The organism is Helicobacter sp. 'house sparrow 1' (assembly GCF_900199585.1).
GTDB lineage: Bacteria > Campylobacterota > Campylobacteria > Campylobacterales > Helicobacteraceae > Helicobacter_H.
Map to the genome: position 1 here is coordinate 57,672 of NZ_FZQY01000001.1, position 42,398 is coordinate 100,069.

The 42,398-nt window shown below is 31.6% G+C and carries 35 protein-coding genes and 1 CRISPR repeat array (1 of these 36 only partly in view); of the genes, 25 read left to right on the top strand and 10 right to left on the bottom strand.

What is annotated here, in order from left to right; genetic code table 11:
* Positions 1 to 702: a CRISPR direct-repeat array (repeat unit 36 nt; unit sequence ATTTTACCATAGAAAGATTTATGAAGTGGCTAAAAT) (it extends 653 nt beyond the left edge of the window).
* A 22-nt stretch (positions 703 to 724) separates the two neighbouring features.
* Positions 725 to 1,591, bottom strand: coding sequence for a hypothetical protein (locus C6H31_RS07025; protein WP_199768139.1), 867 nt, complete (start codon positions 1,589 to 1,591; stop codon positions 725 to 727).
* Between the two features lie 287 nt (positions 1,592 to 1,878).
* Between C6H31_RS07025 and C6H31_RS00250 the strand changes: the two genes are divergently transcribed.
* The 3 genes from C6H31_RS00250 to C6H31_RS00260 are packed head-to-tail and all read left to right on the top strand — an operon-like array spanning position 1,879 to position 4,588.
* Entirely contained in the window at positions 1,879 to 2,367 is a 489-nt protein-coding gene (locus C6H31_RS00250; protein ID WP_104696808.1) for a DUF2147 domain-containing protein, read from the top strand.
* A 17-nt stretch (positions 2,368 to 2,384) separates the two neighbouring features.
* Positions 2,385 to 3,986, top strand: a complete 1,602-nt coding sequence (locus tag C6H31_RS00255; protein ID WP_104696809.1) for a phytoene desaturase family protein — start codon at positions 2,385 to 2,387, stop codon at positions 3,984 to 3,986.
* 41 nt (positions 3,987 to 4,027) lie between these two features.
* A complete protein-coding gene (locus tag C6H31_RS00260) occupies positions 4,028 to 4,588 on the top strand; it encodes a hypothetical protein (protein ID WP_104696810.1) in 561 nt (186 codons plus the stop codon).
* Here the strand turns inward: C6H31_RS00260 and C6H31_RS00265 are convergent.
* On the bottom strand, positions 4,585 to 5,430 hold the full coding sequence (locus tag C6H31_RS00265; protein WP_104696811.1) for a DMT family transporter: 846 nt from the start codon (positions 5,428 to 5,430) through the stop codon (positions 4,585 to 4,587). The genes C6H31_RS00260 and C6H31_RS00265 overlap by 4 nt on opposite strands.
* Positions 5,431 to 5,582: 152 nt before the next feature.
* Here C6H31_RS00265 and dba point away from each other — a divergent pair, with 152 nt between their 5' ends.
* The 5 genes from dba (at position 5,583) to C6H31_RS00285 (ending at position 11,092) form a co-directional block, all read left to right on the top strand.
* The gene (dba, locus tag C6H31_RS00270; protein ID WP_104696812.1) at positions 5,583 to 5,750 is read left to right on the top strand and encodes a disulfide bond formation protein Dba; all 168 of its coding nucleotides are present in this window, start codon (positions 5,583 to 5,585) and stop codon (positions 5,748 to 5,750) included.
* Positions 5,751 to 5,846: 96 nt separating this feature from the next.
* Positions 5,847 to 7,301, top strand: coding sequence for a disulfide bond formation protein B (locus C6H31_RS00275; RefSeq protein ID WP_104696841.1), 1,455 nt, complete (start codon positions 5,847 to 5,849; stop codon positions 7,299 to 7,301).
* A gap of 259 nt (positions 7,302 to 7,560) precedes the next feature.
* Positions 7,561 to 7,719, top strand: coding sequence for a hypothetical protein (locus C6H31_RS06985; protein WP_158654758.1), 159 nt, complete (start codon positions 7,561 to 7,563; stop codon positions 7,717 to 7,719).
* Between the two features lie 143 nt (positions 7,720 to 7,862).
* Entirely contained in the window at positions 7,863 to 9,713 is a 1,851-nt protein-coding gene (locus tag C6H31_RS07040) for an McrB family protein (protein ID WP_233709986.1), read from the top strand.
* Complete coding sequence (locus C6H31_RS00285; RefSeq protein ID WP_104696813.1) at positions 9,710 to 11,092, top strand: McrC family protein; 1,383 nt, start codon at positions 9,710 to 9,712, stop codon at positions 11,090 to 11,092. The genes C6H31_RS07040 and C6H31_RS00285 overlap by 4 nt, the downstream gene beginning before the upstream one ends.
* 8 nt (positions 11,093 to 11,100) lie before the next feature.
* Here C6H31_RS00285 and C6H31_RS00290 read toward each other — a convergent pair whose 3' ends face one another.
* The 5 genes from C6H31_RS00290 to exbB all read right to left on the bottom strand — a co-directional run bounded on the left by C6H31_RS00290 (position 11,101) and on the right by exbB (position 15,845).
* Positions 11,101 to 11,859, bottom strand: coding sequence for a HugZ family heme oxygenase (locus C6H31_RS00290; protein ID WP_104696814.1), 759 nt, complete (start codon positions 11,857 to 11,859; stop codon positions 11,101 to 11,103).
* Positions 11,860 to 11,925: 66 nt separating this feature from the next.
* Complete coding sequence (locus tag C6H31_RS00295; RefSeq protein WP_104696815.1) at positions 11,926 to 14,079, bottom strand: TonB-dependent receptor; 2,154 nt, start codon at positions 14,077 to 14,079, stop codon at positions 11,926 to 11,928.
* A 308-nt stretch (positions 14,080 to 14,387) separates the two neighbouring features.
* A complete protein-coding gene (locus C6H31_RS00300) occupies positions 14,388 to 15,080 on the bottom strand; it encodes an energy transducer TonB (RefSeq protein WP_104696816.1) in 693 nt (230 codons plus the stop codon).
* A complete protein-coding gene (exbD, locus tag C6H31_RS00305; RefSeq protein ID WP_104696817.1) occupies positions 15,046 to 15,426 on the bottom strand; it encodes a TonB system transport protein ExbD in 381 nt (126 codons plus the stop codon). Before exbD ends, C6H31_RS00300 begins: the two co-directional genes overlap by 35 nt.
* Positions 15,423 to 15,845, bottom strand: coding sequence for a TonB-system energizer ExbB (gene exbB / locus C6H31_RS00310; protein ID WP_104696818.1), 423 nt, complete (start codon positions 15,843 to 15,845; stop codon positions 15,423 to 15,425). Before exbB ends, exbD begins: the two co-directional genes overlap by 4 nt.
* Positions 15,846 to 16,066: 221 nt before the next feature.
* On the opposite strand from exbB, the gene nikR reads away from it, so the two are divergent.
* The 6 genes from nikR to dxs all read left to right on the top strand — a co-directional run bounded on the left by nikR (position 16,067) and on the right by dxs (position 23,403).
* The gene (nikR, locus tag C6H31_RS00315; RefSeq protein ID WP_104696819.1) at positions 16,067 to 16,498 is read left to right on the top strand and encodes a nickel-responsive transcriptional regulator NikR; all 432 of its coding nucleotides are present in this window, start codon (positions 16,067 to 16,069) and stop codon (positions 16,496 to 16,498) included.
* Positions 16,499 to 17,392: a nicotinate (nicotinamide) nucleotide adenylyltransferase gene (gene nadD, locus C6H31_RS00320; RefSeq protein ID WP_104696820.1), complete on the top strand. Its 894-nt coding sequence runs from the start codon at positions 16,499 to 16,501 to the stop codon at positions 17,390 to 17,392.
* A 637-nt stretch (positions 17,393 to 18,029) separates the two neighbouring features.
* Positions 18,030 to 19,730: a flagellar basal-body MS-ring/collar protein FliF gene (gene fliF / locus C6H31_RS00325; protein WP_104696821.1), complete on the top strand. Its 1,701-nt coding sequence runs from the start codon at positions 18,030 to 18,032 to the stop codon at positions 19,728 to 19,730.
* Between the two features lie 11 nt (positions 19,731 to 19,741).
* Positions 19,742 to 20,773 (top strand): flagellar motor switch protein FliG, encoded by a 1,032-nt coding sequence (fliG, locus tag C6H31_RS00330; protein ID WP_104696822.1) that lies wholly within the window; start codon positions 19,742 to 19,744, stop codon positions 20,771 to 20,773.
* Complete coding sequence (gene fliH, locus C6H31_RS00335; RefSeq protein WP_104696823.1) at positions 20,757 to 21,560, top strand: flagellar assembly protein FliH; 804 nt, start codon at positions 20,757 to 20,759, stop codon at positions 21,558 to 21,560. The genes fliG and fliH overlap by 17 nt, the downstream gene beginning before the upstream one ends.
* A 4-nt stretch (positions 21,561 to 21,564) precedes the next feature.
* Entirely contained in the window at positions 21,565 to 23,403 is a 1,839-nt protein-coding gene (dxs, locus tag C6H31_RS00340; RefSeq protein ID WP_104696824.1) for a 1-deoxy-D-xylulose-5-phosphate synthase, read from the top strand.
* Here dxs and C6H31_RS00345 read toward each other — a convergent pair.
* Together C6H31_RS00345 and topA are read right to left on the bottom strand one after the other, a co-directional pair.
* On the bottom strand, positions 23,393 to 24,328 hold the full coding sequence (locus C6H31_RS00345; RefSeq protein ID WP_104696825.1) for a radical SAM protein: 936 nt from the start codon (positions 24,326 to 24,328) through the stop codon (positions 23,393 to 23,395). The two genes, dxs and C6H31_RS00345, sit on opposite strands and share 11 nt — an antisense overlap.
* Positions 24,322 to 26,511 (bottom strand): type I DNA topoisomerase, encoded by a 2,190-nt coding sequence (topA, locus tag C6H31_RS00350; protein WP_104696826.1) that lies wholly within the window; start codon positions 26,509 to 26,511, stop codon positions 24,322 to 24,324. Before topA ends, C6H31_RS00345 begins: the two co-directional genes overlap by 7 nt.
* 139 nt (positions 26,512 to 26,650) lie before the next feature.
* Between topA and C6H31_RS00355 the strand changes: the two genes are divergently transcribed.
* The 10 genes from C6H31_RS00355 to C6H31_RS00395 are packed head-to-tail and all read left to right on the top strand — an operon-like array spanning position 26,651 to position 36,563.
* Positions 26,651 to 28,195, top strand: coding sequence for a flagellin B (locus tag C6H31_RS00355; RefSeq protein WP_104696827.1), 1,545 nt, complete (start codon positions 26,651 to 26,653; stop codon positions 28,193 to 28,195).
* Positions 28,196 to 28,237: 42 nt separating this feature from the next.
* The gene (locus C6H31_RS00360; protein WP_104696828.1) at positions 28,238 to 30,130 is read left to right on the top strand and encodes a motility associated factor glycosyltransferase family protein; all 1,893 of its coding nucleotides are present in this window, start codon (positions 28,238 to 28,240) and stop codon (positions 30,128 to 30,130) included.
* A 15-nt stretch (positions 30,131 to 30,145) separates the two neighbouring features.
* Positions 30,146 to 30,484 carry an arsenate reductase family protein gene (locus C6H31_RS00365; protein ID WP_233709987.1) on the top strand — a complete coding sequence of 113 codons (339 nt, stop codon included), beginning with the start codon at positions 30,146 to 30,148 and terminating at the stop codon, positions 30,482 to 30,484.
* A complete protein-coding gene (locus C6H31_RS00370) occupies positions 30,485 to 31,801 on the top strand; it encodes an SH3 domain-containing C40 family peptidase (protein ID WP_104696830.1) in 1,317 nt (438 codons plus the stop codon).
* 16 nt (positions 31,802 to 31,817) lie between these two features.
* Positions 31,818 to 32,633 carry a metal ABC transporter solute-binding protein, Zn/Mn family gene (locus tag C6H31_RS00375; RefSeq protein ID WP_104696831.1) on the top strand — a complete coding sequence of 272 codons (816 nt, stop codon included), beginning with the start codon at positions 31,818 to 31,820 and terminating at the stop codon, positions 32,631 to 32,633.
* Positions 32,623 to 33,366, top strand: a complete 744-nt coding sequence (locus C6H31_RS00380; RefSeq protein ID WP_104696832.1) for a metal ABC transporter ATP-binding protein — start codon at positions 32,623 to 32,625, stop codon at positions 33,364 to 33,366. Before C6H31_RS00375 ends, C6H31_RS00380 begins: the two co-directional genes overlap by 11 nt.
* Positions 33,350 to 34,699 carry an FAD-dependent oxidoreductase gene (locus C6H31_RS00385; protein WP_104696833.1) on the top strand — a complete coding sequence of 450 codons (1,350 nt, stop codon included), beginning with the start codon at positions 33,350 to 33,352 and terminating at the stop codon, positions 34,697 to 34,699. The genes C6H31_RS00380 and C6H31_RS00385 overlap by 17 nt, the downstream gene beginning before the upstream one ends.
* Positions 34,696 to 35,511 carry a metal ABC transporter permease gene (locus C6H31_RS00390; protein ID WP_104696834.1) on the top strand — a complete coding sequence of 272 codons (816 nt, stop codon included), beginning with the start codon at positions 34,696 to 34,698 and terminating at the stop codon, positions 35,509 to 35,511. Before C6H31_RS00385 ends, C6H31_RS00390 begins: the two co-directional genes overlap by 4 nt.
* A 1-nt stretch (position 35,512) precedes the next feature.
* Positions 35,513 to 35,680 carry a hypothetical protein gene (locus tag C6H31_RS06990; protein ID WP_158654759.1) on the top strand — a complete coding sequence of 56 codons (168 nt, stop codon included), beginning with the start codon at positions 35,513 to 35,515 and terminating at the stop codon, positions 35,678 to 35,680.
* The gene (locus tag C6H31_RS00395; protein ID WP_104696835.1) at positions 35,664 to 36,563 is read left to right on the top strand and encodes a hypothetical protein; all 900 of its coding nucleotides are present in this window, start codon (positions 35,664 to 35,666) and stop codon (positions 36,561 to 36,563) included. Before C6H31_RS06990 ends, C6H31_RS00395 begins: the two co-directional genes overlap by 17 nt.
* A gap of 1 nt (position 36,564) precedes the next feature.
* On the opposite strand, the gene gpmI is transcribed toward C6H31_RS00395, so the two are convergent.
* Positions 36,565 to 38,037, bottom strand: coding sequence for a 2,3-bisphosphoglycerate-independent phosphoglycerate mutase (gpmI, locus tag C6H31_RS00400; protein ID WP_104696836.1), 1,473 nt, complete (start codon positions 38,035 to 38,037; stop codon positions 36,565 to 36,567).
* A 621-nt stretch (positions 38,038 to 38,658) separates the two neighbouring features.
* Here gpmI and C6H31_RS00405 point away from each other — a divergent pair.
* A partial coding sequence (locus C6H31_RS00405; protein ID WP_233712803.1) for an autotransporter outer membrane beta-barrel domain-containing protein occupies positions 38,659 to 42,398 on the top strand: 3,740 nt, incomplete at its 3' end.

Genomic DNA, 42,398 nt, shown 5'->3' on the forward strand with positions numbered 1-42,398 from the left:
TCTCTTATTTTACCATAGAAAGATTTATGAAGTGGCTAAAATTAGGGCATTCTTTATTGTTTGAAGTTCTTTATTTTACCATAGAAAGATTTATGAAGTGGCTAAAATCTAATTCTTCAACATCAAATAAGTGCCAGTATTTTACCATAGAAAGATTTATGAAGTGGCTAAAATTCATTGTTCCTCCTTGTATTATAAGCCTAAATTTTACCATAGAAAGATTTATGAAGTGGCTAAAATAAAAAAGTGATGAACCGAAACCCATACGGGATTTTACCATAGAAAGATTTATGAAGTGGCTAAAATTTTTGGTGTAGTTGCTTCTATTATGTATGAATTTTACCATAGAAAGATTTATGAAGTGGCTAAAATAAGTCTAGTAGATACACTCTTAAAGAATTAATTTTACCATAGAAAGATTTATGAAGTGGCTAAAATATTTCCTCTTGGCTTGGAGTATTAGATTTTATTTTACCATAGAAAGATTTATGAAGTGGCTAAAATTTGATGAAGTTAGATTTGTTAGAAGCCCTGATTTTACCATAGAAAGATTTATGAAGTGGCTAAAATTTGCAATGTTATTAAACACAGATTCTATTGATTTTACCATAGAAAGATTTATGAAGTGGCTAAAACATACTCTCCACAACCATAGTATCGTATAATATTTTACCATAGAAAGATTTATGAAGTGGCTAAAACAAGCTGATGCTATCTGATGTCTTTATGTTCTATTATGAAAAGGCTTCTGAAGCCATCGTAAGTAATGGTATAAAAAGTTGGGTAATTTATCTTTAAAAGTAAAATTGAAATTTATTTGATGAGCTAATTTTTTAATCTCGTGTTTTTCTAAAAGTTCTCCATAGATATTGTTTTTATAAAAATAGTTTCTATTCATCATATAGGTATTCCACATTTCAGAATAGAGATGTAAAAAAGGTTGGGATCTATCAAACTTATGAGTTTTTATAAAATCTTTTGCCCTTCCCCAAGAGATTTGGCAAGTTTTTCTATAATCCCAATTGTATCTTTCTAAGTTTGATTGTTTGACTTGTTTGGCTAAAAAAGAAGGACCAATAATAGCCCAGGGAACCCGCTTTCTATGATTGATGATATTTTCAGCTTCTAAAATAAGCTGTTTTCCAAAGCTAGAATTTTTGGGAAATTTTACTAAAGAGTTTGTAACTCTTGGCATGGTCTGATCAAGATCTATTTCTTGAGAAAAAATATATTCTTCTTGACTAAAATCATAAAAATTTAGACAAACCATATCAAGATCCACCCATACACTTTTTCCCAATTCAGAATCTAGCATCCTGTATCGGAAATAATCACTAAAAGTGGCGATACCAGCTCCTCTGTCATCTAGAAAAAAGTTTTCAAAAGGAACTAGCTTATTTCCATCTTCTATGGAAAAATTATCAAATAAATTACAAAGATCAATTAAAATTTTGTCTTTAAGATTGTATGTATAAAGAGTGAATTTATAGCCATGATCTAAAAAGGATTTAATAGATAAAAGCTCCATTAAACCAATACCACGATATCCTTCTCTTGTATGCCAAAAACTTCCGATTTCTTGTCTTTTCATTCATTCTCTAAATTACAGAACAGCCAAATAAGCTTGTAACAAATACTTGTAAAACTTAATAATGTATGTCCCTCTTTGGTTCTTATTATATTGAAAAAGATTTGAAATAGCAAGAATAAAAAGAATTAGTAAGACTTACTTAAAGCAATGGAAATAGTGTTAATTATTTAAGTAAATCCCACCCTTAGTTTTATATATTATATTTTGATAATATACGGCAAAATAAAGGGAGTTTGCTATATTTGATTTTTTAATATAGTTTAGATTCTTGAGAGAAGAGGTAAAAATTGAGAGTATTTATTATTGTTTTTGTATTTGCATTGCATAGTTTATTGGGTGATATTGCGGGCTATTATTTGCTACCAAAAAATGAAGATGGTGTTGAAAGTGTTGTAAGAATCTTTAAGGAGAAGAATAAATATTATGCCTATGGTTTTGCTTCTAAAAATAATGTTGATTTGGGACTTGATACAAAAAATCCAAATGAAGAAAAAAGAAAACAGGAAATTAGAGGCAGTATATTTTTATGGGATCTGATAGAAAAATCAGATGAAAAGTATGGAGATGGCAGAATTTACAACTATGTTAATGGTAAAACTTATTATGTAAAAGCCGAAGTTAAGGGCGAAATGTTGATTGTTAAAGCTTCTGTAGATAAAAAGGGATTGTTTGGAAAGACATTTAATTGGAAGAAACTAACTCCACAAGAAATAGAGCCATTTTTACAAAAAGATATAGATTTAGAAATTGTTAAGCAGAAATTGCCTCAAGAATAATAAGGAGTTATTGATAAATGCAGAAGTTTGATGTTGTAGTTATAGGGTCGGGATTAGGAGGGTTGAGTTGTGGTGCAACCCTAAGCAAAAGTGGAAAAAAAATTTTAGTTTTAGAGCAACATAGTTTAATTGGTGGATGTGCTACTTGCTTTCCTAGAAAAGGTATGATGGTAGATGCCGGATTACATGAGCTTGATTTTGGCACAAGAGATAGGGATATGAAGCATCATATCTTTGATGTACTTGGACTTTGGGATAAAATTAAGTTGGTGCCATTGCCAACAGCTTGGACAATACAATCACAGAGTGAAAAATTTATCATTCCTCATGGGAATACGCAAGAAGTTTTGAAGAAGATGTTTCCTTATGAAGCAGAGGGGATTGATAAGTATTTTAAAAAAATAGATTTCCAAGCCAAGATTGCCAAAAAATTCCCCTTTGATATGAAATTTTTAGAGTTTTTTATTGCTCCAATTACAACTGTAATATTCTTGACATACAATGTTATTAGGAATAAGACAGCTGGAGAGGTTTTAGATGAGTGTATCAGAGATTCAAAACTTAAAAGAATTTTAAATATTAATCTTGTTTATTATCACTATGATCCCTATAAGTTTATTTGGAGCTATCACGCAATTCCTCAAAAGGGTTATTATACACAAGGAATGTATGTAAAGGGTGGGTCACAAGCATTGTCTAATGGTTTTGCTAGTATCATCACTGAAAATGGTGGAGAAGTTAGAGCAAAGGCAGATGTAACTAAGATACTTTTAGATGGTAATAAGGCAGTTGGTGTAAGATACTTTGATAAGAACACTAAAGAAGAAGTAGAGGTTTATGCTGATAAGATTGTTGCAAATTGTGATCCTATGATTGTATATAGTGAGCTTTTGCCTCAAGATAGGAGTTATGAAAAAGATCTTAGACTTACTAGAGATTTTGAGACAGAAACTTCACTTTTATCCATTTATATGATCTTTGAAAAAAATTTAAGTGAGATTTATCCTGATATGGATTACAGCACTTTTATTCTAGATGACAAGGAATTAAATAAAGATTTCAAAGATTCTAGTTATGCAAAATTAGATTACAAGGATATGGGTTTTGTTTTTGTAAATTATTCTAAAATCGATAGTGGTTTGAGTGATAGAGATGATAGATTTTTAGGTGTAATTACAACATTTGCAAGATATGATGATTGGAATCTAGAAAAAGAAGAATATAAGGCAAAAAAAGAGGAATTAAAGGCTTTTTTTGAAAAAAGATTAGAAGAGACTTTTCCTGGGATAATGCAATATTGCATTCATTCAGAGTTGGCTACACCAAAGACTATCCAAAGATATATTAGAACCAGAAAGGGAACCCCTTATGGATATGATCAAAACAAAGAGGGCTTTATGGGTAGAGAAAGATATGATTCAAAAAGTGTAAAAAATCTCTATTTTGCCTCTGCATTTGGTTTTCCAGGTGGAGGTTTTACTGGGGCTATTTTATCTGGCTATCGCACGGCAAAGAAGATTTTAAATCCTTGGGGACTCACAAAGAAGATAGCTTTATGCGTATTTTTTGGCTTTGCTGTAGTTGAGATTATTAAGTTTATTGCTGGGTTGTTTTTTTAATTTTTATAAGAGATTTATTTTTATTTGAAGGTTTGAGATATATGAAAATTACACGCTTGTTATGTATATTTTCTTTTTTTTGTTTCATTTGGGCAGAAACAGAAACAAAATCAGAAACAAAATCAGAAACAGAGGTAAAAACAAAGCATACCTTTTCTGATCTCTGGGGAAGAAAATACTATGCTGGGATTGGATATAAGTATTTGGCTTTTGGTGAGATGGGTGGCTTGCAGAATCTACAGGTTACTTATGGAGTTTGGGACAAGAATAAAATGGGTATTTATGCTGAGGTATTGTTTCCTTTTACACAGGTAGATTCTCCTGAAAAAGGCTCAAGAATTACTGCAGTTAATTTATTCTGGCTCTATAATATTTCTGTTACCAACATCTTTTCTATTTCACCAAAAATTGGCTATGGATTATCTGTAGTTAATTATGGATCTAAAAATCATATTGCTTGGAAGCCGAGTTTTGGCGTAGATCTTTCAATTTTTGTCATTGATAACTTGGCACTTTATCTAGATTATGATTATAGTTTCTATCATCTTAGTAACTTCTCACACTTACACTATTTTGGTGCAGGATTGCGTTATGTGTATTAGCGTTTTGCAATAAATGCACCAAAAATTATTAATAATATACCAATCATTTCATAGACATTGATTGTTTCTTTTAAAAATAGATAGCCAAGGATTGTTGCAATAATAGGTGATAGGAGTAGCGTTAGTGAGGAGGTTTGTGTGTCAAGCTTCCCCATAATGTAGCCAAAAAAACCTTGTCCAAGAATTTGTCCAAACATTACCACCAATAGCACCAATAACCAATCTTTTAAATGCATAGGAGCTTGAAAACCTTCTAGAATAGTTCCTGTGCCTAGGAGTAAAATACTAGATCCAACACAGGAAAAAACCATCAGTAGCATCGCTCCATATGTTTTTCTCATTTTATAGACAAGAGCTAAAAATATGCTATAGCAACACATACTAATAAATGCTAAAAAATCTCCAAATAGAGATGAAACACTATTAGAATCCTTTCCTCCAAGAAGCAAAAAAATACCAATAAGGGTGATTCCTGCACCTAAAACAAAGCTTATTTGTATTTCCTCTTTGAAAAATATAATTCCAATGGGTACAAGGATAAAACATACAAGAGAGCTAATAAGATTGACATGAGCTACGCTTGTGTGATGTAAAGCTGTATTGAAAAATACTAAATCTAAACCAAAAAATATTCCTGCTAATATCATCAATAAACAATCTTTAAGAGATACTTTAAGCAAGCTTTTGCGTGCAAAGAAAAGGAAAACAGGGATGGCAAGTGCAACACGATAAAAACCAAGCATAATAGGCTTGATGTCAATAATTTTTACTAATACACTTGCATAAATGATGAAACTTTCAGCAAGAATTGCAAAGAAGAAAAATTTTAGTTGATTTTGCATTAAAATCCTAACACCAGAAATAAGTTGCTAATTATAGAACATTTAATTTATTTTTTAATAAAATTACTTTTCAGATTTTTTTGAGAATCATTTTTTGATTTAAGTTATATAATCCCAATAGTCTTAAGACTAAATCAAAAAAAGGATGTTGTATGGAATTTCTGGAAATGCTATTGATTTTGATAGCTATGATTTTGATGATTAGGAAGCCCCAAAAAGAAAATTTAGCCTTTGGTATTTTGATGTTTTCTTGGGCATTGATGATTTTTATGTATGTGGGACACAAGTCCTTGGGTATTCTTACCACAATGAATCTTTAGGGGGTTAAAATGCAAGAACAAAAACAAGAACAAAAACAAGAACAAAAACAAGAACAAAAACAAGAACAAAAAGCTGTAGACTTGTTTTATAACCTAATGTGCTTGGCTGGTTTTCTGATTATCCTTTTTCCTGTAGGAATTGCAAATTTTATTCTTGGGTATGTGATGGGAGATAGTCCTTGTGCATTATGCTGGGGTCAGAGAGAGGCAATGATTTTTATTGGAGTGATTGCACTTTTTATTGTTAGGTTTGGAATCAAGCCAAAGTATATTGCAGCTTTATTAATTGTAACTGCCTTTGGTCTTTATCAATCATTTGCACATTTTGGGAATCACGCAGGTAGGGATTTAGATCAAGGTTTTAGTATTATGATATTTGGGTTGCATACTTATTTTTGGGCAGAGGTTGTGTTTTGGGCAGTTATCTTGCTTTTAGGCGTGATGCTTATTTTTGCTCCAAGCTTTAAGGCCTTAGAAACTGCAAAACTAACATTTGGAAAATATAAACAAACTGCTTTTATTGTTTGTGCTTTTGTGGTTGCTTCTAATATTCTCCAAGCTTTTGTTAGCACAGGTATTCCTCCTTATTTAGGGCAAGGAGATCCAGTTCGTTTCTCTTTTAATCCCAAAAATGTTGTTTGGTCAACAGAGGGATGGAATGAAACTTGGAGTGGAATTTCTTTTTTAGGAAAGCGTGATGTAAAAGATCCTGATTATGCTTTTGCACCTACTAAAGTTATAAGCTTTAACCATAATGCCAATCAATCTCCATTTGAGAAAATTGACAGAAGTCTTAAGATTGTAGATACACAAGTTTTGCCATTTAATCAACCCTTAAATACTTTAAATAGCATTGATAATACTTTGATTGCAAGTTCAAAATTTGATGTGTATTTTTTAGATAAAGATTTTAAAGTTGAAGATAGCTTTGAGCTTGATCCTAATTTTTCAGCTACAATCAACCCTATTGTGGGAATTGTTCCATTTATGCAAGATAAATATTTATTGATGGGTTCTAATAAAACTTTATTGAGGTTTGCAAGAAATCCTAATGCAGATGCTCAATTGCAGTATGCAGATTTTATTAAAGGGGCGGATAGATTTGAAGGAAGAGGTGAAAATTTAGGCAGGAATAGATTAGATACAGTAAGATCTAAATTCCATCACACTCTTTCAGTGGCTACAGATGGAAAGTATTTCTATTTAGCTACGGTTCCAAATAATAAAGATAAAAATACTTTTGTAATCAGTCAGTTTTTGGAAAAAGATCAGGTTTTATCGGCTGAATTTACTCCTAAAGCAGATCTTAAGCCCTCAAGAAGTTTAGGAGATCTTTATATTACTTCAATGGTATCGCGTCATAACAAGCTTTATGCATTAAGTAAGCAATACAATGTGATTATTATTATTGATCCATTAGAGCAAAAAGTGGAAAAAGTAATCTCTTATCCCGAAAATATTACAAATGCAAGGGCTTTGTTGATTGAGGGAGATAAAATCAAGATTCTTAGCTATGAGGATAAAAAAAATCTACTTTATACCCTTGATTGATTCTTTTTAAAGGTACATTGACAATAAGTCAATGTACCAACTTCACCCCATTAGAAATATTTTATTAATTGTTAAAATTAGCCTTGATTTTAAAATATTGAGTAAAAAGCAAGTAGAAGTTATAATTGTTTTTTTTAAAGAATATTTAGAGAGTTATTTATTATCAAAATACATCAAAAACAGGGGAGAGAAATGGATAAAAATTTAGTAAGGATAAAGAGCTTTTGAAAGTTTTCAAGTAAGATGGTTTTTAGATGTTGTGAAGAAAATGACATCAGAGGAATATACAGGTATTAGTTCAGAGGGGGAAAGAGATGACTTTACTTATTGGTTAGAGAATAGGCTTGAAAATATGGGAAGTATTTGGGGAGGAGCTAGTTTTAAATTTGGTATCTATAGACGCAATGATAGTAGATGATATGAGGATAATGAGTGTTTTTAAGAAGATGTGCTTAGAGAGATTGCAAAAAAGAGCTTAATCTTGATAGGAAAAGATTAGATATCTCCGAAGTTTATAGAGAGATTTTAAAGGATAAAATTTATAGCTTTGAGGAAGTTTGGATGAAAGAAAGAGAGTTATGGGGCAAATATGTAGAAAGAAATTTTTGGCTTTATAGGGCTAGAGATGATGAAGAAAGGTGGAAAAATATTTACAATAATGGGTTGATAGGTATTCCTTGGAGGGAACTAGGAGATTTAAAACAATATTCAAGTAAAGAAGAAATAGAAAAAGTTTTAAATGAAAAATATCCCTCAAAAAGTAAAAATAGACAAAATGATCGGTTAGCAAATTGGCAATTTTGTAATGATATAAAAATAGGGGATGTTGTTATTGCAACGGAGGATAACAATGAAATAGTTTGTTATGGAAAGGTAATTAAGGAATACTTCTATGATGATACAATCGATGATGAGTTTGCATCATTTATCAAGATAGAATGGATAAAAAGAGGAAAATGGAAGCTGGAGGGTTGGACACCAAAAACTTTAACTAGAATGAATGACTATCAGCCTTATTTAGATAATATCTTAAGGAAAATTGGCTTTTATGATAATAAAGTAGAGTTAAAAACAGATTTTGCCTATAGGGATTGTATCCCGCATAATCAGATTCTTTATGGACCTCCTGGGACAGGGAAGACTTTTTCTGTAGCTGATAAAGCAATTGAAATCTTAGATCCTAGTAAGCTAGGAGATTCTAGAGAGATGATTAAAAAGATTTTTGATACTTATAAAAATCAGGGTCAAATTGAATTTATTACTTTTCATCAAAGCTATAGCTATGAGGATTTTATCGAGGGGATAAGACCAAAAATAAGTGATCGTGGTGAAGTGAGCTATGAAATCAAAGATGGAATCTTTAAAAAAATTTGCAAGAAAGCTTTAGAAAATTACAATAATTCTCTAAAAAATCTAGAAGAACTTCAGGAAGAAGAGGAAATAACAAAAAAGGTTGAAGATTTTTTAGATCACTTGATTGAAAATGAGATAAAAATACAAAAAACTAAAAAAGGAGAATTTTTTGTCAGTGATTATGACAAACATAGAATCTATATCTCCACAAAAGATACAAAGATAGATATAGCACCCTCTATGGATGAGTTTATCAGGATCATAAAGTCTAAAAAAGATTTTGCTAGTTCAAAGGAAATGGCAAAAGAAGTTTTTGGAGAAGATAATCAGCAACAAAAGAGAACTTATTTATTTCATTTATTTAAGCTGTTTAAAAATTTTAAGGATGAGAAAAAATATGAGATAAAAAATATTGAAAACCACCTAAAACCTTATGTCCTTATCATCGATGAAATCAATCGTGGAAATGTGAGTAAAATTTTTGGAGAGTTGATTACATTGATTGAAGAAGATAAAAGAATAGGTAATGATGAAGAATTAAGGGTAACCCTGCCTTATAGTCAAGAAGAATTTGGCATTCCTAAAAATCTTTATATTATCGGGACAATGAATACAGCAGATAGGAGTATTACAAGTTTAGACATTGCTTTAAGAAGAAGATTTGATTTTATAGAAGTAATGCCAGATAGCTCAAAACTAGAGAAGGAAGTAGTAGATGGTATTAATCTAAAAGATTTGCTTGATAGTATGAATGAGAGAATTAGATATCTCTATGATAGGGAAAAAATGATAGGTCATGCATTCTTTTTAAAAGTAGAGAATAAAGAAGATCTTAAGAGAATCTTCCAAAAAAAGATTGTTCCACTTTTACAAGAGTATTTTTATAATGACTATGAGAGAATAGATGTAATTTTAAATCATAATGGAATGATTATTGAAAAGAAGATTGGAATATCTTCTAAAATAGAGCTTGATTTACCACAAAAAGCTTATTGTGTTACTATGGATGATAAAGTTTGGGATGATGAAGAAACCTACAAAAAAATTTACCAAGAATGAGAAGCTTTACAATCATAGAGTGGGGGAGTTTTAGTAAGAAAACTCTAGAAGATAGTATCAGAGAAAACAAAGACCAAACCACAAGCCAATCTATAGATAAAATTGCAGAGCAGTGGTTTGATGAATTGATGAGGTTTGCTGAAAATAAAAACAACACTTCTTTTTTAACCTTTTGTAAAAGAGATGAGCTAAAGGTTAAAAACTATGTGGGTATTATCCAAACAAAAAGTGGAGTTTTGGAAATACTACCAAAGTGTTTTGATTTATCAGATGGGATAGAAATATTAGAAGATAAAGAAATGTCTTTAGAGGAGTCTTATCAAATTAAAAATTTTTGTGAGCAACAAAGTATAGATTCTAAGAAAAAGAAAAGAGTGATTGCAAAAGATGAGGCTATAAAATACACTAGAAAATTTTTAATTCATTGTTTAGGGACATTATTAGGTATTCCTTTAAGGAATTCTGACCTTGCTTCATTGGATATTGCAAAGGTTTCTTTACTTGAGATATTTATTCAAATGTTTATCCAAGAGTTTGAAAAAATCTATCAAAAGGGTATTTTGCATCAATATGTAGAGGTTGAAGAAAATAGAAAAGTGCTTAAAGGTAAGTTTTTATTAAATCAGCAATTACGCCTTAATCTAATCCACAAAGAGCGTTTTTATACTTTGAGTGATGAGTATATTGCTGATAATTTATTAAATGCAATCATTAAAACAACTTTAATTTTTTTAAAAAGCAAAACCTCTAATCATACTACATTTGCAAGAATCAATCAGGCGATAGAAATTCTTAGGGAGGTGTCAGTATTACAAAGCTATGAGATTGATTTTAGAAGGTGTGGCTACTCAAGGCATTATCATTATTATAAAAATATTTTGACTTGGTGTGAGATATTTTTAAAACAAAATAGCTTTATATCTCATAAGGGAAATAATGAAGTCTATACACTGCTTTTTCCAATGGAAAAACTTTTTGAATCTTTTATTGCTTCAATGCTAAAAAAACAAAATAAGGATTATCAAATAAAAGCGCAGAAAAAGGATAAGCGTCTTCTAATTAATTTTAATGGTGAAGAAAGGTTTCAATTATGCCCTGATCTTTATATGAAAAAAGAGGATAAGGTCATCATAGCAGATACAAAGTGGAAGATTTTAGATTCTAATAATAATCATTTTGGAGTTTCTCAAAATGATCTCTATCAGCTTTTTGCTTATGCAAAATATTATGATGCCAAAGAAGTATGGATCATCTATCCAAGGACTTATAAAAAAGAACAAGAAGAGTTAGAAGAAAATATTTTTAAGAGATATAAGGGAGCAAAATATAAAGATCAAAATATTGATCTAAGGATATTATTTGCTCCACTTATTTTTTAAAAGTAAAACTATTGATGTGGCCTTGTGTGTGGATTATTACTAATACCTATGTGTTCTACTTCTCCAGAACTAGAAATAAGATAGGCTTGGCCAAATCCCTTAACAAATCTTCCATCCTTAAAGATTAGTTCAATGAGACTAAAATCTGAAAAACCACGAATTGTTTTAATTCCTCCAGATCCACCCATACAAGATTCTAGACTATCAAGTGCCTTGTTAAATTCTTCGCTATCTCTTTGGATAAACCTTGCTTCTGCTCTATAGCGCAATCTTTTTCTTAAAATAATTGACTTTGCTTTGCATTCATCTTCTAAAAACATTACCTCAATTTTTTGCGGATTGTTTTTTATGTTATCAAAATGCTCTGCTACAGCACTGATGTAAATATAATACTTTCCATCAATTTGAATCAGAGGTGCATAAGAACTTAGAGGAAAATTATCTTGAGTAATGGTAGCTAAGATACAAGAGTTAAATTCTTTTTTAAAGTTCTCTATCTCCTCTTTAACCTTGTCAAACTCTAGTGTTTTAGGAACACTCTGACATAAATCAATGATTGCCTGTTTGATACTTGTGTGATCAGCTCTTTGAGCAAACTCAACTCTTAATTTTTGAGTTTTATTATAAACGAGGTCTAGACCATCAAAATCTACACCCTCTAAGATTACTTCATTGATTTCTGTGGCATTTCCAAACTTCTTGCAAAGACCTGCCATATCACTTTGATGATGTTCATTCATATGTTTTATAATGCTTGAAAAATCCATTTTTTCTCCTTAAATTTTCCCACCATCCTCCCATAAGAATCTGCCTACCACCCACCCTAAAGATGATTAAAACTGATAGCGTCCTTCAATAAAGTAGCTTCTTCCTTGACCTATGGTAAAGGCATAACCTGTAACCTCATCACTTTGATCTCTGTTATAGAAAGTATAGTAAAAAGTATCAAAAAGATTGCGAATACCAACAGTAACAGAGAAGAATTTATTTTTAAATCTTAATCCAATATCTGTAAGACTATAGGGCTTGATTTTATTTTGTGCTGTATCTCTTTGAGCACCTATAAAGGAGTTTTGGATCCATAAAGTATAGTTTTTAATAAATTCATAGTTTGCTCCAATAGTAGCCTTATAATTACTTACATATGGAACTAGTCTATCTCTAAAATGTTTCCCTTTATCTCTTAGGATTCTTGCATCAATATAACTAAAACTCTCATTAAGGCTCAAAATTCCATCAAAAAAGAATTGCTCACTTGCCAACTCAACCCCAGCTCTTTGTGTTAAATCATAATTTCCCACAGAAAAGCCATTCCCAGTATGGGCACTTCCTACACTATAGATCTCATCTTGTGTGAGTGTATAAAAGAATGTAAGTAAAAACATTGTATTGGTTGTAAAAAGCTTGGTACCTATTTCAAAAGTATCATAGTTTTCAGACTTTACATTTGTATTTATGTAATTGCTCCTTGAATTACTTCCATTCCTACTTGTAAGATTATCTGGATTTGGCGAGCGAAAACCATGCTCATATTTAAAATATAAATCTCCTATATTAAAGCTATATTTTGGTATTAACTCAAAAGCAAAATTATGTGAGGTATCAGAGATTTTTTTATAGAGTGAGTAGGGGCTAATTGGCAAAACAGCAGGACCCATACCAATTGCCATTTTATTATTTAGTGTTCTATATCCATCATACCAAGCAAATTCATATCTTCCACCCGTAGTAAGGGAGAAGTTTTTAGTAAAGTCATATTTCTCTATAGCATAGATAGCATTGCTAAGTTTGATAGCATTAACATAGGTTAAAATAGAGTGATCATAGCCAGTAATAGCACTTGGGGATGGAGATGGAGATGGGGATGGAATAGTTATATTTCCAGTCCAATCAATATTTAAATTAAGATTTCTAATCCCTTGATTATAAATACTATCAAACCCCAAAATAAAAAGACCATTTTTATGTTTAAAATCATATTTTGCTTGAATACCAGCTTTTGAATCTACAAAATAACTTCCTTTTTGATTTACCCGTGTATTTTCTAGGTGAAAATTTCCATAATTGTAATTTAAAACTTGCAAATTCTTATCATAGAAAAATTTATAATAGTGATAAAAAGTTTTTAAGTTAAGGGATTGGTTTTCAGTAATTTTATAATCATAATTAAGCGAAAGAGAGATTCTATCTTGCAAGGTGGTAATATCCCCATTTCCAGCTTTTGTTCTATCTGATTTACTAGGATTGCTAATATCACTAAATCTTAAAACAGGAGTGCTAAAATCTACTCCCTTAAAATAGTTAAAATCAAAGGAAATACTGTGGTTTGAGTTGATATCCCAAGTAAAATTTCCCCCGATATTTCCTAAATGTTTAATATCTTTATTCCTATAGCCCTCTTGAAATAGATATCTTGCAGATAGGGTGTAAAAAAGATTGTCTTTGATTTTATCTCCTAGTTTTATATCAAATTGAGGTCTTGAGCCATTGGAGTAGTTATAAGAGATGCCAGTACTTAGATTAAATTGATCGTATCGTTTTTTAGTAATAATATTAACAACACCTCCTCTTGTCCCATTGCCATACATTACAGCACCTCCACCTGGTAAAATTTCAATACTTTCCACATCATTAATGCTAATGCTATCAAGAGGTGTTACTCCATGTGATGAATCTAGCATATTAAGTCCAATTCCATTAAGAAGAACTTTGGTGCTTACATTGGCACTATTTCCCTGTCCCCTCAAATCAATATTGGTTCCCATACCAGTGTTGCTAAAACCAACGAATGGGGCATATGAAAATACCTGATTTAGAGAGGTATATCCTTTGTTTTCAATCATATCTTTATCAATGATATAGACATTACGATTGATTTCATCAAGCTTTGTTTTAAAATCGGTAGTGACAATTTGTTCAAGCTTTTTTGTTTCTTCTTGTGCAAATACAGCAAGAGTAGTTAAAAATGGTATCAGAATTTTTTTCATTATTTTGCTCCAAAATAAAATATTTATAATAATCATTATTATTTTATAGATATGGATTATAAAACATCGAAGCTTAAAAGAAAATTTTACTTTTCTTAAAAAAAGTTTCTTGTAATTTCTTAGAGGAATAAAATAAAAAGTATGAGAATCATAGATTTAAATTTCACTTTCAAAATCTAAATAGCTATTCTTTAACCTTGTATCCAGAGCATTCTAGTCAAAAAGCTAGGACAAGAAATCATAGCAATCTTTAGATTTTGTCAAGCAATCACATCACCAAAAAATACTAAAAGTGTGATATTTTATTCTTAACTTTTACTTAGGCTATATACGATAGGGACTTTAATTCTTACTTTTTGTTTAGGTGTAGGAAAATATTTTGATGCATCTCCTACAGCTCGGAGTGCGCTTTTATTTAAAATATCTCCAGCAGTACTTTTTAGGATTTTTAATCCTTCTAAACTTCCATCAATATTTAAAATAAATTCTATTGTAACTTCACCCTCTAATCCTCTAACCCTAGCTATTCTTGGATAGGGATTACTGTTTGAAATAGCAAGTCTAATCTTAGATAAAAACTCATCATTAACCCCTTGATTGTAAGCAAGAGCTTCATTATTGCTTCCTTCCTGATCTATATTAGAGCTTTTTTGTTTTTCATCAACAATTTCTTGTTTTTGAACAATAGGCTCTTCTTTTAAAATCTCTTTTGGCTGTTCCATTGGGGTTTTGTGATGCTTCTTCTTTGGCTTTGGTTTCTTTGGCTTTGGCTTTTTGGGAGGCTTTGGAGGTGCCTTAGAAAAATGTGTCTCATTACCCCCGCTATTAACACTAGCAAGCTTCATTGTAACGGTTTGATTACCATTTTCTTGTACGGTAATACTCTTGCTAAAGTTGGCAAAAAGAAATGTTAAAACTGACAAATAAATTACTGAAGCAACGATAAAACCTATTGTAGAAGGTCTTTTAATTTTTTCTCGTAGAGATTGCAAAATTTTCATGATTTTTGTCTTTTAATATATCTAGGATTTGCACGAAAATATCAAACTTTGATTCCTTATCGCTCTTGAGCTCTATGAGTGTCTTTGCCTCAACTTTAGAGAGAGAAGACTTCAAATCACTCAGAGTAATAGGCTTATCATCTAAATAAACCTGATTATTAGAATCTACAACAACAATGACCTTTTTTTCTTCCTTTGGTTGTTGTGCAGAATCAGCCTGAGGAACCTCAACTTGAATTTTACCTTGCGCAATAAAAGTGGAAATGCTTAGCACAATAGCAAGCAAAACAAGCATAATGTCTATGAAAGGAACAATATTTAGTCCTTCTCCTCTTTTGATTTTCATTGGTTTGCTACTTTGTATTTGTTGATAAGCAGATCTATCTTTCTAAGAAGCATATTATAGATCATTAAAACAGGTATAGCCACGATCAAACCAGCCCCCGTAGCCTCAAGTGCAAGCGAGAGATCAGCCATAATTTTCTTTGCATCAATATCTCCCCCAATGCTCATTCCATAAAAAGTTACAATAATTCCTCCTACGGTTCCAAGCAACCCTATATAAGGAGCATTAGAATAAATAATATAAAGAGCAGTGAGATTTTTAGTAAGTGCTTCTTCTAAAAGATCAAGGCTTTTGTAATTTTCAAATTTTATTTTTGAGAAAAAAATAACCCTCTCCACGCTAAACCATATCGCAATAAAACCCATAAAACCTAAGACAGAAAAGATAATGTAGTCAAGGTAAAGCCTTAAAAATTCCATATTTTAATACCCCTATTTTTATAACCTGAGTGATTTTAAACTAACTTTTAAGCTAATTAATGCCTCATTATATCATTAATGAGAATTACTTTCAATATTGAATTGCATTAAATTACTAGCCTCTAGTCCTGCATCATAGTTTTATATGAAATATTTTGTTAAAATTTTTTTAGAGAATGCTTTTTATTAAAGTTATAAAAATCAAGGTTTGGGAACAGAGAATGGATTTAAAGAATGAAGTAATAAGATTTAGTGTTTCGTTGCAAAAAAAATTATTAGATGAGTTGGATAACCGACTTACTAAACAAGGATATGTTTCTAGGTCAGAGCTTGTTAGGGATTTGATTAGAGAAAAGATAATAGAGAGAGAGTGGGAAGATGAGGATTCTGAACAAATAGCAGTTTTAGTGTTGATCTATGATCATCATACAAAGGAATTAAGTCAAAAAATGATAGAGATGCAACATGAAAATTATAATGTCAAGGTTTTATGTAGCACTCATATCCATTTAGATACTTGCAATTGTCTAGAAACAATCGTTTTTAAAGGAAAAAGTGGGGATATAGTGCGCACTAGTATTGAAATTGGGGGACTAAGGGGTGTAAAATTTTCTAAATTAACAAAAGCAACCAATTTTACACAAAATGTCTAGATGCGTTTAGCACTTTATGGAGGGAGTTTTGATCCTCCTCATATTGCCCATATTCAAATTATTAAAGAAGCAAGTAAGAAACTAAAAGTTGATTTGTTGATTGTGATGGTTGCATATCAAAATCCCTTTAAACAAAAAAGCACTTTTGGCAATAATTTACGCTTAGAGTGGATGAAAAAGTCTTGCCTAGGTATCAATAAAGTTTTTGTAAGTGATTTTGAAATCAAGCAAAAGATTAAATACACCATTGATACAATAAATTTTCTTGAAAAAAAATATTCTCCACAGAGTATTGACTTAATACTTGGAGAGGATAACCTTTTAACCCTACCTCAATGGAGGGATTTTAATATTTTAAAAAATAAGGTTAATTTTGTTTTTGTAAGGCGCAGTGGTTTTGATTATAATATCAGAAAAATAAATGGCTTGCAATTGGAGTTGGAAAATATTAATTTCCCCATCTCTTCTACAATGATAAAACAGGATTTTAATGCTTTATCTCAAGATGTAATACCTAAAGAGATTGCAAGTGAAGTTTTTAGTAAGCTAAAGGAGCAAAGAATGAAGCAAGAAAGATTGGATTTTATTATCCAAAAACTCAGTGATAAGAAAGCAGAAGCAATAGAGTGTATTGATGTGAGGGATAAGGATTATATTGTAGATTATGTGATTATTGCAACAGCAATGGTGGGAAGACATACTTATGCACTTTTAGATATGTTGAAAACAGAGCTAAAGCCAAGAGGAGAGAATTTCTATGCAGTAGATGAGGAAAGTGAAGATTGGATTGTTGTAGATCTTGGTGATATTATGATTCATCTTTTTACACAAAATCATAGAAATAAATTTAATTTAGAAGAATTTTTGTTAAAAGATCTCCAAAAACAAATGTAATAAGATTGTATCTCTGTGATTCATTATTGTAGATTGTATTATAGAATCTTAAAAACATATATGGTGGTAAAGGAGTTTTGATACTAAGTTATCAAAAACTTTTGCTATTAGCTATAAGAAAGCCCCTAAAATCCATTGAGTATCACAACCAAGAATTGATACTTTTGGATTTAAAGCAATATCCTTGTAAATTTGATTAATTATTTAGTAGTAAGAAAATCATAATCTCTAAAAAATATGAACTTTTAGGATTAATTTGATATAAAACTTAAATCAAAAAACATTTTGAGGTCTAGGATAAGAGAGAATAGAAAAGCTCATTGATTTATTTTAGAGGCTCTGATATAAGTAGTTTAAAAGCTTACAAAGCGATAGTTATAAACAATGAAAAATATAAAGAATCTCTCAATAAAAGGCCCAATTAATTGCATCATTTTTAGATAAGTTATATCACCTTTATTTTTGGTAACATTAGTTTATGGTTAAATAATGAGTTCTAACGATTAGGACTTAAATTTGATAATAAGCTAGAATGCTATTAAGATGCTAAGTTAGATAGTGAGAAATTATTAGAGTTTTTAGCTTATTAAAAGAAAAAATATCGTAGAATATGTGTCATTTTCTATTGGGGTGTTTCTTGGATATTAGAGAAGTTTTTACTCAAACCTTGGGCTTTTTTAATCGCCTTACAAAGAGGCAACGCATTATTATTGGAGCAGGTGTAGTTGCTTTAGTTGCCTTTTTTGTATTTTTACTTGTATTTACTACAAACGGAAAGGTGAGAAATGACCAGTATGCTGTCTTGTTTGAGGGAATGAATCCAAGTGATAATGCTCTAGTTTTACAACACTTACAACAAAATCAGATCCCCTATAAACTCTCTAATGAAGATACAATCTTAGTCCCAAGAGATAAGGTTTATGAACAGCGCATCGCTTTAGCTTCACAAGGTATTCCAAAAACTAGTAAAGTTGGGTTTGAAATTTTTGATAATAAAGATTTTGGTATTACAGATGAGGAACATAAAGTAAAGTTTTTGCGCGCTATTGAGGGTGAATTATCGCGCACGATTGAAAGTCTAGCACCGATACAAAAAGCTAATGTTTTAATTGCTATCCCAAAGAGTTCTGTATTTGTTTCTCAACAGATTCCTCCAACTGCATCGGTGATGCTAGGCATTAAGATGGGATCTAATCTTACAAGTGCTCAAATTTTTGGAATAAAAAATCTTGTAGCTGCTGCAATTCCTAATCTTACTATTGAAAATGTTAAACTTGTAAGTCAAAATGGAGAGCCTCTTGGGGAGGATGATGAATTAAGCACTTCTAAAGAAATAGCAGCAATCCAATTGAAATATAAAAATAATATTGAGAGGGTTTTAGAGGCAAAAATTATTAATATTTTATCCCCAGTGGTTGGTGGTGAAGATAAGGTTGTTGCAAGAGTAAGTGCTGATTTTGATTTTTCGCAAAAAAAGAGTTTGCAAGAAATTTATGATCCAAATAATGTGGTAAGAAGTGAGCAAAATCTTGAGGAAAAAAGAGAGGGGGGAGAAAAAAAGCAAATAGGAGGAGTTCCGGGTGCAGTGAGTAATATAGGACCTGTTCAGGGACTTGAAGATAATGATGGTAAAGAAAAATATGAGAAAACCCAAAATACCACAAACTACGAAGTTGGAAAGACGGTTAATGAGATCAAGGGAGAATTTGGTGTATTAACAAGACTGAGTGCTGCAGTTGTTGTAGATGGTAGATATAAAAAAGTGGTGGTAGATGGCGTAGAAAAGATTGAATATATTCCAATGAGTGAAGTTGAAATGGAGAAGATTGATTCTTTGGTAAAACAAGCTATTGGTTACAGTCAAAAAAGGGGAGATGATGTTACTGTAAGTAACTTTGAGTTTAATGCCAAAACACAAAATTATGTTCCTATGACAGATTTTGACAAAATTACAATGAGAATAGAGAGCTATTTAAGACCATTTTTACCGATGTTAAAATATGTGATTGTAGCTTTAATTATTTTTGTATTCTATAGAAAAATAATCGTTCCATTTACAGAAAGAATGCTAGAAGTGCAAAATCACGAAGAAGAAAAGGTGGAATCTCTATTTGAGACTGCAGATGAGGAAGATGAGGAATTTAATAAATTTGGTGAAATGCGTAAGCGTGTAGAGGAACAATTAGGAATTGGCAAGGGCTTTAATGAAGATGAAGTCAAATATGATGTTTTATTAGAAAAAATGCGTAATATCGTCGAAGAAAAACCAGAGGAAATAGCTACATTATTTAGGATGCTAATCCAAGATGAGATTAATGCAGATATCAAGCAATCTTAGGAGATTTTAAAATGGCAGGTAATCTTAATGCAAAGCAAAAAGCGCAGTATGATGAATTTTCAATGGCAGAAAAGATTGCTATATTGCTGATACAGATAGGTGAGGATTTAACGACAGAAATTTTCAGGCATCTTGATATTGAGAGTATTACAGAAATTAGTAAGCATATTATACAACTAAATGGAACAGACAAGTCCATAGGAATTGCGGTTTTGGAAGAATTTTATACAATTTTGCAAAGTAATCAATACATTAACAATGGTGGTATGGACTATGCAAGGGAATTATTAAGTAGAACATTAGGACCAGATGGAGCAAAAAAAATCCTAGACAAACTCTCAAAAACAATGCAATCTACAAAAAATTTTTCTTATTTATCCAAGGTAAGACCTCAACAACTAGCTGATTTTATCGTAAATGAACATCCCCAAACTATAGCACTTATTTTGGCACATATGGATCCGATGTCTGCTGCAGAGACATTGGGATATTTTCAAGATGATATGAAAGCAGAGATATCTATTAGAATGGCAAATTTAAGTGATGTTTCTCCAAGCACGGTAAAAAGAGTATCTGCTATTTTAGAAAACAAACTAGAATCCTTAACTACTTATAAGGTTGAAGTTGGAGGTCCTAGGGCAGTTGCTGAAATATTTAATCGTTTGGGACAAAAAGCAGCAAAAACTACAATTTCTTATATCGAACAAAGTGATAGTCAATTGGCAAGTGAAATTAAAGAAATGATGTTTACTTTTGAAGATATTACAAAGCTTGATAAAAATGCAATCAGAGAGATTTTAAAAGTTGCAGATAAAAAAGATTTAATTTTGGCTTTAAAATCTTCACCAGATACTCTAAAGGAAAGATTCTTGGAGAATATGAGTACAAGAGCAAGCGAGCAGTTTGTGGAAGAGATGCAATTTCTTGGTGCGGTAAAAGTAAGGGATGTGGAAGCTGCACAAAGAAAAATTGTAGAGATTGTGCAAAACTTGTCTGATCAAGGATTAATACAAATAGGAGATGAAGATGATGTCGTTGAATGATATAGATCAGCCAGACTTAATCCATCGATTAAATAGAGAGAATCATAATATCCAAAAGTATCAATTTAAAACAATTGATAAGAATGAAATAAACACAAATTATGATCTTCCTAATGAAACAATAGACACAATACAAAATCAAGAAAGTGCTGTTGGTGGAGCAGTGGAAAGCGTGAATAATTCTCTTGAAAAAGAGTTAATAGAAAAGCTTTTGCAAAAGACAGATGAACTTTCCTCATCCTTAGCAAAAATGCAAATCCAAGTAGAAAAACAACAACTAGACCTTGAAGATCGCCTTGCACTTACAAAAAGCGATTCTTATAAAGAAGGTTTAAGAGATGGTGAGCAAAAAATAAAAAATGAGATGCTAGAAGAGATACAAAAAGAAAAGCAGGCGCTTATTAATGCAGTAATTAACTTGGAAAAAAGTTTGAGAAAATCAGAAGAAAGAATGCAGGAATTAGAAAAAGAACTTGCTCAAATTGCTGTAGATATAGCAAAGGAAGTGATTATAAAAGAAGTAGAGGAAAATAACCAAGAAGTGGCTTTGACTCTAGCAAAGTCTCTTATTGGTAGTGTTAAAGATGCTACAAAAATTCAATTGCGCGTAAATACTTTAGACTATCCTTATTTAAGAGAAAATCTTGATCTTAAAAATATACAGCTGGAAGCTGATGATAATATTGCAAAGGGTGGTGTAGTAATCTCTTGTAGTAGCGGAAATATAGATGGCAATATTCTTTCAAGATTTAAGATTTTAAAACAAAATATTTTGGAAAAAAATTAAAAGAATGCTTCTTCAAAAACCCATACAAGAATGTACGCTTGAAGAACTACAAGAAACTTGCTTAAAGATACGCCAAAGAATTTTAGAAGTTGTGAGTAAAAATGGAGGTCATTTAAGTTCTACTTTAGGTGCAGTTGAGTTAATAGTGGCAATGCATCATGTTTTTGATTGTAGTCAAAATCCTTTTATTTTTGATGTGAGTCATCAGGCTTATGCACATAAGCTTTTAACGGGAAGATGGGATGCTTTTGATACATTAAGACAATTTGGGGGAATTAGTGGTTTTACAAAGCCAAGTGAGAGCAAGGATGATTATTTTATTGCAGGACATAGCTCTACTTCTATATCCCTTGGTGTTGGGGTTGCTAAGGCATTTCATTTAGAGAAGAAAGAGGCTCTGCCTATTGTGTTAATTGGTGATGGTAGTATGAGTGCAGGTTTGGTATATGAAGCACTAAATGAATTAGGGGATCGTAAATACCCTATGATTATTATCTTAAATGATAATGAAATGAGTATCGCAAAGCCAATAGGGGCTATTAGTAGATATCTTTCTAGCTTGATGAGTAGTAGTTTGTATCAAACAGTAAGGGAAGGAATCAAAAAAGTCTTAATCAAGATGCCAGAAGGTGCAACTTATTTAGCAAAAAGGTTTGAGGAATCTCTAAAGCTGATTACACCTGGTATTTTATTTGAGGAGATGGGAATACACTATCTTGGTCCTATTGATGGGCATAACTTGGAGTTGATTATCAATGCTTTAAGGATTGCAAGAGACATAAAGGTTCCTGTTTTAATTCATGCTCAAACAACTAAGGGCAAGGGGTATGAGTTAGCAGAAGGAAGATATGAGAAGTGGCATGGGGTTGGTGCTTTTGATATTAAAACAGGGCAGAGTCTTAAAAAAGAAACTCTATTAAGTCCTACAGAAATTTATGCCAATACCTTATTGGAGCTTGCGCAAAATGATGAAAAAATTGTAGGAGTTACTGCTGCAATGCCTACAGGAACAGGAATTTCAAAATTAATTGAGAAATTTCCATCTAGGTTTTGGGATGTAGCAATTGCAGAGCAACATGCTGTCACATCTATGTCTGCTATGGCAAAAGAAGGATTTAAACCTTTTGTAAGTATTTATTCTACCTTTTTGCAAAGAGCCTATGATCAGATTATACATGATGCAAGTATTATGTCCTTACCACTTAAATTCGCAATTGATCGTGCAGGTATTGTGGGAGAGGATGGTGAGACGCATCAAGGACTTCTAGATATCGCATATTTGCGCACCATTCCTAATATGATTCTTTTTGCCCCTTTTGATAATTCAAGCTTAAAAGAGGCAGTTAGGTTTGCAACCACCATTGATAACGCTCCTTGTGCTTTTAGATATCCTAGAGGAAGGTTTGCAATTGAAGATGGTATTTTTAAGGCAGAAGGCTTTGAGTTAGGAAGATCAAGATTATTAAAAGAGGGGAGAGAATTTTTATTGGTTGGATATGGAAATGGTGTTGGTAGAGCCTATAAGGTTTTAAGTGAGTTAGAAAAAGAGGGGGTTTTCTGCGGACTGCTTGATTTGGCATTTATAAAACCCTTAGATAAGAACTTAAAAAATATTTTTGAAAAATATAAAAAAATTTATGTATTTAGTGATAGCTATTTTTTAGGTGGTGTGGGCAGTGCTTTATTGGAGTATATGAGTAAAGAAAATTTTTTCATTCCACTGCATAGTTTTGAAATTAAGGATGAGTTTATCACACATGGTATGGTAGGTGATATTGAAGCAATGCTTGGGTTTGATAAATTTATGAGGGTAATTTTAGAAGATTATAAAGCTATGTTCTAACCCTATAAAACCTTAATTGATTTACCTCTTCTGTGATAATTTTATTATCTTTTAAGAGATCTTGTAAAAAGACAAAAGCTTTTGTATCCAGAATTTTCTGTGCCTCGGTAATCTCAATGGGTCGTTTTTGAATAAGATGGTATAAATCATTGGGGGTTGTGATTGTTATTTTTTGCAGGTCATAGTCTTTTCGCGTGGGAATTGTTGTTTTAACATGAGGAATTTCTTTTTGAAAAAGTAAAAAAATAGAATTTAGCTCTTGAGAATCTAAAGGCTTTGCCTTAGAATATGCTGGAGGCCTATCAACTGTATTTAGATCAATTCTCTTTAGTTTAACTTGTTTTAAAAAGTCTATAAGATTTTGTAGATTCTCTAAAGAGTTGTTGATATCCTTAAGGAGCAGGATTTCAGCAATAAGATCTCCATTGTATATTTTTGAAAATTCTAAAATACCCTGTTTGATATTTTCAAGATTAATTTTATGATGAGGCCTATCTATTCTTGAAAAAGTTTTAGTATCTGCACCATCAAAGGAAAACTTTACGATATCAAATAATAATAGTGCTTTTTGTACTTCTTTTTCTCCAAATCTTGAACCATTGCTAAGAATTAAAGTTTTGATGTTTTGAGGTAATATTTTTTTAATTTCAAAAATTAGATTATAAAGATGAGGATAGAGTGTAGGCTCTCCATTTGCAGTGATAGTTAAAACATCAATGTGAGAGTCCAATTTATTTTTTAAGTGTTTTAATATAGTAGTAACCTCTATTGTATCCTGCATACTCTCTTGCGCTTTTTTTGCCTCAAGTTCGCAATAAAGGCAATCAAAATTGCATTGTTTTTTGGATGGTGAGAGGTCAATACCTAGAGAGTTTCCAAACCTCCTTGAGTAAATAGGTCCAAAAATTATATTTTGTTCTAACACTCTTGTCTTTCCTTACACTTAATACATTCATATACTTCTTTGTTCCTATAAGTGCGTTTTGCGACCATATAACCACATTTTTGACATTTTATTGCATCAGTGGGAGGATATTTTGAAACAAAAGTACATTTTGGATAATTGCTACAACCAAAAAAGTTACCTCTTTTGCTTCTTTTTTCTAAAATATTTCCACCACATTCAGGGCATTTAACATCAAGAGTAATGTTATTTTGGTTTAAAGATTTTGTATTTTTACAATTGGGATAGTTACTGCAAGCTAAAAACTCTCCGTTTCTACCCATTTTTTTAATCATATTGGAACCACATTTTTCACATTTTTCAGAAGTGGAAAGATCAGCATCCTCTTTTTCTTCCTTTTTTGTATATTTGCACTTAGGATAACCGCTACAAGCAACAAATTCTCCAAACCTTCCATTGCGCTTGACTAAATCCTTACCGCAAGAAGGACAAGATTCTCCGGTTGGAATCGCAATTTTTTGAGAAGCAATATTCTTTTTTCCTGCTATTAGTTTTTCTTCAAATGGTTCATAAAAACTCCACAAGAGTTTTTGCCAATCCACCTTTTTTTCAGCAATATGATCCAAATCCTCTTCAAGCTTTGCAGTAAAATGACTATCTACAATTTCGTTAAAATGATGCTCTAGCATATCTATAACTTTAAAGGCATTCTCTGTAGCAAAAATTTGTTTTTTTTCAATCTTAATATACTCGCGATTGGAAAGTAGTGCAATGGTTGGCGCATAGGTACTTGGTCTTCCAATTCCCAAACTTTCCATAGTCTTAATAAGGCTTGCTTCATTAAATCTTGCAGGAGGCTCTGTAAAATGTTCCTTGCTTGTAATTTCTTGATGTTTTATAAAATCCCCTTCTTTGAGATTTGGTAATAACTTATCCTTATCTTCATTTCCAATAATTTTATAAAACCCATTAAAGACCAATTTACTCCCACTGGCTTTAAAAATTCCGCTAGATGACTTGATAAAAATGCTTTGGCTTTCAAATTCAGCATCCACACTTTGAGACGCCAAAAAACGGTTATAAATAAGTGTATAGAGTTTTAACTCATCATTACTTAAAAAATCTTTTGCAATATCTGGTGTAAAGTATAGATTTGTGGGTCTAATTGCTTCGTGCGCTTCTTGTGCATTCTTACTTTTATTGGCATAATTTTTTGCAATTTTAGGAACATAATCCTTTCCATAATCTCTAAGTAATATCTCTCTTGCTACTTCTTGTGCTTCTTTTGCAATATTTAAGCTATCTGTTCTCATATAAGTGATTGCACCCATGATGCCCTCATTGGTTTGAATCCCCTCATAGAGTTTCTGAGCAATGCTCATTGTTTTGGTTGGAGAAAAACCCAAAACACTTGAAGCGCTTTGTTGTAGTGTAGAAGTCATAAAAGGGGGAGGGGTGGAGGTTTTTTTATTCTTTTTTTGGATGGAATAAACCCTATACTCCTCTTTTTGTAAAATTTGCACCATCTCTTGTGTTTCTTTTTCGTCTTGAAGACTTAATTTATCTAGTTTTTTTTCCTTATATTCAACAAGGTCTGCAGTAATAGAGGATTTAAAAATGCCTTGAATATTAAAATATCTTATAGGTTTAAAGGCTCTGATTTCTTTTTCTCTATCTACTACAATTTTAAGTGTGCTACTTTGAACTCTTCCAGCACTCAACCCTCTTTGGATTTTGCTTGCAATAAGCCCACTTAATTTAAAGCCTACAATTCTATCAAGAAGTCTTCTTGCTTGCTGTGCATCCACCTTATCCATATCAATACTTCTAGGATTTTCTAAGGCATTTAAGATTGCATTTTTTGTAATTTCATGAAAAACTATTCTAGGAAACTGACTAGCTTTTTTACCCAAAGTTTGAGTAATGTGATAACCAATTGCTTCACCTTCACGATCCTCATCGGTTGCTATATAAACTTGTTCTGCATCTTTAGCAAGTGCTTTAATTTTACTCACTATGTCTTTGTGATCACTAGATACCTTATATTCTGGAATAAACTTTTGGTCCTCAATTTTAATTCCAAAAACATTTTTAGGCAAATCTCTAATATGCCCCTTGGATGCAATGACTTCATAATCAGAATTTAAAAAAGTTTTAATAGTTTTAGCCTTTGCAGGGGATTCTACAATAATTAATTTTTTCATTTTTGTGCTCTTTTGTAACATATAAATTATAGGGGTTGGATTCTATCACATTTTTATCTTTTTTTTATCTTAACAAAAAATGGAATGATAATTGCTTTATCTCCTGCATTAACTTCAAAAAAAATGCAAAGGATGCAAAATGAGTTTTAGGATAAATACGAATGTAGCAGCATTAAATGCGCATAGCATAGGAGTTCAGACTAATAGAAGCATAGCTAATTCCTTGGAAAAACTTAGTTCGGGTCTAAGAATTAACAAGGCAGCAGATGATGCTTCAGGTATGGCTATTGCTGATAGTTTGAGATCTCAAAGTGAAAGTTTAACACAGGCAATTAGAAATGCAAATGAGGCAATTGGTATTATACAAATTGCAGACAAGGCAATGGATGAGCAATTAAAGATTCTTGATACTATCAAGACAAAAGCAATCCAAGCAGCACAGGATGGACAAAGTCAAGAATCAAGAAAATCTTTACAAAGTGATATTCAAAGATTAATGGAAGAGCTTGATAATATTGCTAATACTACAAGCTTTAATGGACAACAAATGCTCTCTGGTGCTTTCACTAATAAAGAGTTTCAAATTGGTGCTTATTCTAATACTACGATTAAAGCTTCAATTGGTTCTACAAGTTCAGATAAAATTGGCCATATTAGAATGGAAACTGCATCATTTGATGGGGCAGGTATGCTTGCTTCAGCTGCTGGAAGTAATCTTACAGAAGTAGCATTTAACTTTAAAGCTGTAGATGGAGTGAATAATTTTGAGCTTGAAACTGTAAAAATTTCAACATCTGCTGGAACAGGTATTGGTGCATTGAGTGAAGTTATTAATCGATTTTCTGATAAGTTGGGTGTAAAGGCAACTTATAATGTTATGGCTACTGGTAGCAGTCCTGTCTTATCTGGAACAGTGAGGGGATTGGAGATTAATGGTGTAAAAATTGGAACAGTTAATGATATTAGAAAAAATGATGCGGATGGTAAGTTGGTAAATGCAATCAACTCTGTAAAGGACCAAACAGGAGTAGAGGCTTCTTTAGATATCACAGGAAGAATCAACTTAAAATCAAATGATGGTCGCGCAATTTCAATTCACGCAGAAGAAGATTCTGGCAAGGTATTTGGTGGTGGTAACTTTGTTGGTATCTCTGGAAATAATCATGCAATCATTGGTCGTTTAACGCTGATTAGAACTGATGCAAGAGATATTATTGTAAGTGGTGTAAATTTCTCACATGTAGGTTTCCACTCTGCTCAGGGTATTGCAGAGGCAACTGTAAATTTAAGACAGCTTAGAGGTATGTTTAGTGCAGATATCGCATCAGCTTCTGGAGCAAATGCAAATATTGCCCAAGCAGAATTAAATAGACAGGGGATTGGAGCAGGTGTTACAAGTCTTAAAGGTGCAATGGTAGTAATGGATATGGCAGATTCTGCAAGAGTTCAGCTTGATAAAATTAGAGCAGATATGGGTGCTGTTCAAATTCAATTGCTTTCAACCATTAATAATATTTCTACAACACAAGTTAATGTAAAAGCCGCTGAGTCACAAATTAGAGATGTGGATTTTGCAGCAGAATCTGCTAACTTTTCTAAAAATAACATTCTTGCACAAAGTGGTAGCTTTGCATTAGCCCAAGCAAATGCAGTACAACAAAATGTTTTAAGACTTTTACAATAATTTTTATAAGGAGTTTTATCTCCTTATATCTTAAGGATTTTTATGGATATTTATACAAAAAATTTTAATGCCCTCAAACAAAAAGATCCTCTCTTAGCTTTAGCCCTATCTCAAGTAGAACCAAATAAAAAATTTGAAGTTTATATGGATGAAAATGATTCTGCAAATTTTAATCTCATTTTAAAAGAGACAATGCAACCACTTTTTACCCATAAACCACTGGAAGAAACATTACAAAAAATTACAGATTTTGTTTCCTATAGTTATTATCCCTACTTCTATTTTTATGGTCTTGGTAATGGGGTATTTTATAGGTTGCTTTTAGGAAATAAGCAAGTTAAAAGAGTTGTAGTTATTGAACCTGAGATTGAGATTTTATTTATTGTTTTAAATTTAGTAGATTTTGAAAAAGAGATTTTAGAAGATAGAATCATCTTGCTTTACGCTCCTTATTGCAATGATGTGATGATTAATTCTTTGTTTATGATGGATAAAAAAAGTAGGCTTTATGCCAAGGTCTATGACTTACATATTTTTAACTTTTTTTATGAGAAATACAAAGATAATATCATTGAAATCAATCAACACTTTATCAAAGCAATTGAACATAATGTAATTAGCGTAGGAAATGATGCAAATGATGCAATAATTGGATTAAAGCAACATATTTATAATCTTCCTGATATGTTAAAAACTCCTACTTTGATTAATCTAATTGATGAACTAAGAGATAGAGATACAGCAATCATTGTGTCCACTGGACCCAGTTTAAATAAGCAATTGCCACTACTAAAAGAAATTGCACCCTATGCGACTTTATTTTGTATTGATGCATCTTTTCCAATCCTTTATAAAAATGGCATTAAGCCTGATGTAGTGTTGTCTCTTGAAAGAGTAGAGGCAACTGCGAAATTCTATACACATACCCCAAAAGAAGCACAAAAAGATGTAATCTTTGCTATCACCTCAATTGTGCATCCTAAATTAAAAGATGCTATTACAGATGGAATTAAGCAAATTAGTATGCGTCCATTTGGCTATACCAATATGTTTGGATTTCATAGATATGGTTATTTAGGCATTGGAATGAGTGCTGCAAATATGGCATATGAAATGGTGGTACATTCTAGATTTAAGCGCTGTATTCTAATTGGCCAAGACTTAGCTTTTGGTGAGGATGGTAGCTCTCATGCTAAGGATGCAGTTTATGGAAGTGATGAAATTAAACCAAAAGAAAAGAAAATTTTTGTTGAAAAATATGGAGGTGGTGGGGAAGTAGAAACTACCTTGGTTTGGAAGTTATTTTTACAATTTTTTGAAACAGATATTGCTCACACTCCTTATAAAATAGATGTGATTAATGCTACAGAGGGCGGGGCTAGAATCCACGGCAGTAGGGAAATGTCTTTTAGGGATGCAATTGCATTAATTGACAAGAAGCCAAAGCTTCCAATTAAGCTAAAAAATCCTAATCAAAAAACCATTATAAAAAATATTTTACTTGCTAAGAAAAAGTGTGAAGATATTATCTCTTATGGGCAGAGAAAAAAAACTCAAATAGAGAAAGTTTTTCTAAAGGTAGCAAAGCTTACTGAAGAATTAGAAGAACTTAATGGTAAAAATGAACTGGATAAAATTGATTTTAAAAAGATAGAAAAAGTTAATATAGAAATTGATAGAATCAAGGATCTGTTTGATGATAAGAAATTTACGGATTATTTTAGTGATGCAATCCAATCTTATATCTTTCATCAAGAATTGGATATAGCAAGGATTTTGGTGCGTTATCCAGAGGATGAAATGCAAAAGAAGGCAAAGCAACTTGAATGGTTGTATGCACATAAGTATTGGCTATTTTCATTAGCAGGTGGTGTGGATTGTGTGATAAATATTGTTAAAGATAGTGTAGATTCACAAGAACAATTTCAAATTTAGTTTAAAGGTCAGATAGTGTTTGTGTATGGTATTAAAAATTGCAATAGTGTAAAAAAAGCAAGAGATTTTTTTGATACTCATAAGATCTCATATAATTTCATCGATTTTAAAAAAGAACCTCCAACCCTAAATAAAATTAAGGAATGGGTAGAAAAAATGGGTATTGATACTGTGATTAATAAAAAAGGTTTAACCTATAAAAAACTAGGCTTAAAGGACAAAAATATTACATTGGAAGAACAGATGAATTTATGTATCCAATATCCAAGCTTGATTAAAAGACCTGTTGTTGAAGATGATAAGAATCTTATATTTGGTTTTTGTGAGACAGATTATAGGGAAAAGTTTTTATAGATGCGTTTATTAATTACTCTTATTGTTGCTATATTTCTTGTTGGATGTAGCACTACAAAATTAATGGTTGCTGACCTTAAGCTCCCTCAGGATGCAAACTTTTACTTGCAAAACAATGATTTTTCTTTGGAATTTTCTCAAGAAATTTCTTTAAAGCTTAAGCAGCATTATTTAGATGTTTGGTTCTCTCCTTGGAAAAAACCTATTCCAAACCCCAATGCTTCGGAGGTTTTTTGGGTTGCTCCATCATTATTGAAAAATCCAGGTTTTGGACCCAATCTCAAGCTCTATACTCAAGAAGAGATGAAAGATCTTTATGATTCTATGAATATGGAAAAATATCCTAGTGTCGCAATTAAGGCGATTGTGGTGAGTGATACTGCTGTGAGAGCAACTCCTACTCATTTACCAAGATTTAAATCAAGAAATAATTATCCCTTTGATAGATGGCAAAATTCCTTGATATTTCAAGGTACTCCTGTTTTAATCACACACTACAATCTTGCAAAAGATTGGGCACATATTCAAAGTAGTTTTGTATATGGTTGGGTTAGGGTTGAAAATTTGGCAAAAATTACACCAGAAGATGAAAGGCTTTTCTATCAGATTAAGGATTATGCCCTATCCAATAAAGATAATTTTCCTATTTATGGAAGAGATGATGAGTTCTTGAGTAAAGGCAGAACGGGGAAGCTTTTTTCTATTAAGAAAATAGATGAAAAAGATATGGAGATTTATTTACCCTATAAAAAAGCAGATGGTTTTATGGGGCTTAAGACAACGCGAATCAAAAAAGATGATTTCTCACTTTTTCCTAAAAAAATAGATGCTTTAAGTATGGCTAATGTTATTAATGCAATGATAGGGCAATTTTATGGATGGGGAGGAGAGCTAGGAAGTAGAGACTGTTCTGCTTTTATAAGAGATAGTTTTGCAAATTTTGGAATCTATTTACCAAGAAATTCTGCAGCACAGGTTAGATATGCAGGCAATATGATAGATTTAAGTAAATATAGTGCAAAAGAAAAAGAAAAAGTGATCATTGAAAATGCAACTCCATTTGCAACGGTGATTTGGCTAAAGGGTCATATTGTTCTTTATATTGGTACATATGAAGGTAGAGCAATAGTAGCTCATAGTGCTTGGAGTGTGATGACAAGGAATACATTTTCAAAAACAGAAAATTTATTAGGAGGAGTTGTAATTACCACTCTTACACCAGAAACAAATAAAAATGGTGTTTTTGTAAAATCAAAAACCCTTTTGGATCAAGTTTTGGGAATGTCAGATTTATATCAATATGCTCTAACATTTTAGAGATTAAAGGATAAGAATGCGTTTTTTAGTTGGTTTTCTTTGTATTTTTTTAAATCTTTTTGCATCAGATGCCAAACTTAAGGTTGCTGTTAGTATAGAACCTCAAGCCTTTTTTGTTAAAAAAATTGGAGGAGATAGGGTAGAGGTCTATGTTCTTGTGCCAAAAAATAAGAATCCAGAAAATTATGAACCTCTTGTTTCTCAAGTTAAAAATCTTAAGGAAACAAAGTTGTATTTTGGTATGGGATTGGATTTTGAAACAAAATGGAAAGAGAGATTTTTAAGCATCAATCCGCAAATGGATTTTGTGGATTTATCTCATCAGCATAATAAAAACTTTCATAATAGGCATGATAGCCATATCTGGTTATCTGTAACTTTGGCATATCAACAAGCAAATGAAATTTATGAGTATTTGATTAAAGAAGATAGGAATAATAAAGATTTTTATGAACAAAATCTCAAAGATTTTTTAAATGAGATTAGACAATTAGATGCAAGGATAAAAAATCTTTTTTCGCAACAAGGGGTGCAAAAAACCTTTTTGGTTTATCATCCAGCATTTGAGTTTTTTGCAGAAGAATATGGCTTGGAGGAATTAGCAATTGAAGATCATCATAAAGAGGCAAAAATTAAACATATGCAAAAGATAAACCAGGTAATTAAAGAAAGGAAACTAAAAATTGTTTATAAACAACCTCAATTCTCATCAAAACAAGTTGAACTCTTAGCAAAAGAATATCATTTGCAAGTTTCTATATTAGATCCCTTTGTATATGATTGGCTTGCAAATATGTGGAATATAGCAGAGCAAATTGCCTATGAAAAATGAAGTAAAACAAAAAGTTATAGAATGTGAAAATGTAAGTTTTGCATATCACAGTGATGATGTTTTGCAAAATGTTAATTTTAATGTTTATGACAAAGATTTTTTAGCAATTATTGGACCAAATGGTGGAGGAAAGACTACCCTTGTTAAATTAATTTTGGGTTTATTGACACCAAAAAAAGGTGAAATAAAATATCAAACCTTAAGAGAAAAAATAGGGTATGTTCCTCAGGATACCTGCATCAATCCAGAGTTTCCAATTCAAGTAATTGATGTGGTAAAAATGGGATTTTTAAAACCAAAACTTTTTGGATTTCGGGCGAAAAAAGAGCAAACAAAAGAGGCCTTTAAGATTCTAGAAAAACTAGGTATTCAACATTTAGCACACCGAAAATTTGGGGATCTATCAGGAGGCCAGAGGCAGAGAGTATTGATTGCAAGAGCATTGTGTGGAAATCCTGATATTATTATTTTGGATGAACCAACTTCTAATATTGATTCTAGAACCCAAAAAGAAATTTATGATTTGCTAAAGACTTTTAATCAGTTTCATACTATAATTGTCATCAGTCACGATATATCAATTTTATTAGGTTATGCTTCAAGGGTTTTATCGGTAAATAGAGAGGTTGTTTTACACGATATGCCAAAATTTGAAATCCCAATTGATGGGCATATATGTGAGGTTGATATTTTAAATAAAATAATGGAGAGTAAGAATGAAAAAAGAATTTGATGTAGTAATTATTGGCGGGGGTATTTCAGGAACTGCATTATTTTATGTTTTAAGTGAGTATAGTGATATTTCAAGCATTGCAATTGTGGATAAGTGTCACAAATGGGCAAATGTAAGTTCTAGTACAAAAGGAAATTCTCAAACATTGCACGATGGATCTATTGAAACAAATTATAGTTTTGAGAAAGCCTCTAAGGTCCGATTTTGTGCGCATAAAGTAAAAAATTATGCGCTTAGAAAAAATTTACAAAATAAAGCAATTTTTGAGATGCAAAAAATGGCAATAGGAGTGGGAGATATTGAGTGTGAAGCAATTACTAAGCGTCACCAAGAATTCCAAAGTATTTTTCCACAAATACAATTTTTTGATAAACAACAAATAAAAACTTTAGAACCAAAAGTAATTGAAGGAAAAGATGGAGGGGATAGGTTTGAAAATGTTGTTGCAATGGGGTATGAGAAAGATTGGTGCGGGGTGGATTATGCATTTTTAAGTGAAAATTTTGTACAAGAAGGTATGCAAAAAAATCCCAACAATCAAACTTTTTTAAATTTTTGGGTAAAAGAGATTAAGCCAAAAGAAAATGGCTATGTTCTAGTCTCACAAAACAAACAAGAAATTTATGCAAAATTTATTTTAGTCAATGCGGGTTCTTACTCACTACCTCTTGCACAATCAATGGGCTATGGACTAAATTTTGGTTGCTTGCCTGTGGCAGGTAATTTTTATTTTGTTCCTAATTTATTGCGAGGTAAGGTTTATACAATTCAAAACCCAAAACTTCCTTTTGCGGCAATTCACGGAGACCCAGATATTATTGTCAAAGATAAAACAAGAATTGGGCCTACAGCACTTGTGATTCCAAAATTTGAAAAAGGTAAAAATTGGTTTAACAATCTTAGTCCTAATCTTTTAAAACTTAATTGTAATCTTGATATCCTAAAAACTCTAAAAGACTTGATTTTAGATAAAGAAATCAGAGAATATATGATGAAAAATATACTTTTTGAATTCCCATATATCGGAAAAAAGAAGTTTTTAGCTGATGCTCAAAAAATTATTCCATCTTTAAAATTAAATGATTTGGAGTTTGCAAATGGATATGGAGAAGTAAGACCTCAAGTTTTAGATAAGACAGAAAAAAAACTGATATTGGGTGAACAAAAAATACATACAAAAAAAGGTATTACATTTAATATGACACCATCACCAGGTGCTACAAGTTGCTTACATAATGCAATGATTGATGCTCAAGAAATCACACAGTATTTGGGAAGAAATTTTGATTTAGAGAGATTTTATCAGGAACTATCACCACAAGAGCTTATATGATTGATTTTTTCAGAGATTATCCTTTTTTATTTAATGCTTTTTGCGCCTCTTTGCTTATCAGCTTATGTGCAGGAATTATTGGTTCTTTAGTGGTATCAAGCAAAAGTGTATTTTTAACTGGTGGAGTAGCTCACAGTGCATTTGGTGGTGTGGGTATTGCTTTATTTTTTGGCTTTAGCACAATGCTTGGGGCAAGTCTAATTGCTATTTTGATGGCATTGTTAATGGCATATGTTACACTCAAACATAAAAATTCATTAGACAGCTATATTGCGGCCTTATGGGCTTTTGGTATGGCTATAGGAGTGATTTGTATTGATTTATCCAAGGGCTATGGGAGTGATTTATCAAGTTATCTCTTTGGTTCTATTATTGCAGTTAGCACCCAAGATCTGATTATAATTGCTTTTTTTGATTGTTTTTTGATTCTTTTTATTTCAATTTTTTATACCGAAGTTTTAAGCATATTCTATGATAGAGAATTCTGCCAATTAAAAAATATTAATACTACTTTGTTTTTGGTTATTATGTTTATTCTAATGTCTCTGGGTGTTGTGATGAGTATGAGTGTGGCAGGTCTTATTTTGGTAATCTCTATTCTTTCTATTCCTGCTTATATTGCTAGTTTTTTTGCTTTATCTTTAAAAACTCAGATGATTTTATCATCTATTTTTTCACTAATTTTTATTTGGAGTGGTTTTGGTATCTCTTATGCATTTGATTTGAGTATAGGAGCTTGTGTTGTGATTGTTTCAGTATGTGCTCTATTTTTTCTTTCAATGGTTAAAAAAATTGTGAAGATAAGGATATAAAATGGATAAAAAAATAATAAGGAATTTTGTTTTATCTTGTATGATAATAGTATTTTTGTTGGTTTTTGCAATTTTTATGGTGGTGGCTTATTTGGGATCCATTGCAGAAAATACAAAAGAAATTAAAATGTTAAAAGAGAGAGTAGAAAACCTTGAAAAAAGGCATTAGCGTAATTATCTTATTTTTTGTATTGCTACAACTTTTAGAATCTAAAACTTATGTCAATAGATACGGAACTAAAAGAAATACGGACACTAAAACTCAAAAACAGCTCACAAGCTCTTCAAAATCCAAAAATCAGCTTATTGCAGAATTAGGAATGGGGATAGAATACTATCGCTACAAAGAACCTAAAGTAATGCAGATACAAGGTCCTATGCTTAATTTTAATGGAATGATAGGAGTAGTAAGAAGTCTCTTTAGATTCCAAAGTGATTTATATTTTGCCACCCATGTTGGAGCAAATATTTATGATGGTAGTTTGCATAATAATATTACGCAAACTACCACCAAATATTCTGCACAATCTACGGATTACTACACAGGTATTACCACAAAGCTTGGTATAAATCTTTTTAGTGATGGTAAGGAATTATTTTTTGTTTATACAGGACTTGGCTATCGCTTCTTATATAACCTCGTAATTGATAAGCCTGGTATTCAAGCTTCATATGGGCGCTATCAGGGCTATTTATTTTTACCTATAGGATTAAGTGGAGAGATTCCTCTAACTCAAAAAGTATCATTTATTGGAATGATTGAGCAGCGTCTCTTGCTCTATGGACATAATACAAGTGCTTTTTCAGATTTAGGATATGATAGTGATTTGTATTTTACACAAAAAAGGGGCTATGGTGGTCGTATTGCATTAGGTTCAAAAATTTATCTGCCTAGTGCAAATGCAATCAAGTTAAATTTGTATTTTGACTATTGGAGTATAGAAGAATCTACTACAGATACAGCCTATCACAATGGTGCTTTTATAGGCAACTTTATAGAACCTAAAAACAACACTATTGCAGTAGGCTTTAACATTACTTATGCTTTTTAATCTAAAAAAGTGCCTCTTGCATTTCTTCTGGAATATCAATTCCCAAGATTTTTAAAACACTGGGTGCAATATTGCTAAGATTTCCATTGTTTATTTTGCAAATCCCTTGTGCCATAATAAAACAATAAACATCTCCTACAGTGTGATTTGTAAGTATTTCACCTTCTTTTGATTTCATTTTTTCACAATTTCCGTGATCACTTGTAAGAATCAGTGCATAATTCATTTTTTTTGCAACATCAACAATTCTGCCAATCTCATTATCCACAGCCTCAACAGCCTTTATACTTGCTTCAAAGTTTCCAGTATGTCCTACCATATCTCCATTTGCGAAATTTACTACAATAAAGTCTGTTTCAAGCTCCATAAACTTGATGACACTATCCCCAACTTCCTTAGCACTCATTTGAGGCATTAAATCATAGGTTTTTACTTTTGGAGAGGGAATCAAAGCTCTGCTTTCTCCAATAAATGGCTCTTCCAACCCACCATTAAAGAAAAAAGTAACATGGGCATATTTTTCAGTCTCAGCGATATGAGCTTGAGTGAGATTGTGTGAGGATATAATCTCTGCAAGAGTGTTTTTAAGGTCTTCTTTAGGAAACAAAATAGGAAAAGAAAAAGTTTTGTCATATTCTGTCATTGTTATAATATTGAGTGCTAGTTTTTTTCTATAATCAAATGGAGCCTTAGAATCTAGAGCTTCTGTCAGTTCTCTTGCTCTATCGCTTCTAAAATTGAAAAATAAAAAGCCATCATCATCTTTCATACCACTGTAGTCACCAAAACAGGCAGGCAATATAAATTCATCGGTGATATCTTGTTGATAGGATTGATTAATATAATCATCTATGCTTAAAGCACTAAGATTATCCCCATTAGCAATACAGTTATAAGCTTGTTCTATCCTTTCCCATCTTTTATCGCGATCCATCGCATAAAATCTTCCACTAATGCTTGCTATTTTTATTTGATGATCACAAAGTTCTTGAATCTTCTTGATATAGCCCAATGCACTTCTTGGAAGCACATCTCTACCATCTGTTATAAGGTGCAAAAAGATTTCTTTACCTGTTTCTCTACTAATTTTAATCAGTGCAACGAGATGATCTAAGTGAGAGTGCACCCCACCATCACTTACCAATCCACAAAGATGTATTCTTTGACTTACTTCTAAAAAGTTTTTAAGAACTTGATTTTCTTTTAAGGTATCTTCTTGGATGCTAAGATTAATCTTTACTAAGTCTTGATAGATAATCCTACCACTACCTAAAGTCATATGACCCACTTCAGAATTTCCCATCTGTAAATCAGGTAGCCCTACATGCAATCCATAGGTATGTATCAAAGAATGTGGCACATTTGCAAAAAGCCAATCATAGGTAGGTTTTTTTGCAGAAGCAAAAGCATTAAAATGTGTATCTGGATTATGTCCAATCCCATCGGTGATAATTAAAATAACTTTTTGAGACATTATCTTTTCCTTATAACCTAAATTAAGGCATTAATTGTATCAAGAAAAGATTTTATTCCATAAGACTTAATTAACAATAATTTTTGTTATTTCTTAACACTACAAAAATTTTTTATATATTTTTCAGGAATATTTTCAAGAATATGTGTAGAAAAAGTTAAAAAAATTGAAATTAAAAAATAAAAATAAGTGTATTTTAATCTAAAAAATTTTTAGTTAAAAATCGTTAAATATCTTTACAAAGATAAAAAATAGTAAATGAAAACAACTTTTGAGTAAAAAATTTTCATATTTTTTCGAAAAAAAACAAAAAAAATGCAAATTTTATTATTTTTCTTTAGAAACTCTCAAGATAAGTAAAAATCGTATTTTCATAAAAAAATAAAAAATTTAAAAAACATTTTTTTCTCTATTTCTCTTTTATTTAAGAATATTTTAAGAAAAAAATGTCTGATAAGTATTATAATTAGCGGGTCATTTGTTAAGTCGTTATTTAGTTTGTTTTGTAGAAATTATGTTCTAGAACCTATAAATCAAGAAAACCATAAGCATAATTTTTCTAATTCAGCCTATAGAAGCTTACATTTGTAAATGATTTTCATATTATGGAGGAATCTAGTTATGTATTTGGAAATTTTTAAAGAGAAGAGACTTATTAAGGGGGGGGGGTATCATAATACTCCCTTAAAAGCCCTTTCTATAAAAACTCCTCAAAGGTCAATTTTTAAGCCTATTGTCGCTAGCTCTCTAGCTCTTTTTCTTGGTGCAAACTTTGCTTATGCAAATTGCAATGATTCTAAACCATCTGATAAACCTACTTTTTGTGCAGGAAATCAGGGAAGTGAATTGTTAGTTCCAGGAAAGTTAGATTGGTGGTGGTGGAATAAAACCGATATATTTACTCCCGAACTTCCAAATGGTGGAAAATATATTGCTATCCAATTTGATGATAGAAAGTATGATTTAATTTCAGATCCTGTAACAAATGGTAGTAGTGGCGAAACATTTTTTTATACAAATGCAAATTCTTTTGTTTTTAGAGGAAATGGAGGTGGAGTTAAAGTCAATTCTTTACGAGTTTATTTTGATGGGGCTAATAATAAGAATTTTACTTTAGATTTAAGTCGCTCAAAATTATTTGAAGGTGGTATAGAAGTTAAAGGGGATGGAACTAATAACACCTTTAATGCAGATTTGCCATATGGAATGAGTGGCTATATCTATCTAGACTCAAATGCTAAAGCAAATATTGTATTAGGAAAAAATACAAAAATTACTGGGAATATTACAAGTACCAATAGAGGTGGGAATCTTATCATTAAAAATGGAACTCTTGCTGGTCAAATCGGGGCACAAAGCCTTGTGGAACCTAATACTAAAGATCTTGTGATAGTTTTTGATGGTGCAAAGATGGAGGGTAATATTCAGACAGGATCCAATATCTCATATGGCAATGATTTTCAAAGAAAAGAGATAACTTTTAAAAATGCTGCTGACAATAATTTAAATGTTGTATTAACAGGGAACATTATTGCTTATGGTAGTGGATATGGATTCTCTCTTGACAGAAGCAAAGGCAATCATGTCACTTTTGAAAGTGGTTCGATGAAAGGGAATGTTTGGGCTTATACAGACCGTCATGAAAGGGCAGCATACAATGAGATTGTCTTCAAGGGTGAAAATGCAAGACTAGGTGGAAATATAGAAGCTTCAGGAGGCTCTTATTATGGAGGATCAAGGGCAACAAATAGGGTTATTTTTGAACAATCTGGAGTTATCAGTGGGTATGTTCTTGCGACAAGTAATACAAATGATAGTACTAACAAGGTGGTCACTCCTTATCAAGGTAAAAATGAAATTATTTTTAATGGTGAGAGTGGTAATGCTATTGAGGGAGGAGTTATTGCAAAGTCTGGTATTAATGAAATAGTCTTTAATAATAAGAGTGCTGCTAATACAATTGCAGGTGGAATTACTGCGGGAGATGCAGCTGTTGCCAGTGATAGTATTAAAGCAACAAATACAATTACTTTCAATGGAAGTAGTAACACAATTAATGGAGATGTTTCAGCGAAAAAATCTGATGGAAGTGCAGGAAGTTTTTTGCATGAAAATATCATCACTTTTAATGGTGGAAACAACACAATCAATGGTCAAGTTACAACAGATACCTCTTTAAGAGAGTATCAGTATGATCAAGTAAGATATGGAGGACAAAATATCATAACCATCAGGGATGCTGTCTTAACAATTAAGAGTCTTCAAGAAGGAAGAGATAAAGATCCAATTATTACTCTCAATAGGGGAATTAATATTATAAACCTTGAAGGAAATAGAGCTGAGTTAAAGCTCCAAAGAACTTACAGTGCTCATGATGGTAACATCTATAACAGGGATCCGAGTAGTACTGCTACAGTGAATTTTAATGCTAAAGAATCTTTGCTTTTTGGAAATATTGTAAATAATGGTGGAATTATTAATATTAATCTAAATGAGGGGGTTGATACAACTATTAAAGGTCATATTAGGTTAAGTCGTGGAAATATTAATATATCACTTGATAATAATGCAAGATTGTCTACCAAACAAATTATTTCAGAAGAAAGTAGAGAGATAAGGATTGATGTAGGTGATAATGCAACTATTGAGGGAAATTTATCTTTAGCGGGACACACTTATCTTGATTTTAGAGGTAACTCTGTTTTAAATCTTACAGGAGGAGATACCACTAAAAAAATCAATGAATTGTCTACCGCAGAGAGTGGAATTATTAATCTATCTGGTCAAATGAGATACCAAGATACTCTTGTTTCAAAACAAGATTTCCAAACTTTAGAAATTAACAAGTTAAATGCTAGAAATCCTTTAAGCTTTATTGTTTATGTAGATCCAAATACAAAAAGATCAGATAGGGTGGTTATTGAAAGTAATATAGGTAACAGTAGTAACACCAAGGTTCATCATCTAGGGGTTATAGGAAATCCAGATGAGTTGATTGGAAAAGATCTTTATACTCAAGGAAGTAGAGATAATATAGTCCTAGCTACTGTTGCAGATTCTTCAGGAATTACTCTAGAAGCTACAGATTCTATTAATGGATTTAGTTTGGTTACTTATGACTTTACAAAGGAAAGTGGATCAAATTATACTACTTACTTCTTAGGTTCTGTAAGATCTAAGGGTGCATCTGTAGCCGATCAATTAACAAGCACTTCAGCATTGAGTGCAAATTATGATTTATATCTAGCAAATCTAAATTCTTTAAATAAAAGAATGGGAGAATTAAGAAATAATGCTAATTCTCAAGGTGTTTGGATAAGAGTATTTAATGGTATGCAAACTTCTAAATTTGCACTTGAAACAAAGAGTATTTATACTACAATCCAAGCAGGTTATGATTATGCATTTGGCTTTAATGGAGCTAATAATTATGTAGGTTTTGCATTAAGCTATGCAAACTCTATAGCAAGTTCTAAGAGTATTTCAGATCAAAGCATTTTTAGAGGAGTTGATAAGATTAATTCTAATGCAATGGAATTTGCTATCTATAATGCCTATGTTCAAGATGGAGCTAGTAAAGAGAGTGGATGGAAGAATGGACTTTATAGCGATAGCATCTTAAAGTTTAGCTACATCACTTCTAAATTAGATCTTTTAGGACAAATAGATACCTATAGCACTAATAACTTTGCAGTCACTTTCTCTCAAGAATTAGGTTATAGATTCTTACTTGGAAAGTCTAAAGAAATCTTTATTGATCCTCAAGTAGAAGTGGCATTAGGTTATTTAAATCAATCTGATTTAAAACAAAAACTAGGTCAAGCAACTTTAGAGGGTATTCAAGATTCTATCTTTACTCTAAGAACTAGAGTGGGTTCTAGCTTTGGATATGATTTTAGAAATCTAACTCAAGATAAGGGCTTTAATTCTAAGATTTATCTAGGAACTTATTTTGTCAATGATTATATTTCTGGTGGAGATGTATCTTTAACAGATAAATATAATGCAAAAGTATCACTTTCTCCATTATCAACTACTTCTAGATTTGTTTTAAATGTAGGAACTAATTTCTCCATTAAAGACAATCATCGAATCTATTTTGATTTTGAAAGAAGTTTTGGAGGAAAGATTATTACAGATTATCAAGTAAATCTTGGATATAGATATAGCTTTGGTGCTTCAAACTATACTCCATATAATGCAGTACATACTCAAGAGATTCCAGATAATAAAACTATCAAAGAAATAGAAACAACTAAGAGTTATTCTTTAGAATTATTCTCTAAAGACAAGCTTCCTAAAAAAGAAATGACTATTCTACAAACGATACAGGATTTAAGAGTAACAACAAATAATGAAAA

What these genes read in the sequence shown, in the direction of transcription:
- nadD (WP_104696820.1), top strand. Translation starts at nt 16,499, where the DNA reads ATGCGTTTAGCACTTTATGGAGGGAGTTTTGATCCTCCTCATATTGCC.
- C6H31_RS00355 (WP_104696827.1), top strand. Translation starts at nt 26,651, where the DNA reads ATGAGTTTTAGGATAAATACGAATGTAGCAGCATTAAATGCGCATAGC.
- C6H31_RS00290 (WP_104696814.1), bottom strand. Translation starts at nt 11,859, where the DNA reads ATGGATTTTTCAAGCATTATAAAACATATGAATGAACATCATCAAAGT.
- C6H31_RS00285 (WP_104696813.1), top strand. Translation starts at nt 9,710, where the DNA reads ATGAGAAGCTTTACAATCATAGAGTGGGGGAGTTTTAGTAAGAAAACT.
- exbB (WP_104696818.1), bottom strand. Translation starts at nt 15,845, where the DNA reads ATGGAATTTTTAAGGCTTTACCTTGACTACATTATCTTTTCTGTCTTA.
- C6H31_RS00255 (WP_104696809.1), top strand. Translation starts at nt 2,385, where the DNA reads ATGCAGAAGTTTGATGTTGTAGTTATAGGGTCGGGATTAGGAGGGTTG.
- C6H31_RS00385 (WP_104696833.1), top strand. Translation starts at nt 33,350, where the DNA reads ATGAAAAAAGAATTTGATGTAGTAATTATTGGCGGGGGTATTTCAGGA.
- fliH (WP_104696823.1), top strand. Translation starts at nt 20,757, where the DNA reads ATGATGTCGTTGAATGATATAGATCAGCCAGACTTAATCCATCGATTA.
- C6H31_RS00260 (WP_104696810.1), top strand. Translation starts at nt 4,028, where the DNA reads ATGAAAATTACACGCTTGTTATGTATATTTTCTTTTTTTTGTTTCATT.
- C6H31_RS00370 (WP_104696830.1), top strand. Translation starts at nt 30,485, where the DNA reads ATGCGTTTATTAATTACTCTTATTGTTGCTATATTTCTTGTTGGATGT.
- C6H31_RS06990 (WP_158654759.1), top strand. Translation starts at nt 35,513, where the DNA reads ATGGATAAAAAAATAATAAGGAATTTTGTTTTATCTTGTATGATAATA.
- exbD (WP_104696817.1), bottom strand. Translation starts at nt 15,426, where the DNA reads ATGAAAATCAAAAGAGGAGAAGGACTAAATATTGTTCCTTTCATAGAC.
- dba (WP_104696812.1), top strand. Translation starts at nt 5,583, where the DNA reads ATGGAATTTCTGGAAATGCTATTGATTTTGATAGCTATGATTTTGATG.
- C6H31_RS07025 (WP_199768139.1), bottom strand. Translation starts at nt 1,591, where the DNA reads ATGAAAAGACAAGAAATCGGAAGTTTTTGGCATACAAGAGAAGGATAT.
- C6H31_RS00300 (WP_104696816.1), bottom strand. Translation starts at nt 15,080, where the DNA reads ATGAAAATTTTGCAATCTCTACGAGAAAAAATTAAAAGACCTTCTACA.
- C6H31_RS00295 (WP_104696815.1), bottom strand. Translation starts at nt 14,079, where the DNA reads ATGAAAAAAATTCTGATACCATTTTTAACTACTCTTGCTGTATTTGCA.
- fliG (WP_104696822.1), top strand. Translation starts at nt 19,742, where the DNA reads ATGGCAGGTAATCTTAATGCAAAGCAAAAAGCGCAGTATGATGAATTT.
- C6H31_RS00375 (WP_104696831.1), top strand. Translation starts at nt 31,818, where the DNA reads ATGCGTTTTTTAGTTGGTTTTCTTTGTATTTTTTTAAATCTTTTTGCA.
- C6H31_RS00380 (WP_104696832.1), top strand. Translation starts at nt 32,623, where the DNA reads ATGAAAAATGAAGTAAAACAAAAAGTTATAGAATGTGAAAATGTAAGT.
- gpmI (WP_104696836.1), bottom strand. Translation starts at nt 38,037, where the DNA reads ATGTCTCAAAAAGTTATTTTAATTATCACCGATGGGATTGGACATAAT.
- C6H31_RS00265 (WP_104696811.1), bottom strand. Translation starts at nt 5,430, where the DNA reads ATGCAAAATCAACTAAAATTTTTCTTCTTTGCAATTCTTGCTGAAAGT.
- C6H31_RS00275 (WP_104696841.1), top strand. Translation starts at nt 5,847, where the DNA reads ATGTGCTTGGCTGGTTTTCTGATTATCCTTTTTCCTGTAGGAATTGCA.
- C6H31_RS07040 (WP_233709986.1), top strand. Translation starts at nt 7,863, where the DNA reads ATGAAAGAAAGAGAGTTATGGGGCAAATATGTAGAAAGAAATTTTTGG.
- C6H31_RS00360 (WP_104696828.1), top strand. Translation starts at nt 28,238, where the DNA reads ATGGATATTTATACAAAAAATTTTAATGCCCTCAAACAAAAAGATCCT.
- C6H31_RS00390 (WP_104696834.1), top strand. Translation starts at nt 34,696, where the DNA reads ATGATTGATTTTTTCAGAGATTATCCTTTTTTATTTAATGCTTTTTGC.
- topA (WP_104696826.1), bottom strand. Translation starts at nt 26,511, where the DNA reads ATGAAAAAATTAATTATTGTAGAATCCCCTGCAAAGGCTAAAACTATT.
- dxs (WP_104696824.1), top strand. Translation starts at nt 21,565, where the DNA reads ATGCTTCTTCAAAAACCCATACAAGAATGTACGCTTGAAGAACTACAA.
- nikR (WP_104696819.1), top strand. Translation starts at nt 16,067, where the DNA reads ATGGATTTAAAGAATGAAGTAATAAGATTTAGTGTTTCGTTGCAAAAA.